The organism is Synechococcus sp. RC10A2 (assembly GCF_047502605.1).
The window spans coordinates 54905-98482 of sequence record NZ_JANSHP010000019.1; the positions used below are offsets into that span (position 1 = coordinate 54905).

Below are 43578 nucleotides of genomic sequence, written 5' to 3' on the forward strand. Positions count from 1 at the left end.
TGTAGCCAGAGCGTCGATCAGCTCCGCTATCTGCTGCGCATTGAAGACCTCGACTGTGGACATGGATCCCTGTCCCCCCCTCGCCAGTTGGGACTCAGCTTATAAAAGCCCAAATTAGCCCAATCTGCCGGCGGGATCCCCATCCGGTAGGATAAAAGTAAGAGCAATCCCAAAGCCGTGGAGGTTTCCTGGAGGGATCTGCGATGTCTGTTGCTTGGCCGGCTTCTGGTTTGGTGAGACTGTCCTGGCTGACCCCTTTCCTGCGGGGTGCGGTGTTTTGCGGGCTGATCCTGTGCCTGGGTGTCGCCCTCTTGGGATCCCCGTCCTGGGCAGAAGACTACAGCAAGCGGGATCTGCAGGGGGCGAACTTTGCCGGACAAGACCTGAGCGGCTGGAAATTTCTCAAGGCCAACCTGCGACAAAGCGATCTCAGCCATGTCAAAGCGGCAGGGGCGAATCTGTTTGGAGCCAACCTCAGCAGAGCCAACCTGCGGGGGGCCGATCTGCGCGGCGCCACCTTGGACATGGCCAATTTGCAAGGTGCCGACCTGCGGGAAGCCCAACTGCAGGACAGCATGATGTGGCTGGCGCGGGTGGAAGGGATCGAGATCGAGGGGGCGGATTTCACCAACGCCCTGATCCGCAAAGATGCCCTTGCCATCCTCTGCGAACGGGCCAGCGGCGTTAACCCCGTCACCGGGCGGGCCACCCGCGACACCCTCGGATGCGACTAATCCCTCACCCTCGGACCCTCTCCCCTGAGGGAGAGGGGGGATGGGGAGGCCAGGAACGCCCTGTTTCGCCGCAAAGAGGTGTGGCTCAGGAGGTGGGGGCAGCCGCCTCAGAGCGGGCGGACGGGCGCCGAAACTGGCTGAGAAGCGAGTTCCAGGCCAAGCGGGCCATGGATAGCAGCCAATTGCCCTCCAATTCCTTGAACAAGTCCATGTTGAGCTTGAAGGCGTAGTTGGCTTCCGCCACAATGCGCTCGATGGTGGCCTGATCCAGCTCCAGCGCGTCCAACTGGGCGCGGTAGCGCTGCTTAAACTTGCCCTCGTGGGGGATCTGCTCGAAATCGTAAAAGGCCGTTCCTTCCCCCGGCGGCAGGCCCATGGCCCGGCGGGCGATGTTTTTCAGGATCTGGCCGCCCGAGAGGTCGCCGATGTAGCGGGTGTAGGCGTGGGCAATCAGCAGAACCGGGTCTTTTTCCACCACTTCTCGAATGCGGTTGACATAGACCTGGCAAGCGGGAGAGGGCTTGACCACGGCACGCCAATTGGGGCCGACAAAATAATTCAAGTCCTTCTCCAGGCTGGCCCTGCGCCACAATTCGGGATAGTAAAGCCGGCCCACCAGCGGGTGCTCTCGCAATTGGGCAAAGCCCTCTTCCAGAGCGCTGTAGACAAAGTAAAAGTTGCCCACATAGCGGCTGTAGGCTTTTTTATCCACCACTCCCTTGAGGAAGCACTTGATGAAGGCCATATTCTCGGCCATGGTGTGGGACTGCTTGGTGCCCTCCCGCAACTGAACCGAGAGGCTGGCATGCTGGTGTTTTTGTTGCAGACTTTGACTCACAAAATCCTCCTCGCCAAAAACGGCTGCTTGTGTGAGCTGTTTTCAAAAACATCAATAAAGGTCGCCCTGGCCCCAGAGGCTGTGTAACCCCACTTCAACCCCTTCTCATCTGAATGGATGTGGATCCTGCCGGGGAACGACGCAGACCAGACCTCCACCAGGCTGAGCGCGCCCTCCAACGACTTGACCTAGCCTCCAGGCCCACCCCACTTTTCCAAGCCCTTTGACGACCGGCAAGCGGAGTCGGAGCAGCGGCTGACTTCCCAACGGTCAATGATTAGAATAATCTGCTTAAGTGTGAATGGATGTGAACAATCCTTAAGGCAGGTTGGGGATCGCCCCTGGCTTGGCAGCTTGGCTGGGATCCCAGGGGCCGTTGCCAAAACTTCCCGGATAACCCGGCGGCCCTTGTAACGTTCGTTGACGATCGTTGGCAGGGTTTCTATAATTAGAGGCCTGACTGCAGCGCAACCCCTGCCGAGCAACGCATGACACAATTAGCAGTGCCATCCCCTGCCGCTCCTACCTTGCCTGACCTGGTAGAGATTCAGCGGGAGAGTTTTTTGTGGTTTTTGCGAGAAGGGTTTGAAGAGGAGCTCCTCAGCTTTTCCCCTATCGTCGATTACACCGGCAAGCTGGAGCTGCACTTTCTGCCGGAGTACCGCCCTGGGGATCCCTCCAAAGGGTACAAGATCAACAAGCCGCGCTACGACCCTGAGGAAGCTAAGCGACGGGATGCTACCTACCAAGCGCAAATCCGGGTGCCCACTCGCCTGATTAACAAAGAGACGGGCGAGATCAAGGACATGGACGTCTTCATCGGCGAGCTGCCTTTGATGACGGATCGGGGTACCTTCATCATCAACGGCGCCGAGCGGGTGATCGTCAACCAAATTGTGCGCAGCCCCGGCGTCTACTACAAGTCGGAGCTGGACAAAAACGGTCGGCGCACCTACAGCGCCAGCCTCATCCCCAACCGGGGCGCCTGGCTGAAGTTTGAGACCGACAAAAACGGCCTGGTGTGGGTGCGCATCGACAAAACCCGCAAGCTCTCGGCGGCGGTGCTGCTGAAGGCCTTGGGCCTGAGCGACTCGGAGATCTACGACAGCCTGCGCCACCCCGAATTTTTCCAAAAAACCATGGAAAAAGAGGGGCACTACAGCGAAGAAGAGGCCCTGATGGAGCTGTACCGCAAGCTGCGGCCTGGCGAGCCTCCCACCGTCTCCGGCGGCCAGCAGTTGTTGGAATCCCGCTTCTTCGATCCCAAGCGCTACGACCTGGGCCGAGTAGGGCGCTACAAGCTCAACAAAAAGCTCAATCTCAACGTGGCGGAAAATGTGCGGGTGCTCACCGTCACGGACATCTTGGCCGTCATCGACTACCTGATTAACTTGGAGTACGACATCGGCCATGTGGACGACATCGATCACCTGGGCAACCGCCGCGTGCGCTCGGTGGGCGAGCTCTTGCAAAACCAAGTACGGGTGGGCCTCAACCGCCTGGAGCGGATCATCCGCGAGCGCATGACGGTCTCCGAGTCAGAGAACCTCACCCCGGCCTCGCTGGTTAACCCCAAGCCCTTGGTGGCGGCCATCAAGGAGTTCTTCGGCTCCAGCCAGCTCTCCCAGTTCATGGATCAGACCAACCCGCTGGCGGAGCTGACCCACAAGCGGCGGCTGTCGGCCTTGGGCCCCGGTGGCCTGAGCCGGGAGCGGGCCGGCTTTGCCGTGCGGGATATCCACCCCAGCCACTACGGGCGCATCTGCCCCATCGAAACTCCGGAAGGCCCCAACGCCGGGCTGATCGGATCCCTGGCCACCCACGCCCGCGTCAACCAGTACGGCTTCATCGAAAGCCCTTACTACCGGGTCGAAAACGGCGTGGTGCGCAAGGATCTGGGGATGGTCTACCTCACCGCCGACGAGGAGGACGAGTATCGCGTGGCGCCGGGGGATGTGCCGGTGGATGCCGAAGGCCGCATCACCGCCGACTTGGTGCCGGTGCGCTACCGCCAGGAATTTACCACCGCCCACCCCAGCGAGGTGCACTACGTGCAGGTGTCGCCGGTGCAAGTGATCTCGGTGGCCACCTCCTTGATCCCCTTTTTGGAGCACGACGACGCCAACCGCGCCCTGATGGGGGCGAACATGCAGCGGCAGGCGGTGCCCCTGCTCAAGCCGGATCGGCCTTATGTGGGCACGGGTTTGGAAGCCCAGGCGGCGCGGGACTCTGGCATGGTGGTGGTGTCGCGCACCAGTGGCGTGGTGACCTATGTTTCCGCCGACGAAATCGTGGTGCGGCCAGACGACGGCGGGGATCCGATTGTTTACCGCTTGCAGAAGTACCAGCGCTCCAACCAAGATACCTGTCTCAACCAGCGCCCTCTTGTCTACGCGGGGGATCGGGTGGTGCCCGGGCAGGTGCTGGCGGACGGCCCGGCGACCGAGGGAGGCGAGCTGGCCTTGGGCCAAAACGTCTTGGTGGCCTACATGCCCTGGGAGGGCTACAACTACGAAGATGCCATCTTGATCAGCGAGCGGCTGGTCTACGATGATGTCTTCACCTCGGTACACATCGAGAAGTACGAGATCGAAGCCCGGCAGACCAAGCTAGGGCCGGAAGAGATCACCCGCGAGATTCCCAACGTGGGGGAAGATGCCCTGCGCAACCTGGACGAAAACGGCATTGTGCGCATTGGGGCTTGGGTGGAAGCCGGCGATATTTTGGTGGGCAAGGTCACTCCCAAAGGGGAGTCGGATCAACCGCCAGAGGAGCGGCTGTTGCGGGCCATTTTCGGCGAGAAAGCTCGCGACGTGCGCGACAACTCGCTGCGGGTGCCCAACGGCGAGCGCGGACGGGTGGTGGATGTACGCATCTTTACCCGCGAGCAGGGGGATGAGCTGCCGCCGGGAGCCAACATGGTGGTGCGAGTCTACATTGCCCTCAAGCGCAAAATCCAGGTGGGAGATAAGATTGCTGGCCGCCACGGCAACAAAGGCATCATCTCCCGCATTTTGCCGGTTGAGGACATGCCCTATCTGCCCGATGGCACGCCGGTGGATGTGGTGCTCAACCCCCTGGGAGTGCCCTCCCGCATGAACGTGGGCCAAGTGTACGAGTGCCTGCTGGGCTGGGCCGCGGAGCACTTGGGGGTGCGCTTTAAGCTAATGCCCTTCGATGAAATGCACGGCCTGGAGGCTTCCCGACTGACCGTGGAAGCCAAGTTGCGGGAGGCGCGCGAGAAGACCGGCAAGGACTGGATCTTCAACCCTGAGGGCAAATACTGCGGCAAGGTGCAGGTGTTTGATGGCCGCACAGGCGAGCCCTTCGACCAGCCGGTTACGGTGGGCCGGGCCTACATGCTGAAGCTCGTGCACTTGGTGGACGACAAGATCCACGCCCGCTCCACCGGCCCCTACTCGCTGGTAACCCAGCAGCCCCTGGGGGGTAAGGCGCAGCAGGGTGGCCAGCGCTTTGGCGAGATGGAGGTGTGGGCTTTGGAGGCGTTTGGAGCGGCCTACATCTTGCAGGAGCTGCTCACCGTCAAGTCGGACGATATGGTGGGGCGCAACGAGGCCCTCAACGCCATCGTCAAGGGCAAGCCCATCCCTCGACCCGGCACGCCGGAATCTTTCAAGGTGTTGGTGCGGGAGCTGCAGTCCCTCTGCCTGGACGTGTCTGTCCATAAGGTGGAGGTGGACAGCGACGGCCAGACCCGCGATGTGGAGGTGGATCTGATGGCCGATGTCTCCAGCCGCCACACCCCCTCGCGGCCCACTTATGAATCCGTTACATCCGAGGATCTTTCTCCAGCGGCAGGAGGAACCTTTACCTTAGCCAGGCGCAGCCGCGAGGAAGACGAAGACAGGGAGGAAGAGGACGATTTTTGATTGATGCCAGGGATCCCATTCGGCTCAGGAGAGGAGGGGTGGGGTTCCTCTCCCCTTCCTTTGTAGTTGCTAGGGCAGCAAGTCAGGAGAACAACGGCAATGGCCAAAACGGAGCAACGCTTTGACTATGTCAAGATTGGGCTAGCTTCTCCGGAGCGGATTATAGAGTGGGGCCAGCGCACCCTGCCCAACGGCCAAGTGGTGGGAGAAGTCACCAAGCCGGAGACCATCAACTACCGAACCCTCAAGCCGGAGATGGATGGTCTCTTCTGTGAGCGCATCTTCGGGCCGGTTAAGGACTGGGAGTGTCACTGCGGCAAGTACAAGCGAGTGCGGCATCGCGGCATTGTCTGCGAGCGCTGTGGGGTGGAGGTGACCGAGTCGCGGGTGCGCCGCCATCGTATGGGCTACATCAAACTGGCCGCCCCGGTCACCCACGTTTGGTACCTGAAAGGGATCCCCAGCCACATCGCCACGCTGTTGGACATGCCGCTGCGGGACGTGGAGCAGGTGGTGTACTTCAACGCCTACGTGGTGGTGGATCCGGGCAACGCTCCCAACCTCTCCTACAAGCAGTTGCTGACCGAGGATCAATACCTGGAGATCGAGGATCAGATGTACGAGGAGGGATCCGAGCTGCAACTGCCGGAGAACTGGGCCATGATCGGGGCGGAGGCCATCGAACGCCTGCTCAAGGATATCGACCTGGAAAAAGAGGCGGAGCAGTTGCGGGAGGAGATCGCCAGCGCCCGCGGCCAGAAGCGGGCGCGCCTAATCAAGCGGCTGCGCGTGATCGACAACTTCATCGCCACGGGAGCCCGGCCAGAGTGGATGGTGCTGCGGGTGCTGCCGGTGATCCCGCCCGATCTGCGCCCGATGGTGCAGTTGGATGGGGGGCGCTTTGCCACCAGCGACCTCAACGATCTCTACCGTCGGGTGATCAACCGCAACAACCGCCTGGCGCGGCTGCAGGAGATCATGGCGCCGGAGATCATCGTGCGCAACGAGAAGCGTATGCTGCAGGAGGCGGTGGACGCCCTGATCGACAACGGTCGGCGGGGGCGCATGGTGGTGGGGGCCAACAACCGTCCCCTCAAGTCCCTCTCCGATATCATTGAGGGCAAGCAGGGGCGTTTCCGGCAAAACCTGCTCGGCAAGCGGGTGGACTACTCTGGGCGTTCGGTGATCGTGGTGGGGCCCAACCTGCGCATGCACCAGTGTGGCTTGCCCAAAGAGATGGCCATCGAGCTGTTCCAGCCCTTTGTGATCCACAAGTTGATCAAGCGGGGCATCGTCAACAACATCAAAGCCGCCAAAAAGCTGATCCAGAGCAATGACCCGCAGGTTTGGGACGTGCTGGAGGACGTAATCGACGGCCACCCAGTTTTGCTCAACCGTGCCCCAACGTTGCACCGCCTCGGGATCCAGGCTTTTGAGCCGATCCTGGTGGAGGGGAGGGCGATTCAGCTCCACCCCTTGGTCTGCCCGGCTTTCAACGCCGACTTCGACGGCGACCAGATGGCGGTGCATGTGCCTCTCTCCTTGGAAGCCCAGGCGGAGGCACGCTTGCTGATGTTGGCCACCAACAACATCCTCTCCCCGGCCACAGGCGCTCCGATTATTACTCCCAGCCAAGACATGGTGTTGGGGTGCTACTATCTGACGGCGGACAATCCCCACGCCCCCGACCTTGGCGATCGTTATTTTGCCAGCCTGGAGGACGCCCTCATCGCCTACGACCGCGGCGTCATCGGCCTGCACAGCAAAATCTGGGTGCGCTACAGCGGCCCGATGGAGTTGGGCAAAGAGGAAAAAGAGTCGGAGCCTCAGATTATCGAGGAGCCGGGCGGCACCCGCCTCAAGATCACCAACTACCGCCGCATCCGCGAGGATCGGGACGGCAACGTGATCAGCCAATACATTCGCACCACGGCGGGCCGGATCATCTTCAACAAAACGGTGCAAGATATTTTGTCTGCTTGAGGCTGCCCCTGTGGACGTTGCCCTTGTCGATGGGTAGCTGGGATCCCTGCCCCCTTGTCCAGAACTGTCAGAGTTATCACCGAGGCATTATGAGCGAAAAAGGACGCTTTTCCGCCGGTCTAGTCCGGCAGGCCGCCGATGGCGCCAAGGCCAAGACCCCGCCGCCCCCTGTACCCTTTCGCAACTATCAAATCGGCAAAAAAGAGCTGCGCAATCTGATTGCCTGGTCGTTTGCTCGCTACGGCACCGCCCGCACCGCTCAGATGGCGGATGCTCTGAAGGCCCTGGGCTTCAAATACGCCACCCAGGCTGCCGTTTCCATCAGCATCGAGGATCTGCGCATTCCACCCAGCAAGCGGCAGTTGTTGGCCCAGGCAGAAGCGGAGATCGAGGCGGCCACGGAGCGCTACACCCGCGGCGAGATCACCGAGGTGGAGCGCTATCAAAAGGTGATCGATACCTGGAACCAGACCAACGACCAGATTAAGGAGGAGATGCTCAGCAACTTCCGCCAGAACGATCCCCTCAACTCCGTGTACATGATGGCCAACTCGGGGGCGAGGGGGAACGTCTCGCAGGTGCGGCAGTTGGTGGGCATGCGCGGCCTGATGGCCAACCCGCAGGGGGAGATCATCGACTTGCCGATTAAAACCAATTTCCGCGAGGGCCTGACGGTTACCGAATACATCATCTCTTCCTACGGGGCGCGCAAGGGCTTGGTGGACACGGCTTTGCGCACTGCCGACTCTGGCTACCTGACCCGCCGTTTGGTGGACGTGTCTCAGGATGTGATCGTGCGGGAATCCGACTGCGGCACCGACCAAGGGATCCTGCTGGAACCCCTGATGGATGCGGACAAGGTGGTGGTGTCGCTGGAGGAGCGCCTGGTGGGCCGGGTGCTGGCGCGGGATGTGGTGCACCCGCAAACCCAGGAGATCCTTGCCCGCCGCAACCAAGAGGTGGATCACGACTTGGCCAAGGCCATTGTGGAGGCCGGCATCCGGCAGGTGATGGTGCGTTCTCCCCTCACCTGCGAGGCCAACCGATCGGTGTGCCGGATGTGCTATGGCTGGAGCCTGGCCCACTCCCGGCTGGTGGATCTGGGGGAGGCGGTCGGGATCATCGCCGCTCAATCGATTGGGGAGCCGGGCACCCAGTTAACCATGCGCACCTTCCACACGGGAGGTGTGTTTACCGGGGAGGTGGCCCGCCAAATTCGCGCCCCCTTTGCTGGCGTGGTGCGGTTCCCGAAAAATCTGCGCACCCGCCCCTTCCGCACCCGCCACGGCGACGATGCCCTGCAGCTAGAAGCGAACAACCAAATTGTCCTGGAAGGGCCAGACGGACAACGGGAAGTCTTCGACATGACGCAGGGATCCACTCTGCTGGTGCGGGACGGGGCCCAGGTGCAGCGGGATCAGTTGATTGCGGAAGTGACTGTAGCCAAGGCCGTGCGCAAGAGCACCGAGAAAGCCCAGAAGGAGGTGGTGGCCGACTTGGCGGGGGAAATCCGCTTTGCCGATCTGCCCATCGAGGAGAAAACCGACCGCCAGGGCAACACCACCTGCACCGCGCAGCGGCAAGGGTTGATCTGGGTGATGTCCGGCCAGGTATACAACCTGCCGCCGGGGGCCGAGCCGGTGGTGAAAAACGGGGATCGGGTGCAGGCGGGGGATGTGATCGCTGAGACCTCGCTGGTAACCGAGCACGGCGGCATCGTGCGGCTGCCGGAGCGCAGCGACACCAAAAGTGGGCGCGAAGTGGAGATCATCAACGCCGCGGTGGTGTTGCACGAGGCGCGGGTGCGGGTGGAATCCCACCAGGGCCGGGAGCAATTTTTGCTGGATACGGCCAGCGGCCAGACCTTTGTCCTCAAGGCCACGCCGGGCACCAAAGTGGGCAACGACGAGGTAGTGGCGGAGCTGATCGAGAACAATTTCCGCACCCAGACGGGCGGCCTGGTGAAGTTTGCCGGTGTCGAGGTGGCCCGGCGGGGCAAGGCGAAGCAGGGCTATGAGGTCATCCGGGGCGGCACCTTGCTGTGGATCCCGGAGGAGACCCACGAGGTGAACAAGGACATCTCCCTGTTGAACGTGGAGGATGGCCAGTACGTAGAAGCCGGCACCGAGGTGGTGAAGGACATCTTCTGCCAAAATGCTGGCGTCGTCGAGGTTATCCAGAAAAACGACATCCTGCGGGAGATCGTCATCAAGCCCGGATCCCTGCATCTGGTGGACGACCCCGCCGACCTGGAAATACCCACCGGCACGCTAATCCAGCCGGGCCAGAAGCTGCTCAGCAGCATCGTCCCTGACCGATTGGTCTATCTGGAGCAGGTGGAGACGCCTGAAGGGCCAGGCCTGCTGCTGCGCCCGGTGTACGAGTACGAGATCCCCGACCGGCCGGTGGTGCCCAGCCAAGAGTCTACCAGCGAGTCTGGCCGCTCCATTCGCCTGCGGGCGGTGCAGCGCGTTCCCTTCAAGGATGGGGAGCGGGTGAAGTCGGTGGGGCCGGTAGAACTGCTGCGCACACAACTGGTGCTGGAGATCGATACCGACGCCCCGCAACTGAAGGCCGATATTGAACTGATCCAAGATGAGAAGGATCCCAGTATCCGTCGCCTGCAACTGGTGATCTTGGAAACCCTGCTGCTGCGCCGAGACGTGGAGGCGGATCTAACCCAGGGGAGTACCCACACGCGGCTGTTGGTGAGCGAAGGAGACAGTATCGGCAGGGGGGGTGTTATCGCCCGCACCGAGATTCAGGCCAAAAAAGCCGGGATCGTGCAGGGGATCCGCCAGGGCGCGGAGGTGGTGCGACGGGTTCTGGTGGTTACCGACGACGACCTGCTGACGGTGCCTCTGACGGGCCAAGCCAGCGTCGAGGTGGGAGCGCTGGTGCGGGCCGGCGACGAGCTGGCGCCGGGGATCCCTGCCCCCGAGTCGGGGCAAGTGATGCAGATCGCCGATGGCCAAGTGGTGTTGCGGTTGGCGCGGCCTTATTTGGTGTCGGCGGGTGCCATTCTGCAGGTGCGGGATGGGGATCTGGTGCAGCGGGGGGATTCTTTGGCCCTCCTGGTGTTTGAGCGGGCCAAGACGGGGGACATCATCCAGGGTCTGCCGCGGATCGAGGAGCTGTTGGAGGCCCGCAAGCCCAAGGAAATGTGTGTTCTGGCCAAGCGGCCCGGCACGGTGCAACTGAGCTGGCGAGGAGAAGAGCCGGATCTGCGGGTCATCGAAGCCGATGGTACGGTTACCGAGTATTCGGTGATGCCGGGGCAAAACCTGATCGTGGTCGATGGCCAGCCGGTACAGGTGGGGGATCCGCTGACCGACGGCCCGGCCAACCCCCACGACCTCTTGGAGATCTACTTTGAGTACCATCGCCAAACCTTGGGCGACGACCAAGCGGCACGGCTAGCCTTGCGGGAGGTGCAGCGCTTCCTGGTCAACGAGGTGCAGAACGTCTATCGCTCGCAAGGGGTGGAGATTGCCGACAAGCACATCGAGATTGTGGTGCGCCAGATGACCTCCAAGGTGCGGGTGGACGACAGCGGCGACACCGTCCTGTTGCCCGGCGAGCTGGTGGAGCTGCGGGAAATCCAGCAGACCAACGCTACCATGGCCATCACCGGCGGGGCGCCGGCTAAGTACACGCCCGTTCTGCTGGGGATCACCAAGGCCAGCTTGAACACCGACAGCTTCATCTCGGCGGCCAGCTTCCAGGAGACCACGCGGGTGCTGACGGAGGCGGCCATCGAAGGCAAGTCCGACTGGCTGCGGGGCCTGAAGGAGAACGTGATCATCGGGCGCTTGATCCCGGCGGGCACGGGCTTCAGCACCTACGAGGAGATGGCGCCAGAACCGGAGCCGGAGGAAGAGGAGGAGCCTGTTGTGCTGCCAGAGCTGCCGCCTCGCCTGATCTTGGATGACGACCAGCTCATCGACGACTCCACCCCCGTTGACGAGCCGACGGAGGATGAGGGAGAAGAAGAGTGAGGCGTTGGCGGATCACCAGCCCTGGGCGGCGCTACAGGCTGAGATCGTCGCTTGCCGCCGCTGTCCCCGCCTGGTGGCTTGGCGAGAGGCGGTTGCCCAGCAAAAGGTGGCCCGTTTTTGTGACCAGCTCTACTGGGGCCGACCGGTGCCGGGGTTTGGGGATGTGCAGGCGCGGCTGTGGGTGATCGGCTTGGCGCCGGCAGCCCATGGGGGCAACCGCACCGGGCGGGTGTTTACGGGGGATCCCAGCGGGGATTGGCTATTTCGCGCTCTGCGCCGGGCCAGGTTTGCCAATCAACCCATCTCTCTGCACCGGGAAGATGGCCTGCAATTGCGGGATTGCTACATCTCAGCCGTGATGCGCTGCGCGCCGCCGCAGAACCGCCCCACCGCCGCAGAAGCCAAGACCTGCCTGGGCTATCTGAGACAAGAGCTGGAGCTGTTGACCCAGGTGCGGGTCATCTTGGCGTTGGACCATAACCACATGCCATGGCCATGACGACCTTGCTGAGCCGCCAGGCCCGGCGGGGATCAGGCGGGCTGCCAGGTTTCCAGGCGGTAGGCGCTGTCCCAGAACAGCCATTCCAGGCGAGAGGCGGTGACAAAAGCAGCCGTCATCTTCTCCCGCGTCGCCGCTGTGGTCTGCGTAGCCAAGGAGTCGGTGATGTCCAGGGCCTGTTGCACCACCTGGGCAAATTCTTCCCCGGCATAGGTGTCGATCCATTGTTGATAAGGATTGTTGGGCTTGGCGGTGCGGTAAATGGCGGATCCCACCTCACGGTAAATCCAGAAGCAGGGCAGCACAGCGGCCATGGCCACCTCGTAGGGATCCAAGGCAGCCCCAGCCAATAGAAAACGGGTGTAGGCGAAGCAGGCAGGAGCGTAGGTTGTCTCCGGCTGGATGTCGTAGAGGCGAAAGTAACTCTCGTGCAGGCTGCGCTCGGCCACAATGGCCCCCAGGGCAAAGTTCAAGAAACTCACCACCCGCTCAGCCCCCTCGGAACGGGCCCCGATCAAGGCAAGGGCGCGGGCAAAATCGGTGAGATAAAGAGCATCCTGCTGCAGATAGAACTGAAAGCGCTGCCGCGAGAGGCTGCCTGCGGCCAGCTCTTGGTTAAAGGGGTGATCCAAGATCTGTTGGTAGATGGGCTCGATCGTCTGCCAGAGGTGGGCGGTAAAAGATTGAGACATGGTGGCTCTCTCGCGGCGTTTCTGGGGTTCTTTTCAACTGATTGAGATCTCTGGGTGTGGGGGAAACTCTTTGGGTGCCCTGTGGCCGGAAAGTTGGACGTGAGTATCTCGATTCCAGATCCCTACCCCCGCTAGGGCGGGGATCTCCTTGTCTCAGATTGCCCCTCCTCTGAGTTACCGCTTTTCAGGGGGTCAGCCCAGCTAAACCTAGGCTTCGGGCATAAGGGGACGGAAGCCGTGCTTGCGGGACAGTTGCCCGATTAAATCCAGCTTTTCTAGGGTGATCAAGTTGCGGCCCCAACTAAAATTGGTGTACAGGCCCTCGAACTCCAGGAGCATCGCCTCGGCAAAGCAGGCGAAGAGCTGGCGGGCCGGGTTGGCCACATTCAAAAATTGCATAATATTCCACTCGATATCGAGAGAGTGTTCCACCATGCCGCCGTCGATCACGTACAGCCCCTTGCGCTGCAACTTGGAGGCGATGTTTTTCGGGTAGCCACCGTCGATGATCACGCAGGGATCCGGAAGCACCTGAGGATCGAGGGTCACTCCTTGGCTCATGCTGGCCACCCAGACGATGAAATCGGCGCGGGGCAAGGCCTCTTCCAAGGAACAGACCTCCCCTTTTTTAAGTTTGGCCTGCAGCTCTTCCAGGCGTCGCCGCTCGCGGGCTATCAACAGCAATTTGGCCGGGGAAGTGTGGGCTACCAACCACTGGCAGATGGCACTACCGATATCGCCGGTGGCCCCCACCACGGCAACTGTGGCAGCTGCCAAATCCATGGCGTAGCGCTGGGCCGCCGCCTGCAATTGCTGACAGATGATATAGGCCGTGTGGGTGTTGCCGGTGGTAAAACGCCGAATTTCCAGGTCGATGTTGCGCACCCGCCTGAGGGTGTCGAGGCGAAAATTCTCGAAAATAATGCTGCTAAATCCTCCCAGGGTGGTGATGTTCAAGCCGCGCCGCTGCGCCAAGGCCATCGCATTCAAAATCTTGCGACAGGCCGCCTTCACCCGTCCCCCCGCCAGCATTTCCGGCAGGAAACAGGATTCGACGTACTGGCCATAGATTTTTTGGCCCGTGATGCTGGTCACCACGATCTCGTCCACCACCTGAGGCGGAGCCATGCACCAAAATTCCAGGTCGCTCTCCGCATATTCGGAATACCCCAGCTTATCTGCCACCCGTTTTGCGTGGGCCAGGCTGGTCAGGTGCCCGATCAGGCCGAACATAGATGCTCACTCACTTCGATACTTAACTTTATGAGCTCCATCCGGATCCCATCAAAACATGTCCGCACCCAGAGAGGGTAGGGAGCGTTCCAGCCAGGCCGGAAAACCAATCGGCAGGCAGAGTTGAGTTGCGTCAGGCGGCCCGCAGACCCTGGGCCGAGAGGCGCATTACCTCGCGGGTGTTGAAGCCGATGCTGGCCAGGGCCTCGCCGTAGGCGATCATGAAGTCTTCTACAATGGCCTCGGGATCCATGTAAATGGCTTCCACATCCGCCTCTACCTGCTGCAGCATCTGCCGAACTAGAGGCAGATTTTGGGCGTTGGCTGCTTCGATCTGGGCTTTAACCTCGGCAAAGTGCTCGCCCAGCCAGCGCTCCCCAAAATTGAGGTGCAGATACTCGTCCTTAACTACCCCCTCGGTGATCTTGCGGGCAAAGTCATCGGCAACCGGGATGTAGATGTTGTAGGCGGCAATGGCAAAGCACTCGATGATCAAAGACTGAATGACAAAACAGGAGACCAGATCCCCTGCCGCTGCAGCGCTTTGGAAATTGTCCCGCAAGGGCGCGAAAAAGGCGCGGGCAAACTCCACATCGGGTTCCACCTGCAGGTTTTTGCCGCAGGCCTGGAAGCCTTTCATGTGGCGCAATTCCATCTTGGCCAGCTTGCGCAGCTCCTCTGCAGCTTCCGGCAGCATTTCGGCCAGCTTGAGGTAGTTGTCGTGGGCTTCTTGTTCGCCTTCGATAACAATACCGTTGATGCGGGAGTAGGCCTGCCGATACCTTGGGCTGCTGTAGTCTAGGGCAGTGCCGCCCCCATCAGTGGGGGACGGGGGGGTGTTGGGCAGGACGTTCGCTGGGGCCATACTCGTGCATCTCCTTTTGTAGTTGTAGATTGTTGTGAACCGCTTCGCCGGCCCTTCAACAATCCTGGCGCTTGCCACTAAATTGTTCCTCTACTCAGAATAGCCTCAGGTGGTGCGGAATTCATCGGATCCCTTTTGCCCAGGGAGGCAAGCCTGTTAGGGTGAGTGCTCAGGTGCCGTTGAGGAGCCGGGGGTATGTCTGCTCTTGGGGAGGGCCTGAATCAGCTGCGCCAGTTGCTGGTGGATCTGGAGGAACAATCCCTCGATCAGCCGATTGGCAGCGCCGAGGAGGTGTTGCAGGCAATCGAGATGGCGACGGCTTTTGAGCTGTTCGAGGCGGAAAGCAGCCGTTTGCTGCTGCAGATTGTGGCCAATCTCTGGGATCGGGTACGCCAGCACGATCTGTCGGCGCAGGAGATCGAGGCGGTGGCAGAGAAGCTGCGGGCGGTGGGCTATACCGATGCCGAGATCCAGGAGATCTTGGATCTGGAGCCTCAGGACAACTAGCCGCAGGCTAGGCGGAAACCATGCCCAACTCGGTGGGAGCGACATCTGCTTCTAGGTGAGTGGCCGTGTCGTAACAGGCTCCCCGCAGGTTGGCAAGCTTGAGTTTACAGCCGCTGAGGTTGGCCCCTTTCAGGTTGGCGCCGCTGAGGTTGGCCCCCGCCAGGTCTGCCTGGCTGAGATCGGCACCACTCAGGTCGGCTGCGGTCAGGTTGGCGCCGCGCAGGTTGGCCCCTTGCAATCGAGATCCCTGCAATTTGGCCTTTTCTAGATTGGCCAGGCGCAGGTTGGATCCCTGCAGATCGGCTTGGCTGAGGTCGGCGCCGCTCAAGTAGGCCCGCTCCAGGTTGGCAGCGGCCAGTTTGGCCTGCTGGAGGGTTGCTCCGCCCAGGTCGATCCCGGCCAAGTCGGCACCGGCCAGGTCAGCTTCGGCCAATTGGCTGTTGCTGAAGTCCCGCTCGCCGCTGCCATAGCGCTGCAACAGTTCCGCTGCGGTTTCGACCATTGCTTTTCCCCATCCTAGACAAGTCGGATCCTACCGAGGAACAGGGTTGCCGCCAAGGGCGCACATCCTCCAGGCGGCGCCTATCAGCCATGCCTCCAGATCCGAACATCTGCCAAGGCCATCAGCCCTCTTGCCTGCGAGAGCGCGCTAGGATGGGCGCAACGCCCTTTTCTCTGGATCCCATTTGTTCTGTTATGAGCTTGCCCCGCGTGCCCCGCTCCCGGCCCCGCCCAAAGTTACGCTCGATCCCTCGCCGCAAAACCGAATCGGCTCTCTATGCCGAGATGCAGCAGCTCACTGTGGAAAAGCAGCGGCTCAACCAGGAATTGGAGTTCATTCAGGAACGGCAAGGGCAAATTCAAGCAAGGCTCCGGGAAATCGAACAAGCGCTACAGCGTTTTCAGCAGGAGGCAGAGAGCTTTCGGGATCCCGCCGCTGCTCGAGAACCGGGCACTGGCCGCTTCTCCTCCTCCCGTTTCCCGCCGATGACCTTTGAGTACTGAGCCAGTTCCCTGCCGAGTGGGGAAGCCAAAGCCATTGCCAAAGGAGCAAAAAACTGGGTTTAGAGCCCCGTTCTGTCCTTTGGGACGGCCTTGTGGTACCTTTTGTATGGCGGCATGGGTAGTCAACCGCTTCAAAAACCCAGTAGTCTAACCCCTAAGACATTAGCTAGGGTTTTGTATTGGCCTTGAAGCGGTACCCTTGGGCAGAAGAGAACCGAGCCGCGAGACCGAAGTCCAGGGGTAGACCTGTTGGCTTTTGCTACCGGGATCCAGCCGCCCAGTCCGAGATCTTCTCATGGCCCATTCTGAAACTCCCATCCGGCATCGCTGAGTCCATAACTGCAACTGAGTACACAAGGAGCTGAGCCTCGACCATGGTTACTGCCACCGCTACTGCGACCAACGTTGGCTACATCACTCAGGTCATTGGACCTGTGATCGACGCCGAGTTTCCCAGCGGCAAGCTGCCTGAAATCTACAACGCTCTCAAGGTGGAGGCGACGACCGAAAGCGGATTGAAGGTCAAAGTCACCTTTGAGGTGCAGCAGCTTTTGGGGGATAACCGCGTGCGGGCCGTGGCCATGTCTTCTACCGATGGCTTGGTGCGGGGCATGCCAGTGGTGGATACAGGTGCCCCGATTACCGTGCCGGTGGGCGAGGCTACCCTGGGTCGCATTTTCAACGTGCTGGGGGAGCCAGTGGATCAAGGAGAGCCGGTGCAAGCCAAGGAGTTTGCCCCCATCCACCGCAGCGCGCCGCCCTTTGTGGAGCTGACCGTCAAACCGGAGCCCTTTGAAACCGGCATTAAGGTGATCGACCTGCTGGCCCCCTTCAAGAGAGGTGGCAAGGTGGGCCTGTTTGGCGGCGCCGGCGTCGGCAAGACGGTGCTCATCCAGGAGCTGATCCACAACATTGCCGAGGAGCACTCCGGCCTATCGGTGTTTGCCGGCGTGGGAGAGCGCACCCGCGAGGGGAACGACCTCTACAACGAGATGAAAGAATCGGGGGTGCTGGACAAAGTAGCGCTGGTGTACGGCCAGATGAACGAGCCGCCGGGCGCTCGTATGCGGGTGGGCCTGACCGCCTTGACGATGGCGGAGTACTTCCGCGACGTCAACAAGCAGGATGTGCTGCTGTTTATCGATAACATCTTTCGCTTTGTGCAAGCTGGCTCGGAAGTGTCGGCGCTGTTGGGCCGCATGCCCTCGGCGGTAGGCTACCAGCCCACCTTGGCCACGGAAATGGGCAACCTGCAGGAGCGGATCACCTCCACCAAGCAGGGATCCATCACGTCGGTGCAAGCGGTGTACGTGCCCGCCGACGACCTGACGGACCCGGCGCCGGCGACGACGTTTGCCCACCTGGATTCGACGGTGGTGCTGTCGCGCAGCCTGGCGGCCAAGGGCATCTACCCGGCGGTGGATCCCCTGGATTCTTCGTCCACCATCTTGCAGGCAGACATTGTGGGCGAGGAGCACTACAACACCGCTCAGGCGGTGAAGCAAACGCTGCAGCGCTACAAAGAGTTGCAGGATATTATCGCCATTCTGGGGTTGGACGAGCTGTCGGAAGAGGACAAGCTGGTGGTGGCCCGCGCCCGCCGCATCGAGCGCTTCCTGTCGCAGCCGTTCTTTGTGGCCGAGGTCTTCACTGGCTCGCCTGGCAAGTACGTGAAGTTGGAGGACACCATCAAAGGCTTCCAGCGCATTCTCTCCGGAGAACTGGATCATCTGCCGGAGCAGGCTTTCTATCTGGTGGGCACCATCGAGGAGGCCATCGAGAAGGCGGAGAAGCTCAAGTCCAAGTAATCCCTCACCCTCAGCCCCTCTCCCAGGGGGAGAGGGGGGTTGGCGGCTGCTGAGGATCCTCGGCCACAGGCCCGAAGCGGTAGCCTTTGCCATAGACGGCGTGGATCAACTCGGGGGAGCCGGGCAGACGGAGGCGGCGCCGCAGCAGGCGCACCTGAGCAGCCAGGACGTTGCTGCTGGGGGGATCCTCGCCGGCCCACACCCGCTCGTAGATCTGCTCGTGGGTGAGCAACTGGCCGGGGTGGGCCATGAAGTACTCCAGCAGGCGGAACTCTTTTTGGGAGAGGTGGATCATCCGTCCTTGGCGGTAGGCCACTTGGTTCTCCCGATCCAGCTCTAGGTCTCCAATTTGCAGGCGAGGGATCCCTTCGCCGGGGCCGGCAGCCCGCCGCAAGAGGGCTCGCACCCGCGCCAGCAGCTCCCGCAGCTCGAAGGGCTTGACCAGGTAGTCGTCGGCGCCGGCGTCCAGCCCTTCCACCCGGTCGTCGAGAGTATCTTTGGCGGTCAGGAAGAGGATGGGGGTGGCGCGATCTACCTGTCGCACCTGTTGGCAGAGGGAGAGGCCGGACAGGCCCGGCAACATCCAGTCCAGTACCAGCAAGTCGTAGGGTGGGGCTGGGGGCTTCTGCAGCAGCTCCCAGGCGCTGTTTCCCTCGTAGGCCACGTCCACGCTGTGGCCCTCTCGCCGCAGGTGCTGGGCCAGGGAATCGGCCAGCTCCACTTCGTCGTCCACCAACAAGATGCGCGCCATGCTCTAGGATTCTGTCTCGTCGTCGCTTGCCGGAGGGGCCAGGGAGGGAGGGGGCTCCAGTTGTAAGCAGAGATCGTAAAGGCGGCGCCGCGTCCACAGGGGGGATCCCTGGAAGCGCCGGGCCAGTTGGCGGCTGGCAGCGGAGCGGGGAAGGCCCTCGGCCAGCAGGCGGGCCAGCTCCTGGCGAACTTCCGCTTCCGAGGGGGAGGTTTCTTCGCCCTTTTCGGAGGCAGGCCGCCCCTCTAGAACAAGGGTGAACTCCCCCCGCGGCGGCTGGGCGGCGCAGTGCTCCAGAGCGGCGGCCAGGGATCCCCGCCAGAAGGACTCGTGCAGCTTGGTCAGCTCGCGGGCCAGCACGATCTGCCGCCGGGGGCCGCAGTGAGCCAGGAGATCTTGCAGGGTTTGCTGCAGGCGATGGGGGGCTTCGTAGAGAACGACGGTGCGCTCTTCTTGGGCCAGTTGTTGCAGACGGGCTTGTCGTTGGCTGGCTTTGAGCGGCAAAAACCCCTCGAAGACAAACCGCCCTGTGGCCAGCCCAGAAGCAGCCAAGGCGGCCACTGCCGCTACCGGGCCAGGCACCGGGATCACCGGGATCCCAGCTTGGATACAGGCGCGCACCAGTTCCTCTCCTGGATCGGAGATGGCGGGTGTGCCGGCATCGCTGATTAGGGCCACCGACTGCCCTGCCGCCAGATACTTGAGGATTTGCGGGATGCGCTGGGCGGCGTTGTGCTCGTGGTAGCTGATGAGGCGGGCGGAGATCTGAAAGTGTTTAAGAAGCTGGCCGGAGTGGCGGGTGTCTTCTGCCGCCACCCAGTCCACTTCCCGTAGGACTCGCAGCGCCCGCAGGGTAATGTCTTCGCGGTTGCCGATAGGGGTGGCCACCAAGTAGAGGCTGGCGGTGGGGCGCTCCATCTCGACAAGGCCAGAGCTAAGCGGGTACTGCTTTCCAGGTTAAGGGATCCCTGTGGCAGGATCGGGGAAGATTGGCGGGAGAAAGCAGGTGCGCCTGACCACGCGAGCTACCTATAGCATCCGGGCTTTGCTGGATCTGGCGATGCTTGGCCAGGTGGCCTCGGTGCGGGCCATTGCCGAGCGACAGCAGATCCCGGCCCCCTATCTGGAAAAGCTGTTGATCGAGCTGCGCCAGGCTGGCTTGGTCTGTTCGCAGCGCGGGGCGCAGGGGGGCTACCGGCTGGCACGGGCACCGCGGCGGATCCCAATTAGCGCCATTTTGGCGGCGGTGGGAGAATCTCTGGATCCTCTCCCGGCTGAGAGGGCAGGGGCTCAGCAGGAAGGCTCTGCGGATGGGCTGGACTGGGTAACGGAGGCCCTCTGGCGGCGGATCGCCCAGCGGGTGGAGCAGGTGTTGGAGGAAACAACTCTGGAAGATCTCTACTTCGACGCCCGCAGTTGGCAGGCAGCCCAAAGTCAGGGGGGAGGGTTTGTGGTCTGATCGCGCCTGCGGGAGGGAGACCTTGCTGTTTTTTCCGAGTCAGCCAGCCGCTCCCCTGGTGCTGGCGGCGGCTTTGGGTCTGGATTACTGGTTGGCAGATCCCTGGGGGTGGCCCCATCCGGTGCGGGTGATGGGGGCGGTCATCGCCTGGGGCCAGAGTTGCATTCTCAGGCGCTGCCCAACGCCGGCGGCCCAGCGCTGGGGCGGGGCAGCTCTCACCCTGGCGCTGCTGGCGGGATCCTACGCGGCAGGCTGGGGGCTGATCGCCGTTGCCCAGGCTCTCCATCCCTGGGCAGGGATCCTGATGCAGATCATCCTGATGGCCAGTTGCCTAGGGGGGCGCAGCCTGCGCTTTGCCGCCTTGGAGGTGTTGGATCCCTTGGAAAAGGGGGATCTGCCGCAGGCCCGCCAGCGCCTAAGCCGCTACGTGGGCCGGGATACGGAGCACCTGACGGAGGCGGAGATCTTGCGAGCGGTGGTCGAGACGGTAGCCGAGAATACCCCCGACGGGGCGACGGCCCCTTTGTTCTATGCCTTTTTGGGAGGGGCGCCCTTGGCTTTGGCCTACAAAGCCAGCAGCACGCTTGATTCGATGGTGGGCTACCGCCATGCCCCCTTCACCTACCTGGGCACGGTGCCGGCCCGCTGTGAGGATGGGCTGACCTGGCTGCCCTGTCGCCTGACGGTGCTGACCCTGGCCCTGCTCAGCGGGGATCCCTGGGGATTTTGGCAGCGCTGTCGCCGCGACGGGCGGGCGGATCCCAGCCCCAATTCGGGGTGGAGCGAGGCGGCCTTTGCCTGGCGGCTGCAGATCCAGTTGGGAGGCACCAATTTCTATCGCGGCATCCCCAAAGAGAAGCCCAAGGTGGGGATCCCGGCTCGTCCCTTGAGCCCCCAGGTGGTGCGGGAGAGTCTGGGGCTGCTGAGGCAGGTTCTGGGGGTGTGGGGAAGTTGGATGGTGGGAGTAACTCTAGTTCTCAACTCTCCTCTCCCTCTAGGAGAGGGGTTGTAAACTACTCCAGACTAAAGTCAGGAGCTTTTAGTAGCCCTGCAGTCGGCAAACCGACCGCGGACCTCTGGGCTGGTTTACAGCAGCCCCAATCGACCGTTCCCAGTGCCTTAAAAGCCGTTTCTGGTGCCCGCAACACTAGGATAATTCAGAAGCAGCTAAAGCTGCCTAAGCCGAACAGAGGCAGAAAAGGCGAGGTCTTGCAGTCAAAACTGAACGGTCTGGAGCGTCGCATGCGCATGGGAAGGAGCTCCGGGATCCAAGGGCTTTTAATCTTAACGGGTGCTAGCTCAGCGCCCAGCGCTGCAGGGCAATGCCGAGGAGCAGGCCCAGGCCGCCAAAACGCAGCACCTGCCAAAAGGTGGCAGGAACGGGGTTAAACACTTCCAACAGGTAGGCTTGCAGACGTTGTTCCAATTGGCTGACTTCCGCCTGGATTTCAGCCCAGTGTTCGGGGGAGAGCTGGGATAGGCGCTCCAGCTCGCGCAGGTCGGCCAGCCGCGCTTGCAAGATCTCGAGCTTGGCTTGCAGAGCCTCAAGGGAATCGGGGGAATCGGGAGGAGCGGTCACGGCTGCGCCTCGGCTGGGGGGGCGGGGGAACGGGATCCGGCAAACCCGGTTTGGATCTCGTTGAAGGGTTTGGCTTGGATCACCCCTGGGGGGACGGGATCCAACTGGAAGAGGGCGCGAATGGCGTTTTCCACTTCGGTGATGGGGCGGTTGCCAATGGATTGGTAGACGAGGTTGCCCTGGGAGTCAAAAAGCAGGGTCTGGGGGACTTGGCCGCTGTAGTATTGGCCACGCTCATCCCCAGGCAGGAGGGAATCGACAGAATAAGGAATGAAATAGACTCCCCAGCCATAGCGAACTTGCAGGTTGGCCAGGGTGGCTGCGTATTTTTTGCAGTCGCTGCTGTCGTCGATGTAGTACACCAGCAGGGCCGGGATCCCTTGTTCTTTGGCCTGTTTCAGGGAGACACGAGGGGGGATCATGCCGCCGTTGGAGCCATAGAGGGCAAAGATGTTGCCGTCGTAGCGGTCGTCGTTGAGGAGAGCATGGGCAGGCGGAGACAACCAGCCCATTAACACGACGCACAAAGCTACCAGGAGAAGACGCAGCCACAGCATGATTCAAAACAGCATGATCCAGGGAGGATTGTCGGGCAGAGGGGAGGCTCTCTCATTGTGCCATTTTGCCCCGGTTCAGTCTCAGGGGCGGTGGATGATGGCCTCGACCCGCCGTTGTTTTTTCACCGGATCTACGCCCACCAGCCGGATGTAGTCCTTGGGAAAACGGCTGAGGCACTGCTCGACAGCCTGACAGGCAGCGGCCCATTCTCTCAGGTGGGCAACTCCACACTCCTGCCAGGAATGAACGCGGTAGCGGCGCGGATCCGCATGCTCCACCAGGATCTCATAGCCTTGGGCCAGGATCTGGCGAAGCTGGGCCTGCACGTCTGGGTTGAGGGAAACTGGGGCAGGATCGGCCGAGTTGGCAGCCACAGGAGGAGGGGATGGCGGGGAAGCGGGGGGCGGCTCTTGAGGAGCGGAGCGCCGGAGGCCAAGGTATTCCTCGGAGAGGCGACGGGCTTCTACTTGGTGTTGCTCGGCTTTGAGCTGGTGGCCGGCCTGGATCAACTGCTCCAGAGAAAATCGCGGTGGCGGAAACTGGGGGGCGCCCTCTTTGCTTTTGAGCAGGCGAAAGGCAATCCCTTCCAGGCCGACTTCTTGGATAAATTGCCATACCTGCTCGTCGTAGAGCTGGGCGCGCAGGGCGCCGAAAAAGTCGATGGCCTGCTCGGGAAAGGCGTCCACCAGGCGCTCAATCTCCTCAAGAGACAGCCCGTCGGCTTGAAAAATGCCGTGAACGATGTGGATGCGGTCGGTGCGGCTGGGCTCCCAGTAGAACTTGCGCATGCGCCCATCGCGGATGAGGGGGGCATAGAGGGTGGAAAAGTCGTTGCCGGTGGCGATGATGGGCACCCGCGGCAGGGGCTTGGGATCGTAGCTGCCGGGAAGCTGCACGTTGGTGGGGTTGTCGGCGATGTTCATCAGGGTGGCGCTCACCAGTTGGGTGTTGACGGTGTACTGGGTCATGCTGTTCAGGCGACCGGCGCCGGCATCCAGGTCGTTGATCATCAGCACGGCCATCTGGCCAAATTTGCGGATGTGCTCGGCAGCTTCACGGTAGCGCAGGCGAATCATACGGGCGGGATCCCCGGCGTCGGGACTTTCCAGCTCGCCCCCCGAGATGTGGACGGCATAGACCTTCATGCGCTCAAAGATGAGGTTGCATTGGGATGTAGTAGCTCATCGGTGGGCCTTAGCTTGGTTGCGAGAGTTTCTATTTCCTCCATTGTCGTTCTGGGAAGTTGGCCCCTGCCCCTCCTCGGCCCAATTCTCGGCGGGCAGCAGGGACAATACTCCAGATAAGTGCTAATTATCTGGACTATCGGCAAGGGGAAAGAGTGCCCACATGGGCGTTGCCATGGGATTACGCGGGAGGTTAGTTTTTGTAACAGTCTTCCGGCAGGGCGACCCCAGAGATGGCAACACAAGCTTTTCTGGCGCTCTGGTCAGGCCGGCTTAGACGAAAAGCTGTCCATCTAAGTAAGGGTGAGATCTTGCTGTTGAATTGCCTAAGCTCTGTGTTGCTGGCTGTCGAAGCCGCCGCTCCCGTCGAGGCGCCAGGGGGAGACAACCTCTCTTCCTTGATCTTGGTGGCGGTGCTGCTGGCCTTGGTGGTCATCTACTTGGCCAGCCGCGTTGGCGGAGAAATGGCCGTTCGCCTGAGTTTTCCCCCCGTGCTGGGAGAGTTGCTGGGAGGGGTGTTGGTGGGCGGTTCTGGCCTGGGGTTACTGGTTTTTCCCGAAGGGCCGCTTTCTGCCGAGGCGTTGCCTACCTTGGCCCAGTCCTCAGCTCTGATGCAGATTCTGCAGGCCACCGCGGGTCTTGACAAGGGATCCCTGGTGCAGGTGTTCTCCTCCCAAAGCCAGATCATCGACATCCTCTCGGAGATGGGGGTGGTTATCCTTCTCTTTGAAATTGGTCTTGAGTCGGATCTGGGGGAACTGTTGCGGGTTGGCCCGCAGGCGGCGGCCGTGGCCGTTATTGGGGTTGCTGTGCCCTTTGCGGCGGGAACACTGGGCCTGCTCTACCTCTTTCACGTGCCTGTCATCCCTGCCATCTTCGCCGGGGCGGCTCTGACGGCAACCAGCATTGGCATCACCGCCCGCGTCTTGGCCGAGCTGCAAAAACTCACCTCCCTCGAAGGGCAGGTGATCATCGGCGCCGCCGTCCTGGACGACGTGTTGGGCATCATCATCTTGGCGGTGGTGGCCAGCTTGGCCAAAACCGGAGAGGTTGACGTCGCCGATGTTGGCCTCATCGTCGTCAGCGCTGTCGTCTTTCTCGTCGGCTCTATCGTCTTGGGGCGACTCCTCAGCCCCTACTTTGTGGCTCTCCTCAACAACCTGAAAGCCCGCGGCAACCCCCTTTTGCCCGCTCTGGTCTTGGCTTTCTTGTTGGCCTACGTAGGGCAGGTGATCCACCTGGAGGCGATTTTGGGCGCTTTTGCCGCCGGCCTAATTCTAGGGGAAACCGACAAGCGCCAGGAGCTAGAAGAACAGATCAAGCCCGTTTCCGACCTGCTGGTGCCCATCTTCTTCGTCTGCGTCGGGGCCAAAACCAACCTCGCCGTGCTCAACCCCACCCTCCCCGCCAACCGCGAGGGGCTGATCATTGCCGTCTTCTTGGTTAGCGTTGCGATTGTGGGCAAGCTGGCCGCCGGCCTGGGGGCGTTCGGCAAGCCGGACATCAACCGCTATGCCATCGGCGTGGGCATGATCCCGCGCGGCGAGGTGGGCCTGGTGTTTGCCGGCGTGGGAGCGGCCAGCGGGGTTCTCTCCGAGGCTCTCGACGTCAGCATCATCGTCATGGTGATCGCCACCACCTTTATCGCCCCCCTCTGGCTGCGGGGAGTATTGATCGGGGAAGTAGACTCTCCTCCTTCTCTCCTGGATCTGCAGGCAGAAGCATCAGAGCAAGACCGCGTCGAAACCCCATCAGCTCGCTCAGACTCAGAGCAGGTGGGCATTCCTGAGAGTTGAATCACCTCGACTTTCTCCCCAAACGTCCCCAGAGCGTCTGGAACAGCAGCCACAGCGGGTTGCGACGGCGGGATCCCACGTCTTCAACCTTCTCCGCCCTCTCCTGTTGGGGCAAAATCACCCGCATCGAGGGCGGGTCAAACCGCTGCATCGTTGTGGAGCGCCGATCCACCACCTCCGCCTTTAGGCTGCGAAAGCTGACAGACTGGAGATACCGCTGAAACTCTTCGTTCGACAACTGGCGAATGCAATACTGCATCCGCACCTGATCCCCCAACTGGATCTGATCCCCATCCTTGAGATCCCAGCTCAGACATTTCTGCCCGTTTACTGAGATGCCATTGGTGCTGCGCTTGCCTTCGATATTGCCGTCCAACAGCCGGTAGGTGTAGCCACCGCCTTTTTGCGGCAGCCGCAAGAGCAGCGCGTGCTGCCGAGAAACCGCCGCCGAATGGACGACAATGGCGTTGCTGGGATCCCTGCCGATGGAATAGGTGGCGGCACTGAGGGCCACAGCCCGCCGTCCCTGCTCGTCATCGATCACCAGCACATGCCAAGTCTGGGAGGGGGAAGACGCTGGGTCAGCAGGCATCGTTTGGGGTTGGCTTTGCCAGAGAAAGGTTCGGCAGAAGAAGGGCCTTCCTTCATAATGATAGGATAGGGCTTAGCCACCCGCGAGGAATCGTAAACAGCCGCCATGACTGCAACTCCCTCCCTTCTTCAGGAACTTCCCCCCATCTACCCTGGCGTGGCCGTGCGGGTCATCAATCCCAACGATACCTACTACCTCTTTGAAGGACAAGTACAGCGGGTTACCGACGACCATGCCGCTGTCCTCTTCGAGGGGGGCAACTGGGATAAATTGGTTACCTTCCGCCTTTCGGAATTGGAAGTGGTGGACAAGTCCCGCCGCTAGCTCCGCTCCGCTTTCCTCTAGAACTTCCCCATGCGCAGCCATTGGCAGGAACCTTTCCTTTGGATCCATGCCGCCGGGATCCTCCTCTTCCCCTTGTGGATTGGGCTAACCGTCATTGGGTTGGCCACCGGGGATCCTCTCCTGTCGGTGGGAGTAGAGCAGGCCGCAGTGGCCGTGGCGGGCATTGGGCCAGTCTTTGCCATGCAGTGGCGCAAGCCCTTCGATGTCTTCAGCCTGTGGGTGGCCGCCGTTCCTCCCGAGGAACTCACCCCCGACCAACGCCGCATCTTGGCTGCCTTCCTCAGCCCCGAACACAAGATCTTGACGCTATTGGCGGCACTCCTGCTGCTGGAAGTCTTTGAGCGCCTCTACGACTTCGCCCCCCTCTTTGCCCCCCTCACCCCTGGCAACGGCACCCGTCTGGCCGGCCTGGCCATAGCCGCCTTCGGGTTTTGGGGGGCCAACCTGTTCTTGCAGATCCCCCTTGCTGCAATACGGGTACTTCTCCTCAGCGAGCCGGAGCTGGCCCAACTGGATCCCATCCCTGCTGAGGAGATCGAGAGCCGCTTCTCCGTTGTTGGCGATCGCCACACCCCGCTGTTGCAACGGCTGCTGCGCCGGATTGCCGCAGTCCCATCGCAGGCACAAAAAGATGGAAATCAGAGACTCGACTGTAAAGTAGAAGTAGCCGAAGCTGCCGGCTCAGATGCCGAATCCGAAGGACGGGAGGCTGCCACACCGGAAACGACCCCTGACTTCACTTAGACAGGTTGCTGGGACGGATTTCTACCCCAAAGAAACTGCAGCTCGATGCTAGAGTGGATGGGATCCAGACTGTTGTCTGACCATCGGCGTTCTCCTGATCTTCGAGGCTACCGCACCGGCAATGGCGAGCAACTTTTCCTTCCGCTTTAAACAGTTCACCCAACGCCTCAGAGAAACCACCCAGCTTCCCCAGTTTTTCACCGAGCAAGCCACCAGCGAAACCCAAAACCTCGCGCGGGAGTTGGCATTGGTTGGGGAATACGCCACCCAGCTCAGCCAGGTGGTGATGGAGGTGGACTTCCTCAACCAGCTCTACACCCGTCTTTTGAACGAGCGGGAAGTGCTGCAGCAGGAAAAAGACAACTTAGAAGCGCGGGTCTTCGAGTTGCAGCAGGAGCGCAACGAGACTGAACCCCAAGTGATGTACCTACGTGAACAACTGAGCCAGGCCGCCTTTCAACTGGAGCAAACGCAAAACCGCGAGCGCAGCCTCAGCGAGCGGGAACGGCAACTGTCGGAGATCGTGGCCCAACTGGAGCGCCGGCGGGCTGTGCTCAACCAGGCCATCGAAAACCTCACCAACCAAGAGGCCGATTACACCGTTCGCAACAAAGAGCTAGAGGCCGTCATCAAAGATAACGAGCGCAAAGCCAAGCAATACCTAGAAGCCGCCAACCACTACCGGGCGTACTTGGAAGAGCTGAACGCCCAGATACAGGAAGCTCAGGCCAAGCTGAGGAGCCTCGGTGTTGAGCCCAAACCCGCCGACCTGCCGCGGCTTGAGGATATGGAAAAGCCAACTCCCATCCCCACGCCGCCGCCCTCTACTCCCATCGGCTACCCACCACCCCAACAGCCTCCTCCACCCCAGTCGGGCGGCTACTGGTCGGACAGCCCCTTCGATGACGATCCCTGGAGCTAGGGGCTATCCCAACAGCGCTTGTAAGTCAGCTCTGCGGCAAAGCTCAGTGCCCTCTGCCCTGAGCCGCCTTGGGAGAGCTGAGGGAGACGCGTACCCTAAAGAAGAGATCCACAGTAGGGGATCCAGCGTCCAGTTACACCCAAGCCAGACCTATGGAACTGACTGTGCCGGATTTGCAAGCCCTCAGCCAATGGGATCGGCAGTTCTGCCGCTTTGCCGAGCAGCAACAGCTCCTCAAGCCCAAACAACTGGCCTTGGCCCTGAAGATCCAGCGGCAGCAGCACGGCCCCCTGGCCTTGATCCTCTGGCAGTTGGGGTTTGTGGGCCTGCAGCACTTGGCGCAGTTTTGGGAGAGAGTATCTGGCGACGCTGACCCGGAGCTGCTCCAAGACAAGGCCTTCGGCTGACAAAAAGGGTGACTGCTGCCGTCTGTTTTCCTGGCCGAGGAGCGAGACTGCAGTATGGCCTTTTCGGACTCCACCGTCACTCATCCTGAAAGTCCTGTAGCGGTGAGCTGCGGCTCCCTTCCTGCAGCGCCGCCCGCCCCCCAGCCACCATCGGGTGAATCTTCTGGTTAGCTGACCTGTTGTACTTGGCCGACTGCCGCTTGCGTAAGCAGAAGAGGGAAAGACAGCACTCTGCACCGCTCCTGCAAGAGGGTGGCTGGGCGCTCTTTCAGCGTGGTTGGCCTACCAACCCTGTCGCTGGAAAAAGCTGGAATCCACAGCCATAGGTTTTGCCCTGCAATCAAGTCGATTCTTCCGGCAACAGACCCTTGGGATCCTCCGGCGGCGGCAGATGGGCCAGATCCCCACGGGATTCGCTCCCCAAAACTCGCGCCTGGATTCTCTTGATCACGACATAGAGCACCGGCACCACCAGCAGGCTGAGCAGGGTCGAGACGAACATACCGCCGATAACAGCCGTGCCCAGAGACTGGCGGCTGGCAGCCCCGGCGCCACTGGCCACGGCCAGCGGGAAAATCCCCAGGATCGTGCTCAGGGCCGTCATGAGGATGGCGCGGAAACGGGTCTCCGCCGCCTGGATCGCGGCCTTGACCAGCGGGATCCCCTGGGCAACCAGTTGGTTGGCAAACTCCACGATCAAGATCGAGTTCTTGCTGGCCAGACCGATCAACATCACCAGCCCCACCTGGCAAAAGATGTCGTTGGCCAGGCCCCGCAGCAGTTGGGCCGAGAGCGCCCCCAGAACCGCCAGCGGCACCGCCAGCAGAATGATCAAGGGATCCACATAGCTCTCAAATTGGGCCGCCAGCACCAGGAAGACGAACACCGACCCCAAAGCGAAGATCAGCGGCGCCTGTCCCCCCGACTCGATCTCTTCCAAGGACAGGCCCGACCACTCGAAGCCAAACCCCTGCGGCAGCAAGCGGGCAGCCAGACTTTCCATAGCCCGAATGGCTTGCCCTGAGCTGAAGCCCGGCAGCGGGCTGCCCTGGATCTCCGCCGAGCGGAAGAGGTTGAAGTGGTTGATGATTGCAGGGCCGGTGGTCTCCTCCACCTGAACCAGGGTGCTCAAGGGCAAAAGCTGCCCCTGCCCACTGCGCACGTAGAACTGGCCGATACGTTCGGGGCTGCCCCGGAAAGCCTGATCCGCCTGCACATAGACCCGGTAGTTGCGGTTGAACAGGTCGAAATCGTTGACATAGGTGCCCCCCAACAGGGTCTGCAGCGTGCCGAAGACCTCGGCCAGCGGGATCCCCAGCACCTGGGCCATGTCCCGATCCACCTTGACCTGCAACCGGGGGGAGTTGGCGTTGAAGGTGGGCGGGTTAATCCGCACGCCCAGGGGGGGTTGGCCCGGCGGGGGCGGCGCGTTGCCCACGAAGAAAAGCGTGTTGGCCGTCTGCTGCAGCAGGTTGAAATCGTTCACCCCCCGATCCTGGAGCTGGAAGGTGAACCCGCCCGTAACCCCCAAATCGGGAATGGCTGGCGGCAAAATCGGGATCACCAACGAGCGGCTGATCCCGCCCAAAAAGGGCCCGAACAGCCGGTTGACAATCGCCTGCGCCGATTGTTCCGGTCGCCGCCGCTCGTCCCAGGGCTTGAGGGTGGCGAAGATTAACCCGTTCCCCGGCGAGGGCCCGGTAAAGCTGAACCCCCCCACGATCACCTGGTTTTCGATTTCCGGGATCCCGTCCAAAATGGCGCTGGCCTGCCGGATGACCCGGTCGGTGTAATTGAGAGAAACCCCCGGCGGCCCCTGGATGATGGTGATGAAAAAGCCCTGATCCTCATCCGGCACAAACCCGGTCGGCACGACCTGGAACAGCCAGTAGGTGAGGCCCAGACAGGCGACAAACCCCGCCACCACCAGCAGCCGCAGCTTCACCACCAGCTCCAGGAACCGACGATAGGCGGCGCGGATCCCTTCCACGGCCCGGTCAAACCAGCGCAACAGCCAAAACATCTGCTCCGAACGGGGGCGGATCAGCAGCGCCGACAACGCCGGAGCCAGGGTAATGGCATTGAAGGTAGACAGCGAAACCGATACGGCAATGGTGACGGCAAACTGCCGGTAGATGCGGCCACTGGTGCCGGGAAAGAACGCGATTGGCACAAACAGGCCCAACAGCACCAGCGTCGTGGCGATCACCGCCCCCAGGACCTCGTTCATCCCCGCCGAGGCCCCCTGCAGAGGCCGCATGCCGCGGTCGCGGATGTAGCGGGAGATGTTCTCCACCACCACGATGGTGTCGTCCACCACCAGGCCGGTGGCCAAGGTGAGGCCGAACATGGTCAGGGTGTTGATGGAAAAGCCGAACAGGCGCACAAACGCAAACGTCCCCAGCAGCGCCACCGGGATCGTGACAGTGGGGATGAGAGTGATGCGCCAATCCTGCAAAAAGATAAACAGCACCAGCACCACCAGGACAATAGCCTGCAGCAGGGTGAAGATCACCTCCTGCACCGACTCCGTAATAAACAGCGTGGCGTCGAAGGCGATCTCGTAGATCAAGCCGGGCGGGAAGCTACGGGAGAGCTCCGCCAACGTCTGCCGCACCTGCCGCGACACCTCCAAGGCGTTGGCATCCGGCTGCTTGGTGATGGCGATCCCCACCGCCTCCTGGCCGCCGATGCGGAAGAACGTATCGTAACTTTGGGCCCCCAGCTCCACCCGACCCACGTCGGCAATGCGCACCAAGCTGCCGTCGGGGCTGGCTTTGAGCACAATTTGGGCAAACTCCTCCGGCTGCGACAGCCGCCCCGTGGCCTGGACGCTGATCTGAACCTCCTGATCCGGGGGGCTGGGCTGGCTGCCGATCTGTCCGGCAGGCACCTGGATGTTTTGCTGGCGCACGGCGTTCACCACATCCAGCGCCGTCAGCCCATAGCCGGCCAGCCGCGTCGGATCCAGCCAGATGCGCATGGCATAGGTGCGCTCCCCGAAGACGATGACATCGCTGACGCCGCGAATGCGCCGCAGGGCATCGCGCACGAACAGCTCGGCGTAGTTGCTCACAAACAGCTCGTCGTATTCCCCTGCCTCTGAGCGCAGCGCCACCACCTGCACAAAAGCGCTATCGCCGGCCTTTTCTACACTAAGGCCGTTTTGGATCACCTCTGCCGGCAGCCGCGCCTGCACCCGTGCCACCCGGTTTTGCACATCCACAGCCGCCGTGTCCAGATCCCGATCCGGGCTGAAAGTGACGGTGATCTGGCTGGTGCCGTTGCTGCTGCTCACCGAAGAGATGTAGCGGATGCCCTCGACGCCGTTGATCTCCTGCTCCAGCACATTGGTTACCGCCGTCTCCACCGTCTCGGCATCGGCTCCAGGGTAAACGGCGGTCACCCTCACCGCCGGCGGCGCCACCTGCGGGTAGTAGTCCACCGGCAATAGGGGAATGCTCACCGCTCCCACCAGCACAATGATGATGGAGCAGACGCTGGCAAAAACAGGACGGCGAATGAAAAAGTCGACAAACATAGGCCAGGGATCCGCGTAAGGAGTAGAAGGGGATGACCAAGTTGGGAAACCGCTCAAGAGGACAAATCTAGGGCGGGGATCCAGGCGGTCTCCCCTCCCCTTGCATCCTCTGCTGCAAAAGCACCTCATCGACAATCGGGGCGCCATCGCGGATTTTTTGCAGGCCGCTCAGCACAATCGGCTCGTTGGCCTTCAGCCCCTCCAGCACCTCGTAGCTGTTGCCGTAGAGGGATCCCAGCCGCACCGGCCTTTGCACCGCCACCGCCCCGGGGGGCTTGCCCTCCTCAGGTGGCTCTGTCGTCTGCACCGTGTAGACAAAGGTTTGGGCGCCCAGACGGGCTACCGCCGTTGCCGGCACCAGCAAAGCTGGCCGCTCCTCCCAGAGGATGCGGGTTCGCACAAACTGGGCTGGTCGCACCAGCGGGCCGTAGGCCTTGCGCAACTGGCCGGCGGGGTTCTCCAGCAGGGCCTTGGCCAGCACCGATTGCGTGCTGGCATCGGCTTCAGGCGCGATGAAAGAGATTTGGCTGGTGCCGATCACCTCGCCGCGGCTGTCCAAGATCTGCACCGGTGTGCCGATGCGCAGGCGGGGGGCCTGCTGCAGCGGGATATTCAGGTTCAGCTCCAGCGCCTGGGTTTGGGTCAGGGTGGTCAAAACCGTCTGGGGCGTCACATAGTCCCCCTGCCGCACCAACACTTCCCCGACAATACCGGCAAAGGGAGCCGTGACCTGGAAAAACTGCAATTGCACCTGCTGCCGCTCCGCCTCGGCCCGGGCCCGCTCCACCTCCCGCTCTGCCCGCACAATGGCCGCCTCTTGGGCCCGGATCTGCTCCTGTTGCGCCGCCAAGGCCGCCTCCGCCTGGCGCAGATCGCGGCTGGACTGATCCACTTGCGCCTGGCTGATGGCCCCCTCGGCCAAGAGGCGCAGGTTGCGCTGGTGTTGATCCCGGGCGAACTCCGCCGCTGCCTCCAGCCGCAGGCGATCCGCCCGCAATTGGCTGAGCACGGCTCGGCTGCTCTCCAGGTTGGCCTGAGCCGCCGCGATCCCGGCCGCTTGGCCGGCCACCGCCGCCTGTTGTTGCCGGCTGTCGATGGCAAACAGAGGCGCCCCGGCAGAAACCTGGGATCCCAGCCGCACGAACACCTGGGTCACCTGGCCGCTCACCTGGGGCCGAATACTGGCCACCTGCTGGGATCCGAGGCTGGCGATGAACTCCGACGTCTCCTGAATGAGCCGTTCTTCCACGGCGCCGATGGCCACCGGTGTCGGCTGGCCTTCTCCACTCTCCATGCCGCGAGGGGGCCCGCCGGGCCGACAGGCAGCCAGGAGCAAAGAAAAACCCAACAGCGGCAGAACTGTTCGCAATCGCATCCTCAACCTGCTCCCCCAACGAGCACCCAAACAGAGGGATCCCCCATCTGCATTGGCTCAACCAACCAAGGTAATGAGCCTGTGCCTTCCTGTGCCTGTGCAAAAGCGCTGGCCATCCTTCCCAATCCAGAACTAAGTTGACACTCCCGCCGCCTGAAGGCGGGGGATTCTTACGCAGTCCACAGAAGGACCCGTAACGGCGTTGTCAAAGCGCCTCTAGACAGTTCCTTAAGGCAAAGCCCCAAGGTTCTGCTGACTTTCTTAAGCAGGTTGGCGGCAGCATTTGCCTCAGCGTTGACCAACCACCCCTTTGCCGTTTGGTACAGGCCCCGCTTGACACGCTTTCCAGAGGGTCTCCACCCGTCGGGTTTTTCACCATAATTAGGTAGCTCATCTCCATCTAGGAAGCTCGCCTGCGAACTGTACACCTCCTCCGCCTCGATAAACTCAATGCCATAGTGCTGACATAATTCCGCAATACGCTCCTTTAACCAACCTGTTGGAATTAAAACTAAACCGCATTCTTGCTTTTGTTCTTTGTTCCAACCAAAGATGATTCTCCCAATCGAGTGGTGCAAACAGAAGTCAATGACCTTGCGCGCAGCTTTGTGAATTGCATCTCGCATCCTCCGGCTTCTTTTTTCCGTAATTCGCTCAAGTTTCTGCGACCAAAACCCCTGCGGCTTGTCAGTCTTAAGCCTAGCCACCTCCTTGTTGTACCACTGGTTAAAGGATTTGACTTTGCGTCCGTCAATGATGAAGCTATGCCCTAAGTTGCTAACGCACGTAAGCCAGTTGTTTACTCCGTGGTCAATTGCTAGTACCTTTTTTGGATCCAGCGATTGCGGTTGAGCGGGCTTAGCATAGATCCACTCCAAGTAGAACACCCCATGCCTGGGCAGAATTCTTAGCTCCTTAATATTTTTCCAATCTAAGTTGGTAGGAAATCGTATCCAGAAAGCGTCTATCCCAAACCAAGCTTTGACCTGGTTGCCGAGTGGCACTCTGACTCTTCCTTCTTGGAACTTAAGCCACTTCTTCGGGTATGCTACCGTGAACATTCCCTTCTTACGGTAGCGCGGTAGGTTTGGTCTTAAGCTAATCTCTTCTTGCAAGAAAAGTTTCAGCTTTGTCTTAAAACTACTTATTAGTGCCTCAGCTACAGACTTACACGTCTGTTGTGCGGCGGAAACATACATTGCGATAAAGTGCTTGTTTTTGGTTCTCACCATTTCAGCGCAAAGCTCACCATAGCTTGCCAATCGCTTTGTTTTGAAATAGACTTGTCGCGCATAGTACAAAGCGCAGTTGTACACCTTATTAGACTGTTGACACAAGTACTCTAATACGGGGAGTAGCTCCCTGTCCCTGACGAGAACCTGCTGACAGCCGTACCCCATACTTGTTGGTAAGTGGCATGATAACTGCAGTCTAACATAAGTAAGCAACAATGCGAGAGGGAAGCCAACGGTACAATCACTACAACCATGCTGTGGGGCTAGCGGTTGTTCGCCTCGTTTTTTGCCCAAAGAGAAGGAAAAAGGTCTTGGTAGGAGAAGTCAGGAACAGGTTGTTTGAGCTATGGCAGGAGCTGTCTAGCGAGAAGGGTTGGCATGTGAGAGCGATTGAAATAGCTCCAGACCATGTCCACCTGTTTCTTGAGATTAAGCCTACCGACCCAATTCATCTTGTGGTAAAAGCATTCAAAGGTAGAGCTTCCAAATATTTAAGGCAGAAGTTTCCTAACCTGCGAAAACTACCTAGCCTTTGGAGCAGAAGTTATTTTTTCTGTACTGCGGGGAATGCTAGCGCTGAGGTAATTCAAAACTATATCAATGACCCACATCATTGGTAAGCGACTAAAGTCGCTCTCGGGCTTTTCCGCCCCGCGCTAAAGTGCGAGGCTACCAAGCTATCCCTCTGTGTAGGCTTAGCCAAAAGCCCAGCTTCGGGATCCAGAGCCCCAACTGGCCGGACAACGGCCATCTTCGGCTAGACTGTTCCAAAGTTGTCGCGCAAGCAGCGGGTCTTTTGTTGCCTGGCGCGAAGGCGAGTTGCCGGGGTTAAAAAAGCTGACATGAGAACTGTGGCCGTAACCTGGTTTCGCCCACCGCAGCTTCAGCTTCGTCCTCAGCACTGGCTGTGGAGCTGCCTCGGGGCAGCAGCCATCACAGCCCTCACGGCGGCTGCCGCTTGGGCGCGGCCGGTGTTGGAAGTGCGCATGACCATGGGCTTGCCCATCAGCCCCAACTACTGGTACCTGGTGGCCCTCAGCCGGGCCGGCAGCCCCGGCCCCACCGCCAATCTGGTGGATCCCAATGTCCGCGTCGGGCCCAATGAGTATGCTTTTGTCCAGAACTGGGACTACCTGATCCGGGTTACCCCCCTCAACGAAGAGTCGGTCTTGCAGTCCACCATCCAGCGGTTTGGCGAGCCGGAGCGGGAGTTTGCCGTCGGCTTCAACCAGGTGCGGGTGGAGCGCCTCAGCCGCGACCGCGACACCCTCCGCTTGCAGATCGACATCTCCGAGCTAGAGGGCCTCGACGGGCGGGATCAGGATATCCAGGTGGCTCTCCTCACCGCCCGCGCCCCCTTCCGCGTCGCCCCCGAGGAAACCAACTTGGCCATTGACGCCACCCGCGGCGAGCTGCCCCACTACTACCGCCTCAGCCTCTCCAACCAGCGGCAGGTGGTCGTGGACGATCCCCAGCGCCAGGAGACGATGCGCCGCAGCCGAGAATTGATCCAACAAAGTGGCTCCGGGGCTGCCCTCAGCCGCGAGCTCATCGAGGGGGGAGCCTTGGAAATTTTGGCCGCCAACATCCTCACCTTTGAGCTGCGCCTGGTGGATCGCTAGGGATCCGCTCCCCTGCGCGCCCAAGGCGGGGCCCAGATTGCCGCCATTTCAAGCCCCTTCTGCGCCAAGAGAAGCTGGGCTGGGATCCAACATCACAAACAGAAACGACTCCAGCCCCGCCAGGTAGGTGAGCACCTGCTCCTGGGCCGCTTCCGGTTCTATCTGATGGGCTTGGGCCGCCTGCTCGATCAAGCTGGCCACCGCCACTGGCCCCTGCAAGAGGGATCCCAGCCAGGCCATCTGGGGAGCCGGAATGGCGAGGCGGCCGCGGCTGGCCCCCGGCCAGTTCATAGTAAACTCCAGCTTCTTTTCGTAGGCCTGGGCGAAGTTGCGGCGAAATTCGGCATTGTCCATCAGGATGGGGTTGAGCTGCACCCTGCCCTCCAGCCAGTCGGCGTCGCTCCAGGGCAAGACCAGGGAAGAGCCAGGGTGCTCCGCCCAAAAGTCGATGAGGCGGTGGTTGGGGCAGATCAGCTCGTAGAGGTGGTTTTGCTCGGCGGGAGAGAGCTTGTCCAGCTCCGCCTCTAGCCAAGCCGGCATGGCTCTGTCTTTGAACAGCAGCGCTGGATCCCAGTCGGCGTAGTCCACAAGGCAAACCAAGCCCAGCTCTGCCTCTTGGAGCATGCGCATTAGGTCTGGGATCAGAAATCCCTTGTCCCCAGGCAAGAGGTAGTTGGCCCGGATGGCGGCGTCGTCGCTGTAGATCTTGGGATCCCAGTGCAGGGCAGCCCGCAGCTCGTCGGAGGCCAGGCTGGCCATAAACTCCCGCACCCGCCGGCAAGCTTCGGGGGTGGGCAGCTCAAACAGGCCCAGCAGCTGGAACGCCTCCTGCATGCGGAAGATCACCTCCCGCTGGTAGGCGTGGTGTAGGTTGGCCCGCAGGATCCCGTTTGGCTTGAGCACTCGCTTGAGGGCCTTTAGCCCAGCCACCGGGTCGTCCAGCAAATAGAGCACATCGTTAAGGCTGATAAAGTCAAACTGCAACCCGAGCCGTTCGACCTCCAACAAGTCTAGGGCGTAGAGCTCCACCTCCCCGAACCCGTGGTAGCGCAGGCGCCGCTCGGCTGCTCGCACTGACTCTGGCGCCAGATCACAGGCCACCAGCCGCGCCCCTGGATTGGCCTCCGCCAAGAGCAAGGTCTCCCAGCCAGAGCCACAGCCGACATTGAGGATGGTGATCCCCTCGCTGGGCAGGATGGCGCGGGTACGGGCGTATTGGGCCGTCGTCCAGCTCAGGCGGTACAGGCTGTCGATGGCGTTGCGGCCTGACGTCTCGAGGGGCACGTTGGGATAGGGCAGTTCCTCGTAGAGTTGCCGCAAAGACTCAGTCGTGCTGCCGGCCATGGGATCCGCTCCAAGAAGCTGCTCCCTATGCTACTGCCTCAGGAAGGCCGCGATGGCAGCGGCAATGGCCTCATTGCCCCCCCGATCCAACTTCTCCGACGCCTGGGGTGGGTAGGGGGGATCCCGCAGGAAGTCCCAGGATCCCGCAAAGAACTCTTCCGGCGAGAGGATGCGGTGCCATCCGTAGCGCCGCAATCCCTCCACCAACAGGGGCGACTCGGCAAACCCAAAGCGGTTGACACAGGCCATGGGCGTGCCACAGCGCAGTGCCTCTGCCAAGGTGCCATAGCCCGGCTTGGACACCACCCAGCGGCAGAGGGGCATCACATCCACTGGCCGCCACACTTGACCGTCTAGGACTCGCAGGTTGGGCAAGGCAGGAGCCTGCTGGTCAAAGGTGAGAAACTGCCAGTCGGGAAAATCCTCCAGCCGCCCGTAGGGCAAGCCCTGCAGCCCCAGCCCGCCAAAGGTCAACAAAACCGTGGGTCGCTCTCGCTCTAGCCCCAGGCGCTGGGCCACCTCCTCTCCTGAGTAGCGCGGATCCGACCCCGTCAGCCCTACTGCCTCTTGGCAGGGAAAGGCGCCCATGGGCTCGGCAAAGGGCAGGCGAAACAGCCGCTGGCACCGCCCGTACAGCTCGCGGATCCAGGCCACCAAGGGCTGAAACTGGGGGCCGTAGTCTTGGTAGATAAAATCCCAGCCGAAGTTGCTGGCCATCCAGCAGGGGATCCCGGCGGCCTCGGCAATGGCGGTGGCGATGGGGGGCACATCCGCCAGGATCAACGGCACCCCCTGGCTGCGAATGAACTCGGCCTCCTCCCGGATGAGGTCGGCAGCCCCCGCTTGAAACGCCTTGAGAGCAGCCAGCGTGGCCGGCAGATCCGCCTGCAAGCCATCCGGCTGCACCACCCCCACATCCAAACCCCGCGGCCGGTGCACAAACTCCCCTTCCCCGTAGCGCTGCAGCAGCCAGGCGGGGGCCGGCGTCACCCAAATGGGCAGGATCTGCGCATCCTGCCGCCGCAAAGTGTTCACCACCGCCGCCAGCCGGGTGACGTGCCCAAACCCGTGGGCCGTTGCCGCTACATAGAGAGGAATGGGATTCACCGCCATAGCCTTAAGAAAGAACAGGCTGAGGTTTTTCCCGCCGGGATCCCCAGAGGTTGCCGGCCAAGATAAGTCCCAGGCCCAGCACCGATCCCGGCGCGATCGGCTCCCGCAACAGCACCCCAATCAGCCCCAGCGACAAGAATGGCGTTACATAGACCCAATTGGCCAGGGATCCGCGCTCGTGGGCCAGCTCCAGGGCCCGCAGCCAAAACACAAAAGTCAACCCCATCTCCGCCAGACCAATGTAAGCCGCCCAACCCAGCCCCGCAACTGTCCAAGAGACCTCCTGAAACGGCAGCAGTAGCAGGCCATAGAGGCTGCCGAAGAGAAACCCCATAAACAGCTTCAGCACCGCATCTCGCCCATCCCGCACATTGAGCAGCCAGTAGAGCGCCCAGATTCCAGAGCTGCCCACCGCCAGCAGGACCCCCCAGGGATCCCCCGCCTGCAAGGTGCCCCAGGATCCCCCCGTAGCCACCAGCACCACCCCCAGCAGGCTCACCCCCAAGGCCAACACCAGCCGCCAGCGAAAGCGCTCTCCCAACAGCGGCACCGCCAAAAGAGCCAGCACCAGCGGCCAGGTGTAATTCAAAGCCAGCGCCGCCTGGGCCGAGAGGCGATCATAGGCCTGGAACAGCACCCCGTAGTAGCCAAGCGGGTTAAGTAGCCCCTGCAGCGCCGACAAGGCAATCTGGGATCGCTTCTGCTGGCGGACAAGATGCGCCCGCCCTGTAGCCACCAGAACCATCCCCAAGATCAGGCAGGAGCTGCACGCGGAAAAAATTAGCAAAAGCGTTGGCGCAAGGTGTTGCAGGCCAAACTTAAAGGCGCTGGCCGCCGTGGCCCAGCCCAAGATAGCTGCCGCCAGGTAGGCATAAGCCCGCCAGGGATCCCTGCCCATCAAAAGCGGTCCAGATCCCTGTCGTCCGCCTTTGGCCTAGCTCCGGTGGAAAGGCCCAGCCGCGGTGCCACCACCCAGGCGTAGAGCAGATAGCCCAGCCCCGCCACCACTGCCCACCTGAGAACGGTGCCGAAAACCCGGAAGAACAGCCCGACCAGAAGAATACAGCCCAGAATGGCGAAGACCGTCACCAGTGGACGCCCCCAAGTCTCAACCCAAGCTCGGACGGCACTTTTCCCCTGAGACGCAACGGATGTTCCTGGATCCCCAGAGGCCGCCGCCGCTTGCTCCAGTTCACGCTCAAGCTGTTTCAGCCGTTCTTGTTCTGAGAAAGAGAGATCGGACATAGAGAGCAGTCTCCAGCGGTGTCACCTCCATCTTACGAGCTGCTCCCGAAGATGGGCAGACTAAGCCCGCGCCGAAGGGATCTCCTGAACCATAGCCCGGAACACATCCAAAGCCGGCCCAGGGCGACGGTTAGGACGCGGAGCCGGGATCTCGTTGGGCACAAACGGCTTCTCAACCACCACCTTGGGCTTGGCAGGCGTAGCCGTTGCCGCAGGGCTAGAGGACTGGGTTGGAGCGGATTGGGCAGGCGCCGGACGAAAAGGGCCGGTAACAAAATCCACGAGGCCGCCGAAGAGAATGCCAAAGAAGGAAAAAAGACCGCCGAACAGCTTTTTGAGGATGCCCATATAAGAGTTTGCCGATGTCGTAAAGTTCTGCAACTGGCCATTCATTATTGTTAAGAACGGGCAGCTTGGCTATAGGTAGATATGCTTTTTTCGACTCAGGGATCCCATACCTGCCTGCCGGTGGCATCAAACCGCCGCAGCGGCAGGGCCAACTCCAGCTCCTGCAGCTCCAGCGGCTCCGAGAAGCGCCGGCTGCGCCCCAGCTCAAAGCCATCCGCTGCCGCCGGATTCACCGCGTAGCCGATATCCGCCATGGCTCCCACCGTGAGGATGCTCAAGGGGTTGGGCACCCCCCGGTCGAGGCGGCTGGTCATCAGCTCGCGGCCCAAGACGCTCTCCCGCCAATGGGCATCGCGGGATCCCTCCCCAAACTGATTCTCTAAAGGAACAGAAGGGGCGTTCCCCCCCAATGTGATAAAAGCGTCAACTGCCCGCGGGCCGATAAAGCGGGGGTCATAGCCCGGCGGCGTCGGCTGATCCCGCCTCACCAACCCTACCGTCAGCCCCTTGGGATCCCAGACGCTGGGCAAAAAGCCAAGCGCATGGCCCAACTCGTGCAGGGCAGTAATGGGCAGATCCCCCCGCTCTTCCAAAGCCGAGAGGTTTTGGCTGTTGAAGAGCACAATTGAATAGAACGGCAAGCCATTCGAGGCCCGCACAAAGCAAGGAGCCGCCCCCCCCAAAACCCGCTCGTTGCCTAGGTCTCTCGCCCTCACCTCTACCAACAGATCGTCAATGGGGAAATTGAGCGGCGTGCTGGGAAATCCCTGATTGCATGCGTCGGCCTGAATAGAGGTGGGGGGCAAATCTGGCTGGTCCCCGACAATGATCTGCTGCCATCTCAAGGCCGCGCTGCGGACAATGGCTTGCTGACTGGGAGTGAGGCTGTTGTCGGGAAAGCGAAGGTCGATCGTGAACTGGGGAACAGAGGTAGGCGTCAGCGAAGGCAGAACAGTCGGGGTAGGGGTGAGGACGACAGCTGGAGTAGAGGTGGGAACGATGGTTGGAATGGGAGTAGGAATGACACTTACCGAAGAGGAACCACCACTTCCCCCGCAAGCCTTGAGCGCCAGCAGCAAGAGCATCGCCACCAGGGATCCGATCGGGCGCAAGCTCCACGTTCTGCCGCCAAGCTTCCGAAAATCCTTCACACTGCCTCCCAACCCAAAAGCCCCACAGCCCAGACAGATCATACCGGTTGCCTCCATTTGCCGAGCAGGATTGGCCCTGGGCTCTGCCACCCATACCCATTCTCAATGGGCGATGTCTAGGAGGCTGGGGAAACCTCTGTGGATCCTCATGAACAAAAACTGGGGCCTGAATGACACAGCAAGGATAGCTTGGTAGCCCCGTATTTTAGTGCGGCGAGGAAAAGCCCGTAAGCAAGTTGCTCGCCAATGGTGTGATTGTTGATGAGGCGTGCCCTTCCTAGGCAAGCACCCAAAACGGTGAAAAACCCGAGTAGGGGCAAGCGCCCAGGAGATGTCTCAGCTAACTTGCTAAGTAGGCAGAACTTTGGGGCTTTGCCCCAAGGAACTGTCTAGAAGCGTCTTGACAGCCCCCTTGCGAGTCCGTTCCTGGACTGCGTAAGAATCCCCTGCCTTTAGGCAGTGGGAGTGTGAATAATAACAGTCACCTCAAGAGTGAGCGAAGATGGGCCTGGCGGCACGTTTTTTTGAGCCCTTTCAATCCAGCAGGTCGGAAGAACCGTCTTCCTCTTCTAGGCTCCAACCCGCCCCCAAAGCGTCCGCTGCTGCCGCCCGCAACGCCTGAGTGTCCGCCCACAACTGCGCAGGATCCGATAGCGGATCCGACAAAGGCACCAAACGCAAGATGCGGCTCTCTTGAACCAGATCGATCACCACACTGGGCCGTTCCCCCTCCAGGCCTGCCACCTCCGAGGGGGAGGGATCCCGCAAGCAGGCGTAGTCAAAGCTGTTTAGGTTGAGATAAAGGCTGCGATTGGCCACCAAGGTAGCCGCCGTTGCATCCTGAAACACCTCCATCACATAGCCCTCCCCCTGCTTTCGTACCCGACCATCGACAATATCGAAGTAGCGAACCCGCCCCAGATCCGCCAGAAGACGGTAAATATCCCGCTTATTAACCAAAATTCCGCTATCTACGATACAGGGGGCACAAGGACGAGTGTCTGTCATGGAGCAGTCGGTCTTGGGGAGCAAGCGGATCGACAACAGGCAAGAAGCAATTAGAAGTAATGCTCAACAACAGCTAGCAACCATCGCAAATCCTCTAGAAAATAGCAACCCCCCACAAGTCTAAGACTTGGGCAAACAAAACCAGAGAACCTCAGGCAATCAAGACGAGAAAAAGTCAACAGCCCTACAAACTTAAGCCATTGCAGTACAGCCCTTTGCTTTGCTCCAAAAAGCCTCTAGCCTGCTTCTCGGAAAGGCTCAGTTCTGGCCTCCCTCGAATGTACCACAGCTTTCCAAAAAGGGGCACCGATCCCTCCCAGGTAAAGGACAAGGGAAACTGGTCAATAGCCAGCAGATTTTCATCTGTATATTGTGGGAAAATAGGTGATTAAAGGGTTTGAGACACTAGATATTGTAGGTAAGGGTGAGGACGGGCCATCGCGACCGAACCTCTGCCCTAGGATGGATCTTGGCTACCCTTTTGATTTACTTGTCCAGATCGTCTGTCATCGATGACGAAAGCTTGCCAACAGCCTGTTGGGCCGCACCACCCACCGCTTGACCAACTTGGGGGCCGAGAGGGGTAGCCTCAGTTAGACGAGTTCTGCTTAGAACATCCAAGAGGCTCTATTAGGTTTAAAGTGAGGAGTAACCCGACAAAGAGTGAGGCTCGACCATGACGCTGGCTCAGGAGGCAACCGCCCAAATCCCCGCCTTTTGCGAAGGGATCCGCTACTTTGGCGATCCCTGGCCGGAATTCGACCGCCTGGGTCAGGAGCCTGCAGTGGATGCTGCCACCGGCAAGCTGCGGGATCCGGGCAGTCGCATGGCCGCCTACCAAACCCTGCTCTATGCCGATGCGCTGCGCTATCTCACGCTGCAGATGACCGCCAGCAAAGCCTCGGGCCACCCGGGCGGCTTTGCCAGCCAAGCGGAAGCCTACGCCGCTTTGGTGTACTTGGGCCAAAAGAACATCCCTACCGAAGTGGGCCACCACGCGCCCGGATTCTATGCCGCCATGTTCTTGGATGGATCCCTATCAGAAATGGGCATCCACACCGTCGCCGACTTGCAGGCCCGCTTTCGGGAACGAGAAGGGCTGCTGGGGCACCTGTCGGGCTACATCCCCGGCCGGGGGGCGCCCCCCCGGCCGCGGGGGGCCGGGGCGCCCCTGTCAATGTGAGACCCGCGGCGTTTGCCACCCCCCCGC

The 43578-nt window shown here is 61.1% G+C and carries 39 protein-coding genes and 2 pseudogenes (1 of these 41 running past the window's edge); 18 read left to right on the forward strand and 23 right to left on the reverse strand.

Going from position 1 to position 43578, the window contains the following annotated elements; all coding sequences use genetic code 11:
* A protein-coding gene (pyrR, locus tag NW848_RS01875; RefSeq protein WP_011429314.1) for a bifunctional pyr operon transcriptional regulator/uracil phosphoribosyltransferase PyrR crosses the window boundary here: on the reverse strand, window positions 1–63 show its start. The gene continues 492 nt to the left of window position 1, outside the view; the window shows 63 of its 555 coding nt (coding positions 1–63); it begins with the start codon at window positions 61–63; its stop codon lies off the left edge, out of view.
* Between the two features lie 140 nt (window positions 64–203).
* Here pyrR and NW848_RS01880 point away from each other — a divergent pair, with 140 nt between their 5' ends.
* Window positions 204–734: a pentapeptide repeat-containing protein gene (locus NW848_RS01880; protein WP_099812490.1), complete on the forward strand. Its 531-nt coding sequence runs from the start codon at window positions 204–206 to the stop codon at window positions 732–734.
* 85 nt (window positions 735–819) lie between these two features.
* Here NW848_RS01880 and NW848_RS01885 read toward each other — a convergent pair whose 3' ends face one another.
* Window positions 820–1572 (reverse strand): heme oxygenase (biliverdin-producing), encoded by a 753-nt coding sequence (locus tag NW848_RS01885; protein WP_276307359.1) that lies wholly within the window; start codon window positions 1570–1572, stop codon window positions 820–822.
* Between the two features lie 488 nt (window positions 1573–2060).
* Between NW848_RS01885 and rpoB the strand changes: the two genes are divergently transcribed.
* The 4 genes from rpoB (at window position 2061) to NW848_RS01905 (ending at window position 11942) form a co-directional block, all read left to right on the forward strand.
* Window positions 2061–5462, forward strand: coding sequence for a DNA-directed RNA polymerase subunit beta (gene rpoB, locus NW848_RS01890; protein ID WP_414508627.1), 3402 nt, complete (start codon window positions 2061–2063; stop codon window positions 5460–5462).
* Window positions 5463–5561: 99 nt separating this feature from the next.
* Window positions 5562–7445: a DNA-directed RNA polymerase subunit gamma gene (locus tag NW848_RS01895; RefSeq protein ID WP_011429318.1), complete on the forward strand. Its 1884-nt coding sequence runs from the start codon at window positions 5562–5564 to the stop codon at window positions 7443–7445.
* 89 nt (window positions 7446–7534) lie between these two features.
* Complete coding sequence (locus NW848_RS01900; RefSeq protein WP_011429319.1) at window positions 7535–11443, forward strand: DNA-directed RNA polymerase subunit beta'; 3909 nt, start codon at window positions 7535–7537, stop codon at window positions 11441–11443.
* Complete coding sequence (locus NW848_RS01905) at window positions 11424–11942, forward strand: uracil-DNA glycosylase (protein ID WP_011429320.1); 519 nt, start codon at window positions 11424–11426, stop codon at window positions 11940–11942. The genes NW848_RS01900 and NW848_RS01905 overlap by 20 nt, the downstream gene beginning before the upstream one ends.
* 32 nt (window positions 11943–11974) lie before the next feature.
* On the opposite strand, the gene tenA is transcribed toward NW848_RS01905, so the two are convergent.
* The 3 genes from tenA to NW848_RS01920 form a co-directional block, all read right to left on the reverse strand.
* Complete coding sequence (gene tenA / locus NW848_RS01910; RefSeq protein ID WP_414508626.1) at window positions 11975–12634, reverse strand: thiaminase II; 660 nt, start codon at window positions 12632–12634, stop codon at window positions 11975–11977.
* A gap of 207 nt (window positions 12635–12841) precedes the next feature.
* The gene (locus NW848_RS01915) at window positions 12842–13867 is read right to left on the reverse strand and encodes a long-chain acyl-[acyl-carrier-protein] reductase (RefSeq protein WP_011429322.1); all 1026 of its coding nucleotides are present in this window, start codon (window positions 13865–13867) and stop codon (window positions 12842–12844) included.
* A gap of 133 nt (window positions 13868–14000) precedes the next feature.
* Window positions 14001–14732: an aldehyde oxygenase (deformylating) gene (locus NW848_RS01920; protein WP_414402320.1), complete on the reverse strand. Its 732-nt coding sequence runs from the start codon at window positions 14730–14732 to the stop codon at window positions 14001–14003.
* Window positions 14733–14927: 195 nt separating this feature from the next.
* Between NW848_RS01920 and NW848_RS01925 the strand changes: the two genes are divergently transcribed.
* On the forward strand, window positions 14928–15239 hold the full coding sequence (locus tag NW848_RS01925; protein ID WP_011429325.1) for a hypothetical protein: 312 nt from the start codon (window positions 14928–14930) through the stop codon (window positions 15237–15239).
* Window positions 15240–15246: 7 nt separating this feature from the next.
* On the opposite strand, the gene NW848_RS01930 is transcribed toward NW848_RS01925, so the two are convergent.
* Window positions 15247–15741: a pentapeptide repeat-containing protein gene (locus tag NW848_RS01930; protein ID WP_414402321.1), complete on the reverse strand. Its 495-nt coding sequence runs from the start codon at window positions 15739–15741 to the stop codon at window positions 15247–15249.
* A gap of 194 nt (window positions 15742–15935) precedes the next feature.
* Here NW848_RS01930 and NW848_RS01935 point away from each other — a divergent pair, with 194 nt between their 5' ends.
* Window positions 15936–16244: a gas vesicle protein GvpV gene (locus NW848_RS01935; RefSeq protein ID WP_240527746.1), complete on the forward strand. Its 309-nt coding sequence runs from the start codon at window positions 15936–15938 to the stop codon at window positions 16242–16244.
* Window positions 16245–16618: 374 nt separating this feature from the next.
* Window positions 16619–18052 (forward strand): F0F1 ATP synthase subunit beta, encoded by a 1434-nt coding sequence (atpD, locus tag NW848_RS01940; RefSeq protein ID WP_011429328.1) that lies wholly within the window; start codon window positions 16619–16621, stop codon window positions 18050–18052.
* Between the two features lie 10 nt (window positions 18053–18062).
* On the opposite strand, the gene rppA is transcribed toward atpD, so the two are convergent.
* Both rppA and rsmI read right to left on the reverse strand, forming a co-directional pair.
* Window positions 18063–18803 (reverse strand): two-component system response regulator RppA, encoded by a 741-nt coding sequence (rppA, locus tag NW848_RS01945; RefSeq protein ID WP_011429329.1) that lies wholly within the window; start codon window positions 18801–18803, stop codon window positions 18063–18065.
* 3 nt (window positions 18804–18806) lie between these two features.
* A complete protein-coding gene (rsmI, locus tag NW848_RS01950; RefSeq protein WP_099812486.1) occupies window positions 18807–19718 on the reverse strand; it encodes a 16S rRNA (cytidine(1402)-2'-O)-methyltransferase in 912 nt (303 codons plus the stop codon).
* 88 nt (window positions 19719–19806) lie between these two features.
* Here rsmI and NW848_RS01955 point away from each other — a divergent pair, with 88 nt between their 5' ends.
* Window positions 19807–20259: an Rrf2 family transcriptional regulator gene (locus NW848_RS01955; protein ID WP_011429331.1), complete on the forward strand. Its 453-nt coding sequence runs from the start codon at window positions 19807–19809 to the stop codon at window positions 20257–20259.
* Window positions 20260–20281: 22 nt separating this feature from the next.
* Entirely contained in the window at window positions 20282–21271 is a 990-nt protein-coding gene (gene cbiB, locus NW848_RS01960) for an adenosylcobinamide-phosphate synthase CbiB (RefSeq protein ID WP_099812485.1), read from the forward strand.
* Window positions 21272–21553: 282 nt separating this feature from the next.
* Here the strand turns inward: cbiB and NW848_RS01965 are convergent, their stop codons facing one another.
* From NW848_RS01965 to NW848_RS01980, 4 genes and pseudogenes are all read right to left on the reverse strand, one after another.
* Window positions 21554–21838, reverse strand: a complete 285-nt coding sequence (locus NW848_RS01965; protein WP_011429333.1) for a hypothetical protein — start codon at window positions 21836–21838, stop codon at window positions 21554–21556.
* The gene (locus NW848_RS01970; protein ID WP_228375408.1) at window positions 21835–22350 is read right to left on the reverse strand and encodes a thylakoid membrane photosystem I accumulation factor; all 516 of its coding nucleotides are present in this window, start codon (window positions 22348–22350) and stop codon (window positions 21835–21837) included. Before NW848_RS01970 ends, NW848_RS01965 begins: the two co-directional genes overlap by 4 nt.
* A 126-nt stretch (window positions 22351–22476) precedes the next feature.
* Window positions 22477–23184, reverse strand: a complete 708-nt coding sequence (locus NW848_RS01975) for a ribulose bisphosphate carboxylase small subunit (protein WP_414402327.1) — start codon at window positions 23182–23184, stop codon at window positions 22477–22479.
* Window positions 23182–23559, reverse strand: a pseudogene (locus NW848_RS01980) (AAA family ATPase); the annotation flags it as partial. The gene NW848_RS01975 and the pseudogene NW848_RS01980, both read right to left, overlap by 3 nt.
* Before the next feature lie 362 nt (window positions 23560–23921).
* Here NW848_RS01980 and NW848_RS01985 point away from each other — a divergent pair.
* Window positions 23922–25376, forward strand: coding sequence for a cation:proton antiporter (locus tag NW848_RS01985; protein ID WP_414402328.1), 1455 nt, complete (start codon window positions 23922–23924; stop codon window positions 25374–25376).
* A gap of 1 nt (window position 25377) precedes the next feature.
* Here the strand turns inward: NW848_RS01985 and NW848_RS01990 are convergent, their stop codons facing one another.
* Complete coding sequence (locus tag NW848_RS01990; RefSeq protein WP_011429337.1) at window positions 25378–25968, reverse strand: FHA domain-containing protein; 591 nt, start codon at window positions 25966–25968, stop codon at window positions 25378–25380.
* Between the two features lie 105 nt (window positions 25969–26073).
* Between NW848_RS01990 and NW848_RS01995 the strand changes: the two genes are divergently transcribed.
* From NW848_RS01995 to NW848_RS02010, 4 genes are all read left to right on the forward strand, one after another.
* Window positions 26074–26292 (forward strand): NAD(P)H dehydrogenase subunit NdhS, encoded by a 219-nt coding sequence (locus NW848_RS01995; RefSeq protein ID WP_011429338.1) that lies wholly within the window; start codon window positions 26074–26076, stop codon window positions 26290–26292.
* Window positions 26293–26322: 30 nt separating this feature from the next.
* Window positions 26323–27057, forward strand: coding sequence for a low-complexity tail membrane protein (locus tag NW848_RS02000; protein WP_011429339.1), 735 nt, complete (start codon window positions 26323–26325; stop codon window positions 27055–27057).
* A gap of 121 nt (window positions 27058–27178) precedes the next feature.
* Window positions 27179–27979: a hypothetical protein gene (locus NW848_RS02005; protein ID WP_011429340.1), complete on the forward strand. Its 801-nt coding sequence runs from the start codon at window positions 27179–27181 to the stop codon at window positions 27977–27979.
* A gap of 152 nt (window positions 27980–28131) precedes the next feature.
* Window positions 28132–28386 carry a DUF2949 domain-containing protein gene (locus tag NW848_RS02010; protein ID WP_041438079.1) on the forward strand — a complete coding sequence of 85 codons (255 nt, stop codon included), beginning with the start codon at window positions 28132–28134 and terminating at the stop codon, window positions 28384–28386.
* A gap of 340 nt (window positions 28387–28726) precedes the next feature.
* On the opposite strand, the gene NW848_RS02015 is transcribed toward NW848_RS02010, so the two are convergent.
* The 3 genes from NW848_RS02015 to NW848_RS02025 form a co-directional block, all read right to left on the reverse strand.
* Window positions 28727–31927: an efflux RND transporter permease subunit gene (locus NW848_RS02015; protein ID WP_414388759.1), complete on the reverse strand. Its 3201-nt coding sequence runs from the start codon at window positions 31925–31927 to the stop codon at window positions 28727–28729.
* Window positions 31928–31994: 67 nt separating this feature from the next.
* A complete protein-coding gene (locus NW848_RS02020; RefSeq protein ID WP_099812481.1) occupies window positions 31995–33302 on the reverse strand; it encodes an efflux RND transporter periplasmic adaptor subunit in 1308 nt (435 codons plus the stop codon).
* Between the two features lie 170 nt (window positions 33303–33472).
* Window positions 33473–34702: an RNA-guided endonuclease InsQ/TnpB family protein gene (locus tag NW848_RS02025; RefSeq protein ID WP_414402322.1), complete on the reverse strand. Its 1230-nt coding sequence runs from the start codon at window positions 34700–34702 to the stop codon at window positions 33473–33475.
* A 50-nt stretch (window positions 34703–34752) separates the two neighbouring features.
* On the opposite strand from NW848_RS02025, the gene tnpA reads away from it, so the two are divergent.
* Both tnpA and NW848_RS02035 read left to right on the forward strand, forming a co-directional pair.
* Window positions 34753–35157 (forward strand): IS200/IS605-like element ISSoc6 family transposase, encoded by a 405-nt coding sequence (gene tnpA / locus NW848_RS02030; RefSeq protein ID WP_011429345.1) that lies wholly within the window; start codon window positions 34753–34755, stop codon window positions 35155–35157.
* Window positions 35158–35379: 222 nt separating this feature from the next.
* The gene (locus NW848_RS02035; RefSeq protein WP_041438081.1) at window positions 35380–36159 is read left to right on the forward strand and encodes a hypothetical protein; all 780 of its coding nucleotides are present in this window, start codon (window positions 35380–35382) and stop codon (window positions 36157–36159) included.
* 48 nt (window positions 36160–36207) lie between these two features.
* Here the strand turns inward: NW848_RS02035 and NW848_RS02040 are convergent, their stop codons facing one another.
* The 7 genes from NW848_RS02040 to NW848_RS02070 form a co-directional block, all read right to left on the reverse strand.
* Entirely contained in the window at window positions 36208–37503 is a 1296-nt protein-coding gene (locus tag NW848_RS02040) for a class I SAM-dependent methyltransferase (protein WP_414508706.1), read from the reverse strand.
* A 30-nt stretch (window positions 37504–37533) separates the two neighbouring features.
* Window positions 37534–38616 carry a glycosyl transferase gene (locus tag NW848_RS02045; protein WP_414508707.1) on the reverse strand — a complete coding sequence of 361 codons (1083 nt, stop codon included), beginning with the start codon at window positions 38614–38616 and terminating at the stop codon, window positions 37534–37536.
* A 4-nt stretch (window positions 38617–38620) separates the two neighbouring features.
* The gene (locus tag NW848_RS02050) at window positions 38621–39514 is read right to left on the reverse strand and encodes a DMT family transporter (RefSeq protein WP_414508708.1); all 894 of its coding nucleotides are present in this window, start codon (window positions 39512–39514) and stop codon (window positions 38621–38623) included.
* On the reverse strand, window positions 39514–39861 hold the full coding sequence (locus NW848_RS02055; protein ID WP_099812476.1) for a hypothetical protein: 348 nt from the start codon (window positions 39859–39861) through the stop codon (window positions 39514–39516). The genes NW848_RS02050 and NW848_RS02055 overlap by 1 nt, the downstream gene beginning before the upstream one ends.
* A gap of 60 nt (window positions 39862–39921) precedes the next feature.
* Complete coding sequence (locus NW848_RS02060) at window positions 39922–40209, reverse strand: hypothetical protein (RefSeq protein WP_414403018.1); 288 nt, start codon at window positions 40207–40209, stop codon at window positions 39922–39924.
* Between the two features lie 95 nt (window positions 40210–40304).
* Window positions 40305–41360 (reverse strand): leishmanolysin-related zinc metalloendopeptidase, encoded by a 1056-nt coding sequence (locus NW848_RS02065; protein ID WP_414403017.1) that lies wholly within the window; start codon window positions 41358–41360, stop codon window positions 40305–40307.
* Window positions 41361–41894: 534 nt separating this feature from the next.
* On the reverse strand, window positions 41895–42368 hold the full coding sequence (locus tag NW848_RS02070; RefSeq protein ID WP_041438812.1) for a hypothetical protein: 474 nt from the start codon (window positions 42366–42368) through the stop codon (window positions 41895–41897).
* A 676-nt stretch (window positions 42369–43044) separates the two neighbouring features.
* On the opposite strand from NW848_RS02070, the pseudogene NW848_RS02075 reads away from it, so the two are divergent.
* A pseudogene (locus NW848_RS02075) lies at window positions 43045–43548 on the forward strand (phosphoketolase); the annotation flags it as partial.
* Window positions 43549–43578: the final 30 nt, after the last annotated feature.

Excerpts from the sequence above, each read along its gene's own strand:
- NW848_RS02025 (WP_414402322.1), bottom strand. The coding sequence starts at position 34,702 with ATGGGGTACGGCTGTCAGCAGGTTCTCGTCAGGGACAGGGAGCTACTC.
- NW848_RS01895 (WP_011429318.1), top strand. The coding sequence starts at position 5,562 with ATGGCCAAAACGGAGCAACGCTTTGACTATGTCAAGATTGGGCTAGCT.
- NW848_RS01925 (WP_011429325.1), top strand. The coding sequence starts at position 14,928 with ATGTCTGCTCTTGGGGAGGGCCTGAATCAGCTGCGCCAGTTGCTGGTG.
- NW848_RS01970 (WP_228375408.1), bottom strand. The coding sequence starts at position 22,350 with ATGGGCTGGTTGTCTCCGCCTGCCCATGCTCTCCTCAACGACGACCGC.
- tenA (WP_414508626.1), bottom strand. The coding sequence starts at position 12,634 with ATGTCTCAATCTTTTACCGCCCACCTCTGGCAGACGATCGAGCCCATC.
- NW848_RS01920 (WP_414402320.1), bottom strand. The coding sequence starts at position 14,732 with ATGGCCCCAGCGAACGTCCTGCCCAACACCCCCCCGTCCCCCACTGAT.
- NW848_RS01905 (WP_011429320.1), top strand. The coding sequence starts at position 11,424 with ATGAGGGAGAAGAAGAGTGAGGCGTTGGCGGATCACCAGCCCTGGGCG.
- NW848_RS02000 (WP_011429339.1), top strand. The coding sequence starts at position 26,323 with ATGCGCAGCCATTGGCAGGAACCTTTCCTTTGGATCCATGCCGCCGGG.
- rpoB (WP_414508627.1), top strand. The coding sequence starts at position 2,061 with ATGACACAATTAGCAGTGCCATCCCCTGCCGCTCCTACCTTGCCTGAC.
- tnpA (WP_011429345.1), top strand. The coding sequence starts at position 34,753 with ATGCGAGAGGGAAGCCAACGGTACAATCACTACAACCATGCTGTGGGG.
- rppA (WP_011429329.1), bottom strand. The coding sequence starts at position 18,803 with ATGGCGCGCATCTTGTTGGTGGACGACGAAGTGGAGCTGGCCGATTCC.
- NW848_RS02050 (WP_414508708.1), bottom strand. The coding sequence starts at position 39,514 with ATGGGCAGGGATCCCTGGCGGGCTTATGCCTACCTGGCGGCAGCTATC.
- NW848_RS02045 (WP_414508707.1), bottom strand. The coding sequence starts at position 38,616 with ATGGCGGTGAATCCCATTCCTCTCTATGTAGCGGCAACGGCCCACGGG.
- NW848_RS01990 (WP_011429337.1), bottom strand. The coding sequence starts at position 25,968 with ATGCCTGCTGACCCAGCGTCTTCCCCCTCCCAGACTTGGCATGTGCTG.
- NW848_RS02035 (WP_041438081.1), top strand. The coding sequence starts at position 35,380 with ATGAGAACTGTGGCCGTAACCTGGTTTCGCCCACCGCAGCTTCAGCTT.
- NW848_RS02070 (WP_041438812.1), bottom strand. The coding sequence starts at position 42,368 with ATGACAGACACTCGTCCTTGTGCCCCCTGTATCGTAGATAGCGGAATT.
- NW848_RS02010 (WP_041438079.1), top strand. The coding sequence starts at position 28,132 with ATGGAACTGACTGTGCCGGATTTGCAAGCCCTCAGCCAATGGGATCGG.
- NW848_RS02005 (WP_011429340.1), top strand. The coding sequence starts at position 27,179 with ATGGCGAGCAACTTTTCCTTCCGCTTTAAACAGTTCACCCAACGCCTC.
- NW848_RS02020 (WP_099812481.1), bottom strand. The coding sequence starts at position 33,302 with ATGCGATTGCGAACAGTTCTGCCGCTGTTGGGTTTTTCTTTGCTCCTG.
- NW848_RS01880 (WP_099812490.1), top strand. The coding sequence starts at position 204 with ATGTCTGTTGCTTGGCCGGCTTCTGGTTTGGTGAGACTGTCCTGGCTG.
- NW848_RS02055 (WP_099812476.1), bottom strand. The coding sequence starts at position 39,861 with ATGTCCGATCTCTCTTTCTCAGAACAAGAACGGCTGAAACAGCTTGAG.
- NW848_RS02015 (WP_414388759.1), bottom strand. The coding sequence starts at position 31,927 with ATGTTTGTCGACTTTTTCATTCGCCGTCCTGTTTTTGCCAGCGTCTGC.
- NW848_RS01935 (WP_240527746.1), top strand. The coding sequence starts at position 15,936 with ATGAGCTTGCCCCGCGTGCCCCGCTCCCGGCCCCGCCCAAAGTTACGC.
- NW848_RS02060 (WP_414403018.1), bottom strand. The coding sequence starts at position 40,209 with ATGGGCATCCTCAAAAAGCTGTTCGGCGGTCTTTTTTCCTTCTTTGGC.
- NW848_RS02040 (WP_414508706.1), bottom strand. The coding sequence starts at position 37,503 with ATGGCCGGCAGCACGACTGAGTCTTTGCGGCAACTCTACGAGGAACTG.
- rsmI (WP_099812486.1), bottom strand. The coding sequence starts at position 19,718 with ATGGAGCGCCCCACCGCCAGCCTCTACTTGGTGGCCACCCCTATCGGC.
- atpD (WP_011429328.1), top strand. The coding sequence starts at position 16,619 with ATGGTTACTGCCACCGCTACTGCGACCAACGTTGGCTACATCACTCAG.
- NW848_RS01995 (WP_011429338.1), top strand. The coding sequence starts at position 26,074 with ATGACTGCAACTCCCTCCCTTCTTCAGGAACTTCCCCCCATCTACCCT.
- NW848_RS01975 (WP_414402327.1), bottom strand. The coding sequence starts at position 23,184 with ATGCGCAAGTTCTACTGGGAGCCCAGCCGCACCGACCGCATCCACATC.
- NW848_RS01900 (WP_011429319.1), top strand. The coding sequence starts at position 7,535 with ATGAGCGAAAAAGGACGCTTTTCCGCCGGTCTAGTCCGGCAGGCCGCC.
- NW848_RS01930 (WP_414402321.1), bottom strand. The coding sequence starts at position 15,741 with ATGGTCGAAACCGCAGCGGAACTGTTGCAGCGCTATGGCAGCGGCGAG.
- NW848_RS01915 (WP_011429322.1), bottom strand. The coding sequence starts at position 13,867 with ATGTTCGGCCTGATCGGGCACCTGACCAGCCTGGCCCACGCAAAACGG.